Genomic DNA, 57,671 nt, shown 5'->3' on the forward strand with positions numbered 1-57,671 from the left:
TCTGTGGAATGGAAGGCTATAAAGCGATTGGCAGCTGGGCGGATGACTTAGGCCAAAAAGCGCGAGCCCGTTTTGGCTGTCGCAAACGCAATGGGCGTTATCAGGTACCCAGTCGCACCACCTTTAGAGAAACCTTAATTAGCGTCGATCCCGCACAACTCGATCTTGCGCTGCAAGGCTGGAACGAACAATTCGCCGAAGCCGACGAAGGCTTGGCCGTCGACGGTAAAAACCTGCGTAACGCGATTGATGAAGACGGTCGTCAAACACACATCCTGGGCGTCGTCGGGCATCAGACGGGACGCTGCCACACTCAAAAAAAGTCGGTGCTTTGCCTGTAGAGGGAAGCGATGAACTCAAACAGACCAACGAAATTGGGATGTTCATCCCTGTTATTGATACCTTGGCGGATATTGCCGATAAAACGATCACTGGCGACGCCCTTTTAACACAGCGTAAACTGGCGCACTATCTGGTCGAAGACCGGCAGGCCCATTATGTATTTACCGCCAAAGACAACCAACCCACAGTCGCCCAGGATATTTCGCCTGGCCTTTGAAAATCGCCAAGCGCCTGACTATAGCGAGCCCTACACCTTAACGCATGGTCGTATTGAGTCACGCTCTATTTGGACGTCTACGCTCCTGAACGACTACCTTGATTTCCCTTTCGTCGGGCAAATATTTGCCATACAACGCCACACCATCGACAAAAAAAGCGGCCAAGAAACCTTTGAGATGGCTTACGGCCTAACCAGTCATTCGCCGATGAGCGCCAATGCCGAACAAGTGCTCAAGTTCAATAGAGATCATTGGGGCGTTGAGAGTCATCATTACCTACTGGATTGGAATTGGAATGAAGATCGTTGCAGGATAAGCAAAGGCCATGGACCTGAAAACATAACCTGTCTGCGCAGATTTGCCGCAGGGTTGATTAAGTCCATGAGTAAAGACAGTGTGGCAGCCACTATCGAAAAGCTGGCGCGTAATGTACGACGGGTATTCGATTACCTACGCATGACAGAGAATTCGAGAAAGGTTATATTGCGACACCAAAGTCAAGATGTTTAGAACGGTTTCGCCGTGGCCGTGGGATAGTTCCACTTGACCTTGACGTAAACAATGAGGCTGAAATTTCGAATATTTGATAAATCTGCAAAATTCCTTTTGAAAACCTCCACTAGCCTTTCGATAACTCAATTCAAACCCGAATTGTTAGCTTCTTAATGACTCTATGGGCCATGATGCGGAAAAATCTCTTTTTGAAACGAATCGAGGAATTTCCCAGCAATTCCCAATTTAAAACCCTGATAAAATAAGGGGCACTTAAAACTAATCAATCGCAACATTAATAAAGCCATCGGTAGATACAAATGGACTTGGAAATAATTGACTTGATACGTCGCACCTTCGAAGACTTAGGAACGAGCACGAAATAACTTGAGCAACTTATAAAATTACCGCTTCAGGCATGGCGACATAATTCCATTGCCTCAGATGCTTATCAAATACAATTCGCATGGATTCTTTAAAGCCCTCCACAACTTTTCTGCCCGTTTCATAAACCTTGTTAAAAATACAGGCAAAGACATTTAATCCCGCTTTTGTTGTTGTCTTTTCAATTAACTCTTTCATAAAGACATGGCTGATTAAAATCATGCCGGATAATTCACGAGTAATATGAGGAAATACCCGGTGCTCGATGGGATTCCATTTAGAGGTGTACGGAGGATAATGCGCTATCCGTATTTCAATGCCTATTTCTGCCACTAATGCCTGCAAATCCTGTTTGAAAATATAGTGTCTGGATGAGTTACTGCCACCGCCATCCATCAGCAATAAAATGGATGTTGCCAGCGGATAGTAGAGGTTGCCATAGGTGTACCACCAGTGACGAATCGAATCACAGGAAAACTCGCTGGTGTCACGGCTTGTCCCAATGTTGACGTAGGCTTCGTTGCGCTCAGTNTCATAAAGCGNATGAGGTACGGCAACGCCTTCGGCTAATGACGGAAAGTCATGATCATAAACTTCAACTGTTTNAGTGGTATAGANCTTGCCATCGCGAAACAGATTACCNATCAGCTCCTTTTTCTTGGTATCCACGCTGATGACAGGATTTCCCGCNGNCGTATATAAAGCTCTCAATTGACTGATATTCTCAAATTGCGCATTACGATTTACATGCCCGCCAGCCGCTTTCTTTTTCAAGGCCTTACGCTTCACATAATCATTCTTTTTTAATAATTTTCTGACAATATTGCGACTGACTTTGAAACCCTNTTCAGCCAATAGANAGNCNATTTTGGCACACGTCAAATTAGTCCATTTTTTCGTTTCATCCATCGGGTCGCCTGCCGTATGCTCTTTTAAAATAGACAGAAACACGTCATTAATATTCGTTTGTTTTTCAATAGCTTGTTTTCGACCACCACCCGCTTTTCTATCCCGTTTTTTGGGGATAGTTGCCTTCTCTTTCAGTTCATTTATCCCTCGTCGGATGGTATTGCGAGAACAGGAAAACAGCTGAGCAATATAGCTGATGCCGCCATAAGGAAATTTTAATGCTTCAACCCCCGCATACAAACGCTTATCTTTTTCGGATAGACGGTCGAACACTTCTTGCATTTGTTTTTCAATTTCTATTGGGTAAGCAGGCTTCACTATAAGTTTTGGGGTAATGTTTTAGGTTCGTTAACTTTACCGCATTGCAACGACTACTTGCTCAAGTTATTTCGTGCTCATTCCTTACCGGACTCCCGTAAACCCGGCAACAATCGGAAATACAGGATAGAAGATGCCGTTCTGAGCGCCTTCTCGGTGTTCTTCACGCAAAGCCCGTCTTTTCTGGATTATCAGCGACGGATGGAAAAACTCCACAATCGAAATAACGCACAATCGATTTTTGGTGTTCATCAAATTCCTTCGACCAGCAAATCGGCAACTTGCTGGATCCCATTGCATCGGAAACACTCTATCCGGTGTTGGCCGAAGTAGGTGACAGATTGTACACACAAGGTTGCCTGAAGCCGTTCGTGAGTGTTGGCGGTACCCTATTGGTAGCGCTGGACGGCACCGATTCCTTCAGTTCGGAAAAAATTTCCTGTCCATGCTGTACCCAACAAACGCTGAAAAACGGTCAGATCTTATACCATCACACGCTGGTGACACCGGTCATTGTTGCTCCCGGACAAATTTCAAATGACCCCATGAACCATAAATAAAAATCGCCGCTATAATCCTGTAAGAACATGTGCTTTTTCTAGTCGTCTTTATACCGTAACACTATGAAAAATATAACTTATAACTCAATCATCATTGCGGTTTGCTTATCGTTGTCGGCATGCGCGCCGAAACGTTACTATACCGACAACAACATAACGACCCGCCCCCTCGCTTCAGGAACAAGTACCCAAACCCGCGTATCGGCAGCGGTTGAGGAATGGCGAAATAGCGGCGTCAAGGTTTCGGCTGGGCAGAATTATCGGGTTTCCGCTAAAGGACAATGGCGGACTTATCCGACCTGCAATTTTACCGGCCCCGACGGCATCGGTTTATACAAGGCGTGGTGCGATAATTCGCCGCTATTCCCTCCGATTATCGATGGTTACAGTCATTCGACTCTAATCGCCAAAATCGGCGAACAGGGAAAGCCTTTCGTAGTCGGTTCGGACGTCACGTTTACGGCATCCGAAAACGGCCCCTTAATGTTCAGAACTAACGACGTAATCAACGGCAACCACGACAACGAAGGTTATGTCGATGTCGAAATTGCCTTTGCCGATTCTAATCCTGCAATCGCATCACCAAATCCCGCAATGATCACCCTGCCGCCCGGGACCCAACAATTGTCGGCGTCATTGCCCACAGTGCAACCCATGTCGAACGCCGCCATTGATGCTATCGGCACGATACCGCTGCGCCGTACCGCTTTGCTCATCGGCAATAGCGCCTATGCCTTCAGCCCGTTAAAGAACCCGGTCAACGATGCCAAAGCCATGGCCGACTCTTTGAGCCGTTTAGGGTTTGAGGTCACGTTACTGCTTGATGGAAATCAGGAGCAAATGGAAGCGGCGATCGATAAATTCGGCCGGCAAATGAGTGCGGGTAAATTAGTCGGTTTATTCTATTTCGCCGGCCACGGCGTTCAGGTCGACGGATCGAATTACTTGATTCCTACCGATGCGGTCATCAAAAGGCAGTCCGATGTCCGCTATAAAGCGGTCAATATCGGACAAGTTTTGGGGGCCATGGAAGGCGAAGATAATTTACAAATCGTGATTTTGGATGCCTGCCGAGACAATCCGTTGCCGCGCAGTTTCAGGAATGCCGGCCGAGGCCTAGCCAAAATCGACGGTCCGAAAGGCACCATTATCGGCTTTGCAACCAGCCCCGGTTCGGTTGCCGCCGACGGCGAAGACGACAACGGAATCTATACCAAGCATTTGCTCAACCATATGCAAGTTCCCGGCCTCACGATAGAAGAAGTTTTCAAACGCGTCTTGCAAGGCGTCAATCAAGAAACCGGCGGCCAACAAATCCCCTGGATGGAATCGTCGTTTACCGGCAACTTTTTGTTTATACCGTAACGTTCATGAAGGCCTAGCCATCGCCCCGGCAAATGAAAGTTCTCTGGTGGCGGAGGGTGCGGTCACTCGCCCGACAGGACGCCGTGAATACGTCCATGTAGGCTCGACGGCGGCTCCCTGCCGCCGACGCCTGTCGATCGAGCAACCGCACCCTCTCTGGAACCGGTATTGCCAGCACAGAGCTTTGTATATCGAAAAATTAGATAAAGTGTCCAAATCTACGAACTTTCACAGTAATAAATCGTGACAACAACAAAAATGACGCCTATTCTTGACAAACCCGCTCAATTATTGTTGCATGCAATTTGATGGTTTTAATACTTCTCTTTTTATTCTTAAGGCCATACGTAAATATTTAGTCCCCCTCTTTGAAAAAGACGACTGAATGGATGCAGGAGGTAGGGCTCCAACAGGGAGGCGCTTTAGGCGACGCTGGGCAGAAAAAAGCTCCTGCATTTTCTGCATTCTTGACATCCTTGTCACTCAGCAGTTGCCGAGGGGTTAGGGGAGATTATTTAAATAAATCCCCCTTTTTCAAAGGGGGAGAAAATCATCGTGGCCATCCTTATTTTTTAACTCGACACGTCATACTGTCTTTGTACCAGTAATGAGACGTCACAAAAATAAGTAACGGCAGGGAGTCGCTATTTTTGCGAAAGATTTTTCCGGGCATCCTGCTTGAAAAATCAGCAAAAATTACGCGACTGCTAATGCCTTCGGCGGCCCCGATTCGCCCTGCGTCCGTGCCACTACGCCACATCCTCGTATACTCGATGCGGCTCCGTAGCACTCCCACAAATGGCTTTACGCCGTGTCGCGATGCCTTGTATTTTGCCTCCGCCTGCGCTATTCGCGCAGACTCCGGCAAAGCACCCGGCGCTACGGCTATCGGGGACTAAAAATCTTCACTTCGCTAGTGCTCCGTTTCCAAGATTTTCAGCGCTTGCATTAAGGCTCTATGCGCCTCAAAAGCTTGCCATCCATGGCACTGGATTCCGCCAGTCCATGGCGGAATGACGGGTTTCCGTTAACTTAATGGCAGTACCGTATCCAGACGGAAAAAGAAGAAAGATTGCCGGCAATTTCCCGCTGGTCACTAAATCACAAATCGCAAGCGCGCCAAGATTTTTCGCGAAAGCTGAAATGGGGTCCGTCCGATTTCAGCAGCGAAAAATTACTTGGCGATTATTGCCTTCGGCGGCCCCGATTCGCCCTGCGTCCGTGCCACTACGCCACATCATCGTAAACTCGATGCGGCTCCGTAGCACTCCCACAAATGGCTTTACGCCGTGTCGCGATGCCTTGTATTTTGCCTCCGCCTGCGCTATTCGCGCAGACTCCGGCAAAACACCCGGCGCTACGGCTATCGGGGACTAAAAATCTTCACTTCGCTGGCGCTCCGTTTCCAAGATTTTCAGCGAATGTGTATGCTTCACATCGTAATTTCTCAGGGATGGTTACACTGACCTCGAACTTTAAAACCACTCGGAGAAACCCCATGAAAACATTATCTATTTCACTGCTTGCATTGGCTTTGACTGCCGCCGCTTCGTCTTCCGCATTCGCCGAAGGTTCGAAAATCGAAAAATCCACGTTGATCAATGCGTCTAAAAATACCTTGACCAATACCCAAGCCATCGGCCGCAATTCTTTGGCCAATACCGGTTCAATCAGTATCGAAGGTTCTAAGGTCGAAAAATCGACTGTGATCAATGCGTCGAAAAATACACTGGCTAATACTCAGGCGATCGGCAGAGACAGCTCGGCCAACACCGGTTCGGTCGATATCAAGTAACGAATTCAAGCTTCGGATGTGAATAGATCACATTTATTCCGTGATTGCTTCACGCCGATAAACCCGAGGCCCGGTTACACTGACCTCGAACTTTAAAACCACCCAGGAGAAACCACATGAAAACATTATCGACTTCACTGCTTGCATTGGCTTTGACTGCCGCCGTTTCATCTTCCGCATTCGCCGAAGGTTCGAAAATCGAAAAGTCAACATTGATCAATGCGTCCAAAAATACCTTGACCAATACCCAAGCCATCGGCCGCAATTCTTCGGCCAATACCGGCTCGATCAGCGTCGAAAGTTCTAAGGTCGAAAAATCGACTGTGATCAACGCATCGAAAAATACTCTGACCAATACTCAGGCGATCGGCAGAGATAGCTCGGCCAACACCGGTTCGATCGATATCAAGTAAACCTTAACCCTTAAGGGAAACCGGTCCGATTATTCTATCCGTCCGGTTTCTCTCATAACGAGGAAGACGGCTATGTCACTCATTCGATTGTGTACTTTTTTACTCTTAATAGGATTGCCCGTTACGCCGCTTCTAGCCAACGATTTAGACGACGGCATCGGCATCGATGAAGACATCAACGACAACATACAGCTCCGTCCCAATATCGATTTTATTAAACGCAATGCCCTGGCAAAAGCGCGACGCAAAACCGATCAAAATTCCGGTTGCGGCGGAACCGGCAATCAAACCTTCGGTCCGGGCGCCAATTTGCAAAATGCCACCATTATCAACCTATCGGATAACAGACGCGCCAATTCGGTCTGCATCGAGCGAAGACGATAAGCATCCGGATGCCAAATTTTTAGAAACGAGGTCGTGTTATGAACAACTATAAACTCACTAGCGGTTTTCGCATCATTGGCTTGCCGCTCTTGCTCGTAGGCTGCGGTTTGAATCCGCAGAGTGCCGATATCGGACTCAACGAGACACTACCCGAAGCCAAGACCACAATCTATCAAAGCGCGGTTAACCGTTTAGGTTTGATGACCGAAATCTATAGTAACGAACCCGTCAAAATCATGGCCAAGGAAGTTTTCGACAATACCGGAACGTCCGTGGCAACAAGCGGTGAAATTCCGCGCGACATTACCGAGATGGTAAAAAGCACCCTGAACGGGATAGGCGGCAATGTGCTCTATATTCCTTACGAACCCGAATTCATGCTCAACACCGCGCAAACCGGTTATAGCGGCTATGAAGACAAGATCCTGCCGCAGGTCATTTTATCGGGCGGTATCACCGAGTTCGATCGAGGCTTGGTCACACAAGGCGACTCCTTCGATGTCGATATCGAGGTGAAGGAATACGGGCTCAATTTTACCGATCAAAATAAGTCCTCACTGGCCAGCGTCACGTTGGATTTCAATATGATCGATTTCAAAACGTTTACCGGCATTCCCAGAATACAGGCGATCAACGGCATCAAACTACATAAGGCGACCAAAGAGGACAGCATCGGTTTTACGATCAAAAGCGTCACGTTCGGCGCAAAAGGCGAAATCAAAAAAGTACAAGGCAGGCACGCGGCCGTCCGTTTGCTGGTTCAATTGAATATGATTCAATTGATCGGACGCTATCAAAAATTACCCTATTGGCGTTTGATACCCGGCGTCGAACCCGACGATGTCGTGATAGATCAAGTCCTAGCCGATTATTATTCGTTTACCCGTTCGGAACAAATAGCCAAGGTTCAGGAATTACTCTATCTGCATGGCTTCAGCGTGCAACCTACCGGTCAGATGGACGGCGCGACTCAAAGTGCATTACAAAATTTTGTTCAAAAACACGGCCTACCGGGAACCGATTTGAATCAAGAGCTTTATCTTGCCTTGTATGAAAACGTTCCTTTGAATCATGCCACCCGACAACTGCGAAAAAATCTGAAAGGACAGGGAAGCTTCCATTATGCCGCTCATGAGCCGATGACTTATAGCCCGCCGGCGCCCGCCCCGGCTCCGCAAACTTTTATCGACGCTTCGCCTACTCCCGGCTCGTTATCGCTTAGAACCAACAAATCCGAATACCGTATCGGCGAACCGATGCAAATCGATTTCACGGTCAGCGAACCGATGTACGTCCGCATCGTTCTGATCAATTCGGAAGGCAAAATCGACACGGTTTTCCCGAATATCTATCAACCCGATAATTATTGCTTACCTGGAAAAACCTACAGCATCCCCTCACCCGGCGCTGATTTCACTATCGATGTCTCGGGCCCGACCGGCACCGATAAACTCAGGGCTATAGCCTCTAAAAATCCGATTCCGGCCGAAGCATTGTATTTCACCAACGACGGTCAATTCGACGAATCCAGAATAGCGGCCAATTCGGTTAAAGCCGCACTCGACTATGTCATTCGATAAGGTGAGTATTATGAAAAAATTAACATTAATCTTACTTACCGGCCTGATTTTACAAGCCTGCGAAAATGCTCCGGTCAGACGCGAGGAAATGATTTCCGAACATCCGGAGTGGGACAAGGAAATGGTCGAAGTCATCAAAGCCGGCTATTTGGTTAAAGGCATGGATCAAGACCAAGTCAAAGCGGCTTGGGGAAGGCCTTGCTGGAGCTGTACAGGCACCACTTCCGGAGATTGGGGCGAAGCCTGGGAATATTCCACGCAAGTGGTATTTTTCGACAAAAACGGCAAAGTTACCCGTTGGGAACAAAAATAAACCAACCGTTTCAATGAGATGAAACTAAGACTATTGAAATTTATGAGGTTACTAACATGAAACTACATCACTCTATCACCGCCGCCAGCGGTGCCCTTTTGCTGGCTTTATACACCCTTAATACTCAAGCCGAACAAGTACGCATGTACGATGCTCCGCCAAGCGCCGAGGAAATGGGCAAAGTTCTGTTCGGAGGACAAACGAACGACACTCCGGGAACCATGAAAATGCGTTCTATCAATTTCCAACCCAAAAGGAATGAGCGAGCCGACGATTTCGCCACCGCCGAACGTGTCGAAGCGGAAAAAACCAGTATCGGTTTGCCGATTAAATTCGCCTATAACTCGGATGAAATTTTGCCCGAATCGCTTCCATTCTTGGAAGAAGTCGGAAAAATGATGACGATGTCCGATTTTGCCGACAAGCGCTTGATCATCGAAGGCCACACCGATGCGGTCGGGTCGGCCTCTTATAATCTGGATTTATCCAGACGCAGAGCTCAAGCCGTAAGAAATTATCTAGCGCGTAACTACGGCGTTTCCTCGAACCGGCTTACCACCAAAGGGCTCGGAAAATCCAAACCCTTGCCGGGCCGCGACCCGTTCGATGCGGTCAACCGCAGAGTTCAGTTTTATAGCGCGAATTAACAACGCGGCTTTTTTATACGATTCGTCATCAGGAAACACGCTATGACAACGCAAGGAATACAAACACCCGATTTCCGGCCCGGAAAACGGGCCGGCCGCCGATCTCTCACTATCGGTCTGAGCTTAAGCCTATCCGTTTTATTACCCTTACCGTCCGATGCTATTGCAGGCCAAGCGACGACCGGCAAAATCATCATCGACGGTGTCGTTTACGACGGCAGCGATGCGCGTATAGAACAAGGCTCCGGAGTTTTAGGCAAGGAACGCCGCGACGTCGGTCCGTTCCGGGCTATCCATGTTGCCGCCGGGATCGATATTAACTATCGTAACGGCCCGGCGCAAAGTATCGAGATCATCGGCGACCGAAACTTGATTCCTATTATCGAAACATCGGTTAGCGGCGGCCTATTAACGATCGCCGGACGTAAAAGTTATCAACAACATTTACCGCTGACTGTCGAAATTACGAGCCCCCGTCTGGACACCCTTGCTCTGCATGGCGCCGGCGATATTCGTCTAACCGCTCTCAGGCAAGAGTCGTTGGCTCTGACTCTCAACGGAAGCGGCAATGTGATCGCCGACGGACAGATCGACCGTTTCAGCGTGACCGTCAATGGCGCCGGCGATATCGATGCACAAAAACTTTTCAGTCAACAGGCCGATATCAAATTATCGGGTTCCGGCAATATTACAGTTACTGCACAGGAAACATTAAAAGCCTATCTGATCGGTAGCGGCGACATTACTTACTACGGACGTCCGGCACTCATCGAAAAACGCATAATCGGCAGCGGCGATCTGCAACCGGGAGATTAAATGAAACTCACATGGCGCGGCGCTTGGATCATTCTTGCCGGTTCCCTCCTGATACTCGCGAACGGTTCTGCACAAACCAATCAATTGGCGGGGATCACATTCAACGAATCGGAATCGCCGACAATCAAACCAAAAGCGATGACTAAGCCGGAACTCAAGACTAAAAAAGATCAATGGCATGAGTTGCACGGTAGTTTGAATAACCGGTATGTTTTTTTGATAGTGAAAAAAACCGGAGCTAGAGACGTCACCGGCTATTTATTCGACGGCAAAGGCAACAAAAAATACATTTACGGCGAATGGTTCAACCGAAATTTACAGGTGTACGATCAATCCAACAAGCTGTTGAATATTATTCTGTATCCTTAGATTTATACCCATCGCACTTCAAATTTCGGCATTGACGCATGGAGGCGCCGGGGTGTTCGGCAAAGGCTTTGACAGCAAGGATGCTGTCACAGAGCCTACATGGACGTATTCACGGCGTCCTTTGACGGACACCCCGGCGCCGAAATTTGACCAGCAAAGGGTATAATCATTTATTTTGCATTGATATTCTTTAATTTTTCCTACGACCTCTCTAAGAATTTCGTAACAAAAACTTCCCGATTATTCAACTTTCCTTCGCTACGCGTACCTTCATGCCGTTAACAGCAACTCCCAATTTGAAGATAAAAAAGGTGCGAGGGTATATTTGGCGATGATATCGGCGGCAGGGTAGATTTTTGCTCCATGCAAAATCTGCATTCACGCCATCCTTGGCATTCGAACCGCCGTCAAGCCCCCATAGATGGGTTTAGGCGTTCCTCGACAGGCATACTCCGCCCCTGAATAAAAGGCGAACTTTCTCAAACTGGAATCTTGATACCGTTAAGCACCGAATAATCCTTACCCAGATCAAACCATAAGGGCTTGTCTTAGCATTGGCGGGGTTACCATGGCATAAGCGCCAACTTAAGGAAGGAACGCGTCATTCCGCCAGGGATTGGCGGAATCCAGGGCCACGGATGGCAATGCGTAGCACCACTTCCATGCAACATGGGTATCGACAAGCCATACCGATATGACGAATAAAGCCATAAACGCACCATAGAATAGGCACTAAGTTGGCGCTTATGGTTACCATGGTACGCATAGCGTACCCTACGGGGGCATATAGCTAACAAGCGCGCCAAGATTTTTCGCGAAAGCTGAAATGGGGTCCGTCCGATTTCAGCAGCGAAAAATTACTTGGCGATTATTGCCTTCGGCGGCCCCGATTCGCCCTGCGTCCGTGCCACTACGCCACATCATCGTATACTCGATGCGGCTCCGTAGCACTCCCACAAATGGCTTTACGCCGTGTCGCGATGCCTTGTATTTTGCCTCCGCCTGCCCTATTCGCGCAGACTCCGGCAAAACACCCGGCGCTACGGCTATCGGGGACTAAAAATCTTCACTTCGCTAACGCTCCGTTTCCACGATTTTCAGCGTGCGACCTTGATACCGTTTATTGTCGCCTAGCGCGTAACCCGTATGCAGCAGAGTGGAATTGGAATGCGGGAAAGACGTGGCTTCGATCTTCTCTGTCTGATTAAAACGGAACTTGTACTCTCACTCCCCCCGAAAAGTTATGGTTGTTGACGAAGGAATGTGCTTGTACCGTATCGTAATTGACGAATGCCGAAATACCGTGCATGAACTGAGCGGAAACTCCCGCACTCATCACAATGTAGTCTCGGTCCGGTCTATCGGTGCGGATATTGAACCGTGTTTGCGTCGAGTCTTGGATAAAAAATGCTTGAATATTTCGTTGATCGTTTTTGAATTCGTGAATATATTCGGCTCTGGCCATCGGCACGATTATGGCCCAAGGCAGGCTTATCACATAATTGAGCTGTAAACCGGCTGCAGTCTGCATTGAATCGAAATCCTGTTCGTCGACATGCAACGCCCAACCAGCACCGCCCCGTTCATTCAGCGCATCCACTTGGCTGCTCGTGTAGTCGACACGAACTTGTGGAGTAATCGTTAGACCGCTGACGTTGAAATTATAACCGGTATTCATCGACACGTTAAACTCGCGGCCGGAGTTATCGCCTAGAGCATTGGTATTGATAGTCTCAGCGGGAACCGAATATTGAATGCGCCTTCTGGTCGCGTAATCGATGTGGCTACCGCTGAATATGCCGTCGATGAAAAAACCGTCTTCGGTATAAAACGAGGCGTATACCGCGCCGGTATAGTTATCGGCCTCCATTTCGCCAAGATTATTCCTATATCTCGACGTCGCATTGTTATAACCAAACGCCATACCCATCAGGAAGTTATCGGTAAACCGGTAGTCCATACCGACGGTTCCTCCATGCGTATCGAGATTATAGCCGGCTTCGTTCGCCGTAGTGCGACGGTCGCCAAAACCGATATTGCCGTTAACGAACACTCCGAGCCGCTCATAGCTATCGCCGCCGGCTGCTCCTTTGTTCTGATAATCTCCCCAATTGGCCAATTGGTTGGACGACGCCGGATTGCCGTTACTGTCGAGCATCAGGCCGCTAATGTTCAAGCCTCCGCCTTGCCTACCGCTTCGTATCGCACTGATGCGGTTACTGAGAAAACCGAACTGAGTGCTGTTCATTTCCAGCGACATCGACTTTTGTGCTGCAGTTTGCTCGGACGTTACTCGTGTCATGATTCCGCTGGGAAAACCCACTTGTGCGACGTTATTACACCGAGCCTGCAATTCGCTTCCGAGACGACCATCATTCGGAGGGCAAATTGCAATAATAGTGTTCCTGACAAAATCCCGGTTATCTTCGGTCGCATATGTATCGTGACTCATTATTCCAACTAATAAAGGCGCCGTACATAACGCCAACCCTTTAGAGTCTCGTATTAGATTTTTACTTTTTTTCATTACTCCCCCTACGATTTAATTGCTAAAAAAGCCTGAATTATTATATTTTTAATGTTATTTAACAGAGGCTTATCTATTATATTTAAGGTTATTTTTTTTATTATTTAGTGGAAATTTAATGCTTATGCCATGCATCAAGGCTCGTTTCGATTAAGCAATACACCTACTTTTAATCCTTGATTACTAAAAAATCAAAAACTATTTCGGCACAAAGAAAAACTCCCCTGACTCATGCCCCGCATGATTAACCGGCGCGTATTGCGGAACTTGCTCGATACCGTAACGGGCTGCTATCGCTACGATATTGGCCGATACATTCCGGTACAATTCCTGGCCTTCGAGCAAAGAATCGTTGCGATCCAATGCCTTGATGAAGGAGGCTGCGAATACCGAATGCTCGCCTCCGCCGCCATCCATCACCGGTTTCAATCCGCCCGAAGTCATTACGGTCCGGGACCGGGCTTTGAGCATCGCTTTCAGCCATTCGGATTTCTTTTCGGGACTCATGCCGGCATCTAAACGCGCCAGTGAAGAACGGGTCATCGCACCTGAGTAACAAGAATCGGCAACGACCATAACGTGTTTTGCGGACATTGCATTTAAAATATCGGTGATCGAAATGGTCGAAATCCAATTTGCGTTATTGTCGGCTTCGGCATCGACCGGCAACCAATGCCCGCGCATGTTGACTTGATCCAACTCGCCATGGCCGGCATAGTAGATCAGTAAATTATCTTTTTCGGTCAGCTTGGCCCGCATTTCATTCATCGCCGACAAAATTTGATAACGGTTTGCGTCGATCAATACCTTGGTCTTGAAACCGTATTTTTCGCGAAGAACCCGGTCGACCGCTCGCGCATCGTTGACCGGCGTATCGAGAGACGGAATTTTCTGATAACGATTGTTTCCGATGATTAGTGCATGATAATGGCCGAAATCCAAATCTTTCCATGGGCTGACAGTCTGCAAGCGGGTAATGTCTTCTTTACCGCGTTGACTATCGCTTATCGGGCCTTCCAAGGTCATTTTGAATTCGAGGCTTTCGCGTGCGCCGTTGTTATCGACCGCGACAATTCTGACCGGCGTTTCCTGAGCAGTAATGGCGATGCTGCTGTTAAAAAGGCCCCGTTCGTCGAGACGGCTTTTTACATCGTTGATCAATACCGACAACATACCCGCCGGCGAACTAGCCTTACCGATGATTTCCCGTTCTTTGACTGCAGAGCGCAACGTTACGGTCGGCACTCCGCGCATCCGGACGAAAGGCGGATCGATAATTTCGATCACAGGTTTTTGCGCCGCTGCCACGGTCACCGAAGACTTTTGTAATTGCTGGATTTCTTGTTCGTATCTTTTCTTGTCGGCTTCGAGGCTTGCAATCTGATCGGCCATGAGCCGTTCACGGTTTTCTTTTTCTTGTAAGTCCTTTTGAATTTTCTGCAGGGCATCCTGGTGTTTTCGTTCGATTGTGTCCAATTGCTGCGTATCGCCGGCCGTCGGAGTGGCAGACACGGGACTCTTGGCCGACAACAATTCTTGCTCGGTTTTTGCTAATTGCGCCTCGGCGTTAACTAATTTAAGCTGGATTTCGCCGGCTTCGGTCGTCTGTCTTTTGAGTTGGCTATAGATTTGATTGGCCCGGTTTTCGGTTTCCTGCAATTTACTGTTGAGTTGGTCGACTTCTTGACGATACTGCTTTTCAAGATTGCCGACCTGAGCCGCGTAAGACGATAATTCCCGTTCCGCATCTTGCAATTTCCTTTTTAAATCGGCGATGGCCGCATTGTCGCCTCGGCCGATAGCCGCATCTAATTTCGACTGGGTATTGTTGCGCTCGTCTAAGTAGCGTTGCAGTTTTTGTTGGCTTTCCTGTAATTGGCGCTGCGTTTTCGCGAGTTCGCCCGATAAGCGTCTTGCCTCATTGCGGCTGTTGTTGAGCTCGGCTTTGAGCCATTTGATTTCCTCCAACAAGCCTTCATCCGGCGAGGTCTGTAGAGTTGCCGCATAGGGAAGATCTTTATCGTCGAGTCCCGAGGCTTTCTGGTACCATTCCATAGCAGCGGCGGAGTCCTGCTCGACACCAAGCCCCTTTTCATAGAGATAACCGAGACTTAATTGCGCTCGCTTGTTGCTCTGCTCGGCCGCCCTTTTAAACCATAACGCCGCGCTTTGATAATCCGGCTGCGTTCCAAGCCCTTTTTGAAAAATTTCCCCGACATAGGCCTGAGCTTCGGCATCTCCCTCTTGAGCGGCAGGGAGCCATAAGTTCAAAGCGGTCGCATAATTCGAACGATCGAATGCGACATAATCGCCGCCCCGAATTTCGCAGTCCAGCGCGGTGGTCTTGATCGGAATCTTGGCCGTTAAAAAGGTCATCATCCGGCCCATTCTTCTAATTTGCCCGGGCAGGAGACAATCGACGATATAAAGTTTATCGGCATCGCGCATCTGTTCCACTTTCGCAAAATCCGCCGCGCGCTCCTTGACCCCGGCGGAATCTGCCGTACAAGCGGCCAACACTACGATTGTCATTGAAGCTAATAAGGGAAACGGTTTCATAGTTTAAGCCGAATCAAAATTATCAATATAACGTGAACATAAAATTCAGATCTTCTCAGGGTTCTTTAGATTATCTTTAGCCATACCTAATAGTCATGGCTATTAAGTTCAGTTTGGGTTCCTACAGAGAACTATGAAAACCGGGCTCCAACCACAAAGCGATGTTAAGACAAAACACATTACCGACAAATATTCATTATAAATATTGGGATTTTGCGCGCATTTTCACAAAAAATAATATTAGTACTAATTTTTAAATCATGCTAGAAACAAAATAGCCGATCAGTTCAGACAAACCTCATATAAAATCAGTCCACTCAACGGTATTAGTACGCTCGACTTAAAACGGCAAAGCGATAAGTTTCAAAATTTGGGAAAATTTTTTAGGGAAAATTCGGCAATCGATGCGGAAAGCTTATTGGAGAGAGAAGGGGAAAAGACATAAGCGCCAAATTAGCGCTTATTTATGGTGTGTATATGCGGCTTAATTCGTCATCTCGGCTGAACTAATCCATGGATGAAGCTACGGCCATCCCTAGCACTGAATTACGCCAATCCCGGGCGGGGAATAACGCGTTTTTTCCTAAAGTTGTCGAAATGGGAAAACAGGGAGTTCAGACCATCCTTGGTCACAATGTCAAAAGCAATAAGAGAATGGATAGCTCAAATACAACCTATCCGAGCAAAAATTTATTCACTATTAACTGCTAACTATACCCATCGCAGATCAAAATTCGGCGCCGGGGTGTCCGTCAAAGGACGCCGTGAATACATCCCTGTAGGCTCTATGCCAGCTCCATGCTGGCAAAGCCTTTGCCGCACACCCCGGCGCCTCCTCAGGTACTGCCGAAATTTGAAGCGCGAAAGGTATAAAATTAAGCATAGTTTCTACCATAAAATATTTCAGCCATTTCCTGCTGCAATTGCTCTTGTATTGCTTCCTTTTCTTCTTCGCTGAACGCGCTTTCTTTTTCGAACAAATAATTTTCCAACTCGGTTTCTTTCAACATCATCTTGGTATGGAAAAGATGCTCTTGATAGACATTAACGTCGATCATCTGATATTTTTCGCGCGTATCTTCCGAGATATATTTTTGAATCGACGTAATATTATGATCGATATAATGCTTTTGCCCCGATACATCTCGTGTAAAGCCACGGACTTTATAGTCCATGATCACAATATCGGATTCAAAACTATGAATCAGATAATTTAATGCTTTCAACGGCGAAATTTGACCGCAAGTCGATACATCGATATCGGCACGGAATGTACTGATCTCGGTATCGGGATGACATTCCGGATAGGTATGTACAGTGATATGGCTCTTGTCCAAATGCGCTAGCACGGTTTCGGGCAGCGGCCCTGGCGATTCGCTGTTGAGCTGCTCGGCATCGACTTCATTGTCCATGCCTTCGGAAATCAACATCGTGACACTTGCACCTTGCGGATCGTAATCTTGGTGCGCGATATTAAGGATGTTTGCGCCGATAATTTCGGCAACATCTTTTAATATTTGTGTGAGGCGATCGGCATTATAGGCTTCATCGATATAATCGATATAAGCTTGCTTCTGTTCCGCAGGCGTATAACAAACATCGTAAATATTAAAGCTAAGCGACTTCGTTAGATTGTTAAAGCCGTGTAATTTTATTTTTTTCAAAATTTATTAAACCTCGATCACTTCAAAATCGTGGGTAATTTCTGCCGTCTTACCCAGCATGATGGATGCGGAACAATATTTTTCCGCCGATAATTTTATCGCGCGTTCTACAGCATTCGCTTTAAGTTCACGTCCGGTTACGACAAAATGTAAATGAATTTTTGTGAATACGCTGGGTATCGATTCCGCACGTTCCGCCGCTAATTCGACACGACAATCGACGATGTCGTTTCTGCCTTTCCTCAAAATGTCCACGACATCGAAAGACGAGCAACCGCCTAATCCGAGCAAAATCATTTCCATCGGCCGCGCCCCCATGTTACGTCCGCCATGGTCTGGTGAACCGTCCATGACTACAGCATGTCCGCTACCGGTTTCGCCAACAAACATCACACCGTCAACCCATTTAACTTTCGCTTCCATCTGTCTATACCGACTCAATAAAAGTGGCATAGATTACCACACCAGGCTAAATTTAAAAGATTATCATTGTTGATTTTTTTACAAAAATGCGGCACTGTTAGCGGAATTTTTTTTACAACATAGTTAGAGGATGATTAGTTGTTATGACCCCTAGTAAGCTAAACCCGGCATATAGAGATGCATTGGAGCCTTTTTTACACTTGTGCCATACCAAGTCCTACCCGGCTAAAACCACCATCATACGTCCCGGCGATACCGGTGACCGTCTCTATTTTATTATCGAAGGCTCTGTCAGTATCGGTGTCGAAGACGAAGATGGTCGTGAATTGATCCTTGCTTATTTAAACAAACACGACTTTATCGGCGAAATCGGTGTATTTAAGCCGACCGACACTCGAGAAGTCAGTGTTAATACACGAACGCCCTGCAAATTGGCGGAAATCGGTTATGAAAGGCTAAAACAAGCCTTAAAAAAAGAATTGCTGGAATATGCCCCCGAAATCCTGTCCATGCTCGGCGAACAATTAGCGTCTCGCCTTTTGATCACCAGCCGTAAATTTCGCGATCTAGCCTTCATGGATGTGGAAGGCCGTATCGCTCGCACCCTTCTCGACCTAGCAAAAGAACCGGATGCCGTTACTCACCCGGACGGCATGCAGCTGCGCATCACCCGCCAAGAAATCGGCCGGATTGTCGGTTGTTCTCGGGAAATGGCCGGAAGAGTGCTCAAAGAACTTGAAGATAAAGGTTTGATTACCGCCCACGGCAAAACCATCGTCGTTTTCGGCACCCGTTGAAGTACTCGTTATTTCATTGATGGTTGATATGTGTCTTTGCGGTTCGGGACTACTGTACGAACAATGCTGCCGAACTTACCATAACGGTAGCCGCTTTGCCGAAACCGCCGAAATCTTAATGCGTTCGCGATTTACCGCCTATGCCTACCAAGATGATTCGTATCTTTTAGCAACTTGGGACAATACTAAAAAACCTCAGTCTATCGATTTTTCCAAAGATAAAACGGTTTGGACCAAACTCGAAATCGTCAACGTCAAAAAGGGCGGTAAAAACGACACTAAAGGCTTAGTGGAATTTAAAGCCCATTTTAAACTGGATGACGAAGATCAAGTCATGCATGAACTTAGCCGTTTCAAAAAATCCGGCGGTCGCTGGTATTATTTGGACGGACTGGTTAAATCAATCGGCCAACCGAAAACGGAAAGCGGCCAAGGCAAAAATGCCCCCTGCCCCTGCGGCAGCGGAAAAAAATTCAAACGCTGCTGCGGACAAAATTAACGCAACTTTTTTCGCCTAATTCAGTCTCATTTCGACATCCATCATAACAGGGGACCGCAATGAATCAGCATTTAGCAGCAATCAGAGCTTACCACGACGCATTAGCGATTCCGCAAGCCGAGCACGGAGCGCCCGTTGATATTTCCGATATGGATATTATTCTACGTCAGGCTTTACTGATGGACGGCGGCAGCGAAACCTTTAAGGCGATCAAATCCGGCGAAATGGCTGCTATCTTGGCCGGCTTGACCGATCTCGCTTATTACGCAGTCGGCGCGATCGCGCTTTCGGGGAATGATGTCAGCGATGAACCGGTGGATTGGCGGCACGACGGCTTCGTGCTATCGGTCATGACCTTGCTGTCTAAGGAAATCGATCGATGTAAAGACGGCGATCCGAAAAACTATTCGGCACTCTATTGCTTATGTGCTCACTTAACCAAAGCCTTTTTGAATGCCGACTTTAACGGCGCCTTCCAGTGCGTTCACGCCAATAACATGGCCAGACTGAATGCAATAAAAAACGCCGATAGGCTAACTCAATTACAATTACCGAAAGCGCCGGATTTGAGCGAATTTATGTACGAATAACGAAGCTAAACCGAAATTGCCGCCTTGATATGCGCGTGAGCCTGGTAATCGAGCATCTCAAAGTCTTCGTAGCGATAATCGAATATCGATTCGGGCTTGCGTTTGATCGCTAAGCGCGGCAAGGGATAAGGCTCGCGTGTCAATTGTAATTTGGCCTGCTCCAGATGATTCAAATACAGATGGACATCGCCGCCGGTCCAAATAAAATCGCCAACCTCTAAACCGCTCTGCTGCGCGGCCATATGCGTCAACAACGCATAACTGGCGATATTGAACGGCAACCCCAAAAAAGTATCGCAGCTGCGCTGATACAACTGACAAGATAGTTTTCCGTCGGCAACATAAAACTGAAACAAGGCATGACAAGGCGCCAATGCCATTTTTCCGTTGGCGACGTTTTGCTGCGGACTGAGTTTTTCATCGGGCAAATCGGCAACATTCCAGGCCGAAACGATCATGCGCCGGCTATTGGGATTGCTTCTTAATTGCTCGATTACTGTAGCGATCTGATCGATATACGTTTTATCCGGAGACGGCCATGATCGCCATTGATAACCGTACACCGGCCCCAAGCCACCGCCGCCATCGGCCCACTCGTCCCAAATCGTCACTCCGTGCCGATGCAAATAATCCAAACGGGTATCGCCCTGCAAAAACCAAAGCAATTCATGAATGATCGATTTCAAATGAACTTTTTTGGTCGTCACCAACGGAAATCCGTCCGCCAACGAAAAACGCATTTGATGACCGAAAATCGATAAAGTACCGCTACCGGTTCTATCGCCTTTCAACGTCCCTTCGGTTAATATTTTTTCCAATAAATCCAGATATGGCTTCATGCGGTTTTTCTGTGAGCCCAGTAGAACATAAATCCGCCGATTATTATCATCGGCGTCGATAGGATCTGCCCCATCGTGACCCAATCCAACATCAAATAACCCAGATGTGCATCGGGCATGCGGAAAAACTCGACAAAAAACCTAAAGCAGCCGTAAAGCATCACAGCCAAACCGGTCGCCGCCATTGTCGGCCTCGGTTTGCTGCTATATATCCAAAGCACGACGAACAACACCACCCCTTCAAGAAACGCTTCGTAAAGCTGCGAGGGATGACGGGGCAAAGGTCCGGCATTCGGAAACACCATTCCCCAAGGCACATCGGTCGTTCGTCCCCACAATTCGGCATTAATAAAATTGCCGATACGACCCGCACCCAATCCGATCGGCGCCAGTGGTGCGATGATGTCGGTTAATTGCAACATGGTGCAATTATGTTTACGCCCGAAAATCCACATCGCGACAAACACGCCGAGCATACCGCCATGAAAGGACATGCCGCCCTGCCAAATTTTGTAAATGATGCTCGGATCGTTCAAAAACTCGCTGAAGTTATAAAACAAAATATAACCCAATCGTCCACCGAGTATGACCCCTAGTGCGCCATAAGTAACGAGGTCTTCGATCGCTTCCGGTTTAATCGGCGACCAGGGTTGTTCGGCTCTTTTTTTGCCCAACACCCAAACAGCGGCAAATCCGATCAAGTACATCAAGCCATACCAATGGACTTTTACGGGACCCAGACTGAACGCAACAGGATCGATATTAGGATAAGTCAGCATTTTTCTCGATAGGTAATGATTAACGGCCTTCCATTATACATGTCTTCCGCCGCATCCCGATAAGCACAAGTAACTCTCTATTGTCATTAAATATTCAATAAACTTTCACCGATTTGTCATATTCCGCTGTTATCTTGCCAAATTGTGCTCAAACAACTCCTTTGATACTGAAAATTCGCGCGACCTCATTTTTAAGTTTGGGGTGAGCCGAAATATGGACTTTCAACGGTAATTCAAGACATTAAATGGAGATTAAATTGCCAACCCTAAACGAACTATGTCAAAAAATCCGGCCCGGTAAAATCGCTCCGGATTTTTTATTACCGGAAGTAGAAGGAATGCCGGTAACTTTTTATGAACAATATTGTGGTCAAAGCCCGGTCGTAATCGTATTTTCCGCCATTCAAGTAGAACTCTTGCAATATGCGCCGCTAGCAGATCATACCAAGCTAATCGGAGTATTTTCCGGAAAGCAAAATCATCAGATCGATTCCCCATTTCCAATACTTCAGGATGACGGGCGCTTGACACAGGCTTTTTTAAACGCCTCACAGGTAAGCGAACCGCTGGTATTGATATTGCGCCCTACCTTGACCGTTTTTGCCTGCCTTGAAAATCCCACCCTCAACGAAATAGAACACATACTCGATGCGATCCCGGCACAATACTCCACAGTTTGTAATGAAAGCGCCCCGGTCTTAATAGTTCCCGAAGTGCTGCCCTCTTCGTTATGTACACAATTGATTGCTGCTCATGAAGCGGATAACTTTGATAGCGGCATGGTGCGCATGGTCGCCGGGGAACCGACACTCATCCCCGATGCCAGAACTAAAATTAGACGCGATCATCGCTTAAACGATCCGGATTTGGTTCAAGCTGTAAACGACGCATTAGTCGAGCGATTATTGCCGGTTATTGCCCGCGCCTTTCATTATCAGGTGACCCGACTGGAAGGTTATAAAGTCGTGGCTTACGATGCAATCACCGGCGGTTATTTTCGCCTGCACAGGGACAATGTGACGCCGGATGCCAAACATCGGCGTTTCGCATTATCGCTGAATTTAAACGACGATTACACGGGAGGCGAAATCGTTTTTCCGGAATTCGGAGCTAAACGTTACCGTCCACCGGCAGGAGGCGGGTTAGTGTTTTCCGGCACCTTACTGCACGCCGCTTCCGATGTCACTGCCGGAAAACGGTATGTGTTGCTGACGTTTATGTGGGGGGATGATGTTAGCGGTTAGCGGTTAGCGGTTAGCGGTTAGCGGTTAGCGGTTAGCGGTTAGCGGTTAGCGGTTAGAAAATTGTAACGGTAATCATGCATCTGTCAAATTCCAAAACTTCTTTCATGATTGATCGTTTAACCTAACGATCATGAGGAAGCCGTCATCAACCCGGCAAATCAAAGTGCGAGGAGTGGGTTAGTGTGCGGTGACTCGCTTGACAGTACGCCGTGAATAAGTCCTTGTAGGCTTGACGGCGGCTCGAACGCCAAGGATGGGATGGCGTGTAGTAGGGCACCAACAGAAGGCGCTTTAGGCGATGCAGGGCAGAAAAATCTGTCCTGCCGCCGACACCTGTCGGTCGAGCAACCGCACCCTCTTCGGAATCGGCATTGTTTTTCATATCGAAAAACTAGATAACGAGTCCAAATCTACGAACTTTCACACTAAAAAGCAGTTGACATGTGTTGAAGACCCGTTCGTGCTGATCCAAAGCGAAGCATGAGCGGATTCCACATGCCGGTCACTAGTTGGGCATTCTAAATCCCGTCCACCCTTCGACTCGGCTTAGGGCGAACGGGATTTAGAATGCCCAACTTATTTTTTTAGGATCAAAGTTTCTTGGCGCGCTTTGGCGATGGGACGATCGACGGCATCGGCTTGTTAATCTTTTGCCTGAGTTCATCGGCCTCTGCTTTGAATTGATCTATCTCCTCAAAGCCGTTTTGCTCCCGAACCGCTTGACGCAGTTCTTCTGCGTCCAATTCTTCCTTGATTTCGGCCTTGACTTTGGCCACAGTATTTTTCGCCTTGCCTACCCAAAAGCCCGCAACGCGGGCCACTTTCGGCAGTTTCTCAGGCCCTATGACCAACAATGCGACCAAACCGATCATGCACAGTTCGGTAAAACCGATATCGAACATAATGGGATTTAGACTTTGCTTTGATGTTGCAATTCGACCGAATCTTCCACTTTTTCGGACTCGTCTTTGCTTAATTGTTTATCGTCTTCGCCTTCCTTGACCGAATTGCGAAAACTCTTGATCGCGACACCCAAATCGGAACCTAAATTTCTAACGCGTTTGGTGCCGAATAAAAGAATCACGATGACCATGATGATGACTAATTGCGTAACGCTGATGCCCATTGCATCTCCCGGCTAAAAGCATTTTAAAAAAATGGGCGTCCTTGCCCACTAGTCTTTCCTTTAGAAAATGACTAACTAACGATCTCTTTATAAACCGACCACGCCGCCGTCTTCACGCGTAACGACCAATGTCGCTGAGCGCGGACGCGGACCGCTAGGACTGTGGGTTACTATCGCATCGCCAGGATGTCTGTAAACCGCGCCGCTATCCGGCCAGTTGCTGGTGAATGCACCCGGTTGCGAACGGTCGCCCGGATGTTGGAAGTTGACGAACAAGGTTTTGCCGTCCGGTGTCGAGACAACGCCGGTGGTTTCCTGATCGTTCGGTCCTGCTAGGAAACGCTTGATTTCGCCGGTTTCCGGGTTGGCCGCCAGCATTTGGTTGGCGCCGAATGGGCCGGACGCTTGTTGCGAGCCGCTCATGTCGGTTTGAATCCACAGCGTACCGAATTGGTCGATCCACACACCGTCCGCGCTGGCGTGGATGTTATCCGGCGTCAATGCTGGACCGCCTTGTTCCGGCAATACTTGGCTGTCGCCTTCCGTACCCGACAAGACAAAGATATCCCATTCGAATTTGGTCGCCCAAGAACGGTTACCTTGTTCGCGCCAGCGGATGATATGGCCGTAGGGATTCGGTCCGCGCGGATTGGCTGCATCGATTGGATTATTACCATTCTCATCCGTACGTGAACTGTTGTTGGTCAGCGTCATATAGACTTCGCGGGTTTGCGGATGTACTGTACCCCACTCAGGTCTATCCATTTTCGTCGCACCGACGACATCGGCCGCCAGACGCGTGTTGACTAAGACATCGGCTTGATCCGCGAATTCGACGCCGGCAGCGGCAGCTGCGGCTTGAAACTTCGGATCGTTGATGTCCAAGGCCAGCCATTCGCCGGTTCCGTCGTCGTTGAAGCGGGCGGCGTACAAGATGCCTTCGTCCAGCATGTCGCCGTTGGATTTTTTGCTGTAACGCGCTTTGGTGACGAATTTATAGATATATTCGTTACGTGCATCGTCGCCCATATAGAAAGTAACCGGCTGACCCAACTGCGGCGGAGACAACCACGCGCCTTCGTGCGCGAAACGGCCCATCGTAGTACGTTTAATCGGCGTACTGTTCGGATCGAACGGATCGATTTCCAGCACCCAGCCTTGCGTGTTCGGCTCGTTACGGTAATCTTCAGTCGCATCCGCACCTTTAGGCGTGGCATCGAAGCGGATGTATTGATCTTCGCCGCTTTGCGCGGTTTCCCAACGGTAACGGCTGTTGGCGGTAGGCACGCCAAAGCGGCTTTGTTCTCTCGGCCGGCTCAACGACAGGTCTTCTGCAATACCGGCTTGTGCCAACAAGGCGCCGAATTCGCCTTCCAACACGCGATCTGTGTCGTTAAATGTATTACCGGTTTGCGAATAAACCAAGTTGGTGACTTTTTGATCGAAGAACTCGTCGAAAATACCTATGATACGGTTGGTTTCCGGATAGAAACGCGCAAAGTAACGGCCTTGTACAAAGGACGTTTTACGGCCCGGGTAAAGAGCGGATTGCGAGTCTTCGAACCAGTTCAACAAGGCTTCCGCGCGGGCCAATTGCACGCGGCTGACAAAATAGCCCGCCCAGTTTTCTTCGCAGGTCAAATAAGTACCCCAAGGCGTGTAACCGTGCGCGCAGTTATTGATCGTGCCGCGCGCCATCGTGCCGTCCGGGCTGTATTTGGTTTTAACCAAATCGCTGCCGCGTACCGGGCCGCGAATTTCGGCAGGCGTGCCGGCCGTGACACGGCGGTTGTACGAACCGTTGACCACGCCCCACTCGCCGCTGATCGAATTTTTTTGGATCTCGACCACACTGACGCCGTGCGCGGCGATCTCTTTTCTGACTTCGTCGGTCGGACGTTGACCGGCAACGAAAGTTGGGCCGGCTGCATGAAATACGCGTTGATCGACATACTCATGGTTCACGCACAAAAGACCGTGACCGTTCGGATCGTCTTGCATCGGGAAATAATGCATGCCGTCGTGATGCGAGCCGACTTGTTGTTCTTGCTCTTCGCCGGTGTTGCCTTCAACCGATTTGAATTCCGGATAGCTGCCAGTGATCGGAGTACCCCAAGGAATCAGGGCTTGCGCTTTATAACCGTGCGGGAGGGTTGCGGTATCGGAACGCGTGACCGGAATCGCATCGAACCCTAAAGTAGGCTTCAATGCAAAAGGCTGTTTGCCATTTGACAATGCGGCTGGCGGCAGTTTTTTTGGGTTAGCCGCTTCGGCTATATTACCCATACCGGAAGCGCCGAAAACGCCGGCTACTGCAGCTGTCAAACTGCCGCTCAGCACTTGGCGGCGCGACAGTCTTTTTTCCAAAATCGTCGCGAAATGCGGGTTGTCCGAATGATTACTCATTGGCTCGTCGCCATTATCCATCTCAATCATCGGCTGTTTATTATCGCTCATGTAATGCCTCTCTCTTCGCTTAATCAAGGTTAAGGTGAGCGGTCACTATAATGAGGACATGTGAAAAAATGATGAAGATTTAGTGACTCTTAAATGACGAAAGCGTTACCGTGCAAGACTTAATCGATAATTGACAAGCATCAGTGAATCAACCCACTGGCTAATTCACTGCCATTAAGTTAAGGCGTCACAAAAATAAGTAATGCTTGCATTCAAGCTCTAATGTGCCTCAAAAGCTTGCCATCCATGGCACTGGATTCCGCCAGTCCATGGCGGAGTGACGGATTTCCTTAACTTAATGGCAGTGAGTGGCTAATTGGGTTAACTTTGTTTTGTACTAACTTTTCTTATTAGGCTTATACATTTTCATTGGCTATCACTTTTGATTTCCATTCACTCAATGTTCATCCCAAATTGATCGACCGGAACCGGTTTACCGAAAAAATACCCCTGAAACACGATGCATCCTTTTTCAACCAAAAACGTCAACTGCCGTTCGGTTTCAACTCCTTCGGCAACAACTTTCAGACCCAGGTTGCCTGCCATCGCAAGGATGGTTTCGACAATGACTGCGCTGTTTTTATCGACATCAATATTTTTGACAAAACGCTGATCGATCTTCAATTGGCTGAGCGGAAATTGCGTCAAGTAGGCCAGCGACGAATAGCCGGTACCGAAATCGTCGATCGAAATCGCGATACCCAATTCCATCAATGCCTGCATTTTTTCTATAGTGTCGTTGATATCCTGCATCAACACACTTTCGGTTATTTCAATCATTAACCGACTTGATTCGATATCGGCTTGCACAATGGCTCGCCTAACATTAGTCACGAAATCTTTTTGCCGAAATTGTTGCGAACTCACATTAATCGAAACATAGGCATAGTCCATACCGGCTTGTTGCCATAGTTTAATCTGGCTACACGCAGCCTCGATAACCCAAGCGCCTATTTGCTGTATCATGCCCGTTTCCTCGGCGATGGGAATAAATTCGTTCGGGGCAATCAGTCCCTTATCCGGATGATTCCAACGAATCAACGCTTCGGCGCTGATTATCCGGCCGTTTCTATCGACCTGAGGTTGAAAATAAAGCGTAAATTGTTGTTGCTCTATCGCCATTCGTAGCGCATTTTCGATCTGTAAGCGTTTATCGGCAGCTTCTTGCATGCTTCGATCGAAAAAACTGATGGTATTGCGACCTTTTTCTTTCGACCGGTACATCGCGGTATCGGCCTGTTGCAGTAAATCGGTCGCCGCCAATTGGCACCGACCGGAAAATAAGGTAACGCCCATGCTGGAACTGAAATAATGCTCGTTGCCTTTGATTAAATAGGGCTCGTTCAACTTGCTCATAATTTTTTCGGCAAGATTTAAAATTTTTTGAGTCGCCTCATCTTGACGATCGGTATCGGTATGTACCAAGATAACGAACTCGTCGCCGCCGAGTCGAGTCGGCGTATCCTCTTGTCGTATCGATTGCTTCAAACGTTTGGCTACTTGGACCAACAACTCATCGCCGGTTTGATGCCCCATCGAGTCATTCAATACCTTGAATCGATCTAAATCCATATACAAAATCGCCGCATAAGTATTTTTTCGTTTGGCTTGTATCAATACCTGTTCGATTCTTTCGAGTAACAGTCTGCGATTCGGTAAATCAGTCAACGGATCGTAAAAAGCCAATTGCGAAATATATTCCTCGAATTTTTTCTTCTCACTCAGATCGGTAAACACCGCAACATAATGCGTGGTTTCGCCCCGGTTGTTTTTAACCGCAGTAATGCATTGCCAAATCGGAAAAATCGAACCGTCCTTACGGCGATCCCAAATCTCGCCTTCGAATCGACCGTCGATTTGCAATTGCCGCCATAAGTCCTCATAAAATAATTGATCGTGTTGATCGGAGTGCAGAATATTCGGATTTTTGCCGATCACTTCTTCGGCAGCATAGCCGGTCACTGTCGTGAATGCTTGATTGACACGTAAAATTGTCGCGTCAGGGTCGGTAATCATGATCCCTTGCAAGCTTTCGAAAGTAATCGCAGCCAGGTGCAGTTCTTCTTCGGCTTCTTTATGTTCGGTCACATCCATCCATGCGCCGAACACTTCATCGATTTGCCCCGTCGATGTTCGGGTCATAATCGATTTGTCATGTATCCAACGATAGGTGCCGTCTTTATGCCGAAACCGGTATTGATGATTTAACTGTCCGGTTTCTTTTAGTTGTTCCATTAATTCGATAGTCTGCTCACGGTCGTCCGGATGCAGGCGATCGATCCATAAACTATCATTGCTGTACCAATCGGCAGGTGCAAAGCCGGTAATGCTTAAGAAGGCGTCGCTTATAAATGTCGTTCTATAGGGATATCGGTCATGGCCGGTAAAAAGCAGAGTGTATATCGCTGCCGGCGTGACGTTGACGACATGCTTGAAACGTTGTTCGCTTTCCTGAAAAGCTTGGTTACTCTGTTGCAGCAACTCAACCGTTTTATCTAAATCTTGATTGAGCCGCTTGAGTTCATTTTGTATTTTTAAGTTATATCGAATTTCGTCCTGTAACAGAGAATTAGCTTTCAATAATTCCGATGGGCTCGGAATCAATAGCGCTTTCGGTATTAAGGGCCAAAGCATTACGGCCGCTACCACCGAGACACCTGCAGTCAGTGCATCGATAATGCCTGACAATCCGTAAACGGGTCTCCAGATCGTTACGACATGCATGACATGCGTCGTGCCACAGGAAAAAATAAACAAGCTGAATAGCAATAATATGCCTTTGAATTCGACTTGCTTACGCTTATAAACGAAATAAAGCAGCGCAACCGGAATTGAAAAATAAGCCAAGGCGATCACGATGTTCGCCGTTACAGTTAACCATAGCAAGCCGGGTTGCCACAGGAAGCAATTACCGTGCGGCATTAAATCTGCGCTGCCGAATAAAAATTTCATCAGTTCTTGCATAATGGCTATCCGTTTATTGATTTACCGAATCTTAGAAACAACATGATCGGCAATTTATTTTATTACGGTTATTAAGGTTTATTAATACGCCATTCTAAGCGAAGAATACCGGAAAGATAAGACAATAGTTGTCGGCAATAAATAGTTATTAAATGTCCCTATATGGGTTTAAGCCCGACTTATGCGATACCCTCGCACTTCAAATTTCTGTATTAGCGTATGGAGGCGCCGGGAGAAATCAAATCACACCGCTATCGAGTACCGGCGATACCCGGTAGCTGATGCCCGAACCCGAAAATTCGCCGCGCAATTTATCGAGCAGCTCGGCCAAGCCCTGCTCAGGCAGATACATTTGAAAACGGATTTTGCGTTGACGGCCGGTCACCTGCTCGGCCAAAGACAAACCGACGTTTCGGTGGTCGTGAGAATAGACCGGCAGACTGCTGAAACCGTGTTCGGATTCCAGCGTCAACAAACAATCGACGACTGCCTCTTCAAGATCCGGCGCAACATTCAATGTAACTAAAAACTCAGGGCTACTCATCGCTAAGCTCCTTTGCCATACCAAAACGTTGAAACAATATCGGCAATAAAAACAGCGTCAAAAAGGTCGATGACAACAAGCCGCCGATCACGACGATCGACAACGGCCGCTGAATTTCCGAACCCGGTCCAGTTGCGTACAACATCGGCAACAAACCGAATGCCGTCGTTGCTGCAGTCATCAAGACCGGCCGCAAACGTCGCATCGACCCGACTACGACAGCCTTCCCGACCGGCATGCCGGCTATGCATAATTGATTGAAATGGGTCACCATCACCACGCCGTTCAAGACCGCGATACCCAACAATGTAATAAAACCCACAGAAGCCGGTACCGATAAATATTCGCCGGACAACCACAACGCAATGACGCCGCCGATCATCGCTAGCGGAATATTCGACAATACCAAAGTCGCTTGACGGACCGAGCCGAAGGTCGCGAATAACAGCAAAAAAATCAGGATCAACGCAATCGGTACGACAATCGCCAACCTTGCAGCGGCCCGTTGCTGATTTTCAAATTGTCCGCCGAACTCGACCGAATAACTGGGCGGCAGTTCGACCTGTTGCGCAACCTGTATTCGCGCTTCGTCGACGAAACCGACTAAATCTCTGTTTTCGACATTGCTGCGAATGACTGCGAAGCGCTGAGTTTTCTCACGCTCAATCGACACCAGACCTTCGCTGCGATCGAGTTTTGCCAATGCCGACAGCGCGACATAGCCGCCTCCCGGCAACGCAATCGGTAAACTAGCGAAATTCGCCGAACTGCCAGCGCCGCGCAACAGTAGCGGCGTCCTTACTTGACCTTCCTGAACGATACCCAGCTTCAAACCTTCGATCTGCGCTCTCAACAGATTCTCGACCGCATCGATATCCAACCCAAAGCGTCCGATCGCCGCACGATCTAGCTTTAATTGTAAAAACTGCATGCCTTCGTTTTGTTTCAGAAAGACGTCGCTAGAACCTTTTAACCCCCTCAACACCGCTGCGATTTCCTCGGCTTTTCGATTCAAAACGGTCGAATCCGGGCCAAATAATTTGACCGCAACATCGCCTCGGGTCCCGGTCAGCATTTCCGACACGCGCATCTCGATCGGCTGCGTAAATCCGTAAGAAATGCCCGGAAGTTGATCGAGCACCTTGCGAATCTCGTCGATCAACAGTTCCTTACTTGCCATCCGCCATTGATCCTTGGGTTTTAAAATCAGAAACGTATCGGTCTCGTTCAAGCCCATCGGATCGAGACCGAGTTCGTCGGATCCGACCCTCGATATCGCTTCGGCAATTTCCGGTACTTTTTCCAGCAACGCTTTTTGCACGCGCCCGTCGAGCGTTACCGATTGTTCCAACGTGATTGACGGCAGCTTTTCCAACTGCACGATAATATCGCCTTCATCCATACTCGGCATGAAAGTACTGCCGATTCGGTTAAACAACAATAAAGCCAGCAGCAATAATCCGCCCGCGCCAAGAAACACCGATTTACCGTTATCCAAGCACCATAGCAATGCCGGCCGATAGGCTTTAAGCATTTGCCGAGGCAGCCAGGGCTCATTTTGCGATACCTGTTTCAACAAATAAGAAGCCAGCACCGGAATCACGGTCAGCGATAATATCAAGGAAGCGGCCAAGGCAAACACGATCGTGAGTGCAACCGGCGCGAATAATTTTCCCTCCAATCCTTGTAAGGTTAACAGCGGCACAAAGACGATGATGATAATCAATGCGCCCGAGGTAACCGACACAGCCACTTCACGGGTCGCCCGGTAGATCATATGCAATCGCGGGAGACGCTCGGCTTTTTCTTTGTGCGCCAATTGCGTGATAATATTTTCGACGACGACCACCGCCGCATCGACCAACATGCCGATCGCAATGACCAGTCCGCCGAGACTCATCAAATTAGCGGACATATCCATCGTTTTCATCATGATGAACGTAAACAATGCCGCCAATGGCAACACCAATGCTACGGTCAACGCGGCGCGCCAGTTACCGAGAAACAACACCAGCATCAACAACACCAATACGATTGCCTGAGTCAAGGCAGTAATCACTGTATCGACGGCTTGTCCGACTAATACCCCTCGGTTATAAAAAACGCCGATTTTCACGCCGTCCGGCAAGGTTTTTTTGATGCCGTTCAGTTTTTGTTCGACCAGATCGATCGTTTGCCGGGCATTCGCTCCGCGCAGACTTAATACCAAACCGGTAACCACCTCGCCTTCTCCGTTACGGCTAACTGCACCGTACCGGGTCAGTGCGCCGATACGAACCTCTGCAACATCCCCAATCGTAATCGGCATGCCGGAAACGGTATCGACCACTATCGCCCGCACATCCGATAATTTCTGAATGCGCCCTTCCGCGCGAACGATCAAGGTTTCCTCGCCTTCTTGCAGACGTCCCGCTCCGTCGTTGCGATTGTTGGTCTTCAAAACATCGATCAAACGGTCGGTCGTAATATTTCGGGCAGCCATTTTGAGCGAATCGGGCACGACTTCGAAACTCCGCACCGTACCGCCCAGCGAATTGACATCGGCGACGCCCGGCACGGTTCGTAGTGCCGGGCGAATCACCCAATCCAATAGGGTACGTAGCTCCATCTGATCCAAGCCTCCACCCGATACGGTAAACATGAACATCTCGCCCAAAGGCGTTGTCATCGGCGCAATCCCCCCTTCAATGCCCTCCGGCAAGTCTGCCCACAAGGTATTCAAGCGTTCGGCGATTTGCTGGCGCGCCCAATAAATATCGGTACCTTCCTCGAAATCGATCGTGATATCGGTTAGCGCATACTTAGCGATCGAGCGCAGCATCGTTTGATTGGGAATACCCAGCAGCTCGACTTCGATCGGTGCGGTAATCCGTGTCTCGACTTCTTCCGGCGTCATACCCGGCGCTTTGACGATCACCTTGACTTGAGTCGGCGAGACTTCCGGAAACGCATCGATCGGTATCCGTTGCCATGCATACCAGCCGCCGCCTGCCAGCAACAGCACAAACAAAACAATCAATATCCGCTGAGCCAGTGCGAATCGAATCAAGTGACCCATCACTCAGCGCTCCCGGACTCCAGCCAAAGCGCTTTCAATGCCGCGGCGCCGCGCACCGCGACCGTTTCGCTACCGTCCAACTCACCTACGATAAAGACTGCATCTTCGTGCCGGCCGATAACTTCGGCCGGCTTAACCTCAAAGCCCTGTCCTGTCCGCACGAATACATAATCCCGCCCTTCGCTTTGCACCAACGCCGATTGCGGCAACTTAAACGCAGCAGTCTCAATACGCTTGATCGCTAAAGCATTGACTGTCTGTCCCGGCCGCAGCTCGGCTTGAGGTCCCGCTAATACGGCGCGCGCGAGCACCGATTGAGTCTGTTTATCGACATGCCGGCCCAGCAAAACAATCTCGGCGATAGCTTCTGTACCGGCGACTTTAACCTTGTCTCCGACCGTCAAGACATCGATACGATCCTGAGCGACCGACAGCTCCAGCCAAAGTTGTTCGAGATTCGCGATGCGGAACAACGGTGTGTTCGCGGTTAGACGTTCACCAACCGAAGCGCTACGCTGCAGTATCGTGCCGCCGATCGGAGCGCTAATTTCCAGTAGACTGTTCAACCGTCTTGATGCAAGCAATTGCCCGGCCTCCGTTTCGGTCATACCGGTAATCAATAACATTTGTTTGGCCTCTTGCGCCTTAGCTTTGGCGACGTTGAAGCGGCTAAGCGTTTCCTCCCATCGGCTCTGCGGAATAATGCCTTCCTTCTGTAATTTCCGGTCGCGCCGATAGACCGCCTCGGCTAATTGCGCTTCGCTGGCCCGTTTCAGATAGTCGCGCTGTAACGCCAAGAGTTCAGGACTGTTCAATTGAGCCAATACTTGACCTTGCTGAACGGCATCGCCATCTGCGACATGAATGCGGCTCACCATCCCCGCTACGGTCGTACTGACGATTTGTTCATTTTCCGGCGGAACGATCACACGAGCCGATGCAGTCAGAAGCGGTATTTCGTCGGCCTTTTCCAAGGCGGCGAGTTTAATATCCAAGTTGTCGATCTGCTCGTTGCTCAGATCGAGAACGGACTGTGCCGATACCGGCGAACAATGATTCTCCTGCGCCGTATCCGCTCCGACAACCTCGCACGCGTTTGCCGCCCAACTATTATTTGAGGCCTGTAAAACAAACAGACCGGCCCATACTGATAACAAGATTCGTTTCATGGCAACACTCCAACGGCCTGATTGTATAGTGCGATATCCCTTTGCAAGATCACCGAACGTTCTTTGGCGTTGAGGATGGCTTGTTGGGTTCTGGCACGGATTCTTAATAATTCGATCAGATTGATTTCACCGACCGAGAAACTTAATTCGGTCATATCCAAATGTTCTTCCGCCAGTTGCTTCATTTCATCGGCGGTTGCCTGTTCGGCGCGGTTGACTTCCAAAGCATGCTCGGCTTCGTGATAGGCGAGTTTCAAATCTCTAAACAGTTGCTCACGTTCGGCGATCAGACGATTTAACTCGACATTGACTGCGGCAATTTTCGGCGCCTGATGCGCGCTGCCGCCGAACGGTACCGAAATACCGACACCGAAACTTTCGGTATAGTTACTGCGCGGGTCGTTGTTGCCCCGATCGCTGTTGATGCCGACAGAAACCTGAGTTTGACCCGAGCCGGTCAAACGTATCGCTTCGAGTTCGGCTTGTTTACGGGCTATTTGACTGTTGAGCGCGGCCAAGGCGGGATGCTGCTGTTCGATTGTTTTCAGCGCAACCAAGGGTTCATGGAATTCGGCCGGAATCTTTTCGGTCCGCGTCAAATTCGTATAGCGCTTTCGGGCATGCATGACTTCCGATTCCGCCAGGGTCAACACCGACCGTTTCTGCAACAATTCGCTTTGCGCGAGCAATAAATCGGCCCGGGCCAAGTCACCCAATTCATAAAGCCGCTTGACCTTGCCGACCAATTTTTCGGTTAATTCATAATCGGTTTTTGCCTGGTCTTGACGCACTTCGGTCAATGCGATATCCCATAAGGCCGACCTAACTAATCCAGCGACACGCAATTTGAACGCCCGGCTTTGCGATTGCCTGCTGTCATCGGCACGTTGAGCAATATTTTGTTCGGCATCGCGTTGCCCGAAGTTCCACAAGGGCACGCTTACTACTGCATCGAGAATATGCAAGGTACCGCTGGTCGCTTCCAAAAAAAACAAATCTGCAGTAGCAGGTCCTGCTATCCAACTTTGCCCGCGCTCAGCAAGTGCTTTCGCTTCGTCTTCCAACGCTTTGAGCCATGCGGCATCGGGATAATGTTCGGCAGTGGTATCGATCAAACCGGCCAAAGTCATGGTCGGCTCGACCTCTATTGGATCGAAATGATCGACGATCATTTCGCTGTCTGCCCATACAACGAATGTCGACAGCAGGCAGCAACACAGCAAAGCGCCTTTTAAAGGCTTGAGGGGAATCATATTGAGCTCCGCAATATGCGGCAGCAGGGCCGCAACTGAAACAACGAGTCGGATATTCAGCGAATCCGACGGTCTATAAACTGTTTACAGTTGCACGGGTGGTGCACGGGGCGCTTGAGGTGAGGAAGAGGTTCGGCCGGAAAGCACATTCGGCGGTGGAGAAAACGCAACTTCGAAACCGAGACATTCATCCGGTTCGGGAAACACGAAAGCAACGAACACTACGGCAAAAGGGAGCCAATCGGACAGCAGCGTCGTTTCGGTTTCAATGCCTTGATCCAAATCGATCACGGACGCGTCGAACAATGCCAATGCATCGTCGTCGTTCGCGGCGTTGAATTGCTCAAAGCCGGGCATGTGCACGCCGTCCGACAACTCGTCGACCATCGGATGCGCATGCACCAACGGCGCGATCGATTGCAGGATCACGAGAAAAATGACTAAGGCTGTTTTGAAGGGCGTCGACATGGGGCTTATGCTATGCCAAATAGTGATTGGTGGCAATAAAAAACAGGCGTGTATCAATCAATGCGGTTCGTTCCTAACCGCGTCCTACCGTGACTATGCTGCAATACCCTCAACAATCAGATGATTAACGTCAGTGCGCTGGCTTGCATGCTCAAATGTCATTGCACAGACGTTGCCTTGTGCATCAACGTCAATGATGGTGTTTTCATCCAAATCCTTGGATTCCACTATCCCGCTGCTGCGGAACTCGATGTATAGGGTGTCGGTATCTTCGAAATAGGCTGACTTTCATGGTTTATACCCTCTATCGATAAATGCGTTATGTACGGTTTCCCCATCCGGCAACAGGATTACCCGCGGATACCGGCCTCCCATTTCTTCAATTCTTGCCCATCGCCTTATTCTGCCATCGAACTGTATGTGCTCATTTTCAGGAAACCGGACAACGTATTGAATCCATTCGTCCTTGATAATCTCTCGATCCGGTCTCATACGGGTTGTCAGGAAGTATTTTGTTGTCTTCACTGCTCTTCTTTTTCAGCTCTGTATGTTTGATTATGCTGAGCTATACCCACGCACCTCAAATTTCGTTGTTGACGCGTGGAGGTGCGGGGTGTTCGGCAAAGGCTTTGACAGCAGGGATGCTGTCACAGAGCCTACATGGACGTATTCACGGCGTCCTTTGACGGGCACCCCGACGCCGAAATTTGACTAACAAAGGGTATACAATCCCCTTTTTAGACCAAAAACCTACACATCCAAATTCGTCACATCCAGCGCATTCTTGACGATGAAATCCCGGCGCGGTTCGACGATGTCGCCCATCAGGGTCGTGAAGATTTCGTCGGCGGCGATTGCGTCTTCGATGCGGACTTGCAGCATGCGGCGGCTGTTGGCGTCGAGCGTGGTTTCCCAGAGCTGTTCCGGGTTCATTTCGCCTAGTCCTTTGTAACGCTGGATGTGTTGGCCTTTTTTGACTTCTTTCATCATCCACTCGAATGCTTGTTTGAAATTTTCGATAGGCTGCTGGCGTTCGCCCATCCGGATAGTGGACTGTTCGCCGAACATACCGACCGTGTCCTCGGCGTATTGTGCGATTTTCTGATAATCCTTGCTGTCGAAAAACGACGCTTGCAGCATAAAGGTTTTGGTATTGCCGTGATGGCGCTTGTTGACCGTTAGAGTGTAATCGCCGGCCGACATATAATCGAGCTCAAGTGTGAATTCCATTTTGCTTTGCGGTTTGTACAAGCGTTCGGCCAATTGGCTCACCCATACCCCTAAGCGTTCCTTGTCTTGTTTGACTTCGTCGGTCACGCGTTCCATGTAAACCAGTTGTTCCAAAAACGTATCGTCGTAGCGACTGGTCAAGCGGGTGATGACGGCCAATACTTCGGTGTATTCCTTCGCCAGTTTCTCTAAGCCTTGGCCTTGTATCGGTGGGGCGGTTTCATCGGTGTGCAGCACCGCTTTGTCGAGCGCCAATTGGATCAAATAATCGTTCAATTGCGCATCGTCTTTTACGTAATGCTCCTGCTTGCCCTTCTTGACTTTATACAACGGCGGTTGGGCAATATAGATATAACCCTTTTCGATGATTTCCGGTAATTGCCGGTAAAAGAATGTCAATAGCAAGGTGCGGATGTGCGATCCGTCGACGTCGGCGTCGGTCATGATGATGATCCGGTGATAACGAAGTTTGGCAAGGTTATATTCGTCCTTGCCTATACCGCAACCAAGCGCGGTGATCAAGGTGCCGACTTCTTCTGACGAGATCATTTTGTCGAAGCGGGCTTTCTCGACATTCAAGATTTTACCCTTAAGCGGCAGAATGGCTTGCGTGCGACGATCGCGGCCTTGTTTCGCCGAACCGCCCGCCGAGTCACCCTCGACAATAAACAATTCGGACAGAGCCGGATCTTTTTCCTGACAATCGGCCAATTTACCGGGTAACCCGGCGATATCCAGCGTGGTTTTACGGCGTGTCATTTCTCGTGCTTTACGGGCCGCTTCTCTGGCTCGGGCCGCATCGATGATTTTATTGACGATCGCTTTTGCGATTTGCGGTTTTTCCAATAAAAACTCCTGCAATTTCTCGTTCATCGTCGATTCGACCAGGGGTTTTACTTCCGATGAAACTAGTTTATCTTTCGTCTGTGAGGAAAACTTCGGGTCGGGGACTTTGACTGAAAGCACTGCCGTTAACCCTTCCCTTGCATCGTCGCCGATCGTCGAGACCTTTTCTTTTTTTGCTAAACCGTTGCTTTCGATGTATTGGTTGATGGTACGAGTCAACGCTCCTCTAAATCCGGCTAAATGCGTGCCGCCGTCGCGTTGCGGAATATTATTGGTGTAACAAAAAATGTTTTCCTGGTACGAATCGTTCCACTGCATCGCCACTTCGACGGTCACACCCTCTTTTTCGGCGCTAAAGTGAAACACTTCGGGAAATAACGGCGTTTTATTTTTATTTAAATGTTCCACGAAAGCGCTGATGCCGCCCTCGAATTCGTAGACATCTTGTTTATTGCTGCGTTCGTCTTCCAGGCAAATTCTGACTCCGGAATTTAAAAAAGATAGTTCTCTGAGTCTTTTCGCCAAGATATCGTAGTGAAACTCGACATCGCCAAAGGTCTGATCGCTCGGTTTAAAATTAATTTTGGTTCCGCTGCCCTCGGTAGGTCCGATTTCCGCCAATGGTGCTTGCGGTTCGCCCATTAAGTATTTTTGTTTATAGAGCTTGCCGTTTTTCCTAATTTCCAGGTTAAGTTCTTCAGACAGTGCATTGACAACGGAAACACCGACACCGTGCAATCCGCCAGAAACCTTATACGCATTATCGTCAAACTTACCGCCAGCATGCAGCACCGTCATGATAACTTCCGCAGCGGAACGTCCTTCTTCTTTATGAATATCAACGGGAATCCCTCTTCCATCGTCGGATACCGTAACCGAACCATCATTATGAATGATAACCCTGACTTCTTTGCAGTACCCGGCTAAGGCTTCATCGATCGAGTTATCAACCACTTCGAAAACCATATGATGTAGACCGGTTCCGTCATCGGTATCGCCGATATACATCCCAGGCCTTTTTCTGACCGCATCCAATCCTTTCAGCACCTGAATATTCGTACTATCGTACTGCTTAATATTTTCGCTCATGTGTGTTCACTACCTTCTCAATGTACCAATGTTTCACGTGAAACATTACGCTTGTTTAATTTCACCATGTTCCACGTGGAACATTTTATAGTTATTAAGTTTACTCAAATCACCATACTCAGACAGCTCAGTGGCCGTGATAAAAACCTGAACATCCATTGCTTGTAAATATTCTATTAACAGCGCTCTTTTGGTTGTATCCAATTCAGCAGTAAAATCATCGATTAAAACACAGACATTGTTACTCTGATGTGTCGACAATAATTGTACTTGCGCAAGCTTTAAACATAGAACTAACAATTTCAATTGTCCGCGTGATACAAAGTCCTTGGCGAGTCGATTGTTAACCGAAACAATGAAGTCGGCACGATGCGGACCACTATGCGTCATTTTATAGCGTAGATCACGATCGAGGTCATCATCCAAGGATTGGCGAAAGCCTTTACCGCTATCCCAACCCGATAAATAATCGAATTGAACAGTTTCACATCCTAAAAATCGACTGACAAATTCTTGAAAAACCGGCTCAAGCCTTTGTAAATAGGCTCGCCTATATTGATCGACTATTGTACCGTAATTAACCATTTCATTATTCCAGACTTGGATGGAATGCGTTTGCTTTAGTTTGATTAAGGCATTACGTTGATTCAATGCGGTTTTGTACTGCCGCCAAGCCAAGAGAAATTGTTCGTTTTCATTGAAAGTCCCCCAATCGATAAATTCTCTTCTAATTTGGGGCCCGGTATCCAATAGACGATAAGATTTAGGCTCAATCAATTGAATAGGTAAGGCATAAGCAAGCAAATGCCGGGGTTGGTTAGGTAATTGCTGAATTCGGATTTCAGAAACCTTCCCATCGAATTGTACGCCTAGTTGGCAACTGCTGCGCCCGCCCTGTTGCAACACTTTGCCCGATACGATTAAATCGTTTCGATCAAAGTTTACGACTTGTTTGATATGTGTGGTTCTAAAAGAACGTGCCCGGCCAAGAATGAATATCGCTTCAAGGACAGAACTCTTACCGCTTGCATTAGCCCCGTAAATTAAATTGAGTCCGGGCGATGGTTGCAGACTGGCTTGCCGAATATTTCTAACATTAAAAATGTCGAGCTTTTGTAAACTCATCGTTTATTAGTTGCTAGTCAAAAAAAGCACGCGGTTAACACCGGTTAGATGAACAACAAGCTCGTTTTTTTGTTGCTTCCACATTTAATAATGACTGCGATTTAGAAATTTCAGGAAGTTAGTGAAAAGTTGACCTTAACGTTCATGAAAGCCAGGTCATCGCCCCGGAAAATGAAAGCTCTGGGTAGCTGAGGGTGCGGTCACTCGACCGACAGGACACCGTGAATACGTCCGTGTAGGCTTGACGGCGGCTATCCTTGCCGCCGACGCCTGTCGGACGAGAAACCGCCCCTCTTCGCAACCGGCATTGTTTTTCATATCGAAAAATTAGATAAAGAGTCTCAATCTACGAACTTTCACAGTAAAAAAAGCATGTCGAGGCAATAACTGATTCATTTGACTTCAAAGGCTTCATTTTTCCATTGATAAAGCTCCCCAAAATTGCATAAAGCAAAGATCATAGACGCATCGGCATCACGATGAATCGATAAGACCTAGTTTCCGGTTCGTCAATGATGCAGCAACTGGAATTACTTGCAATCGTCAACTCTGAAATTTCCGAATCGATATTAGAAATGGCATCAAGCACATATTGCACATTAAACGCAATCGAAAGCGGTTCGCCGACATAATCGGTAACAATTTCTTCTTCGGCTTCTTCGTGTTCAGGATTGTGCGCACTGATTTTCAGCGAATCCGAAGAAAGGTCGAAAGTCACACCTTTGTATTTTTCATTCGATAAAATCGCCACTCGAGTCAATGCATCTTTTAATAACTGACGTTGAATATGAATCGGCGTTAGAAAATCTTGATGAAAGACACGGTTAAAATCGGGGTATTTGGCATCGACCAATTTAGCTGAAAAGATCGTATTGTTGATCGTAACCCTTATGTTATTACTGGAAAATTCAATAGCAAGTTGAATTTGAGGATCATCCAATAAACGCACCAATTCCATGACCCCTTTTCTGGGCAAAATGATACGCGCTTCATATCCGGCTGGATTTGCTAAGTTGTCTTCGAAAACCGATAAACGATGTCCATCGGATGCCACGAGTTTGATACGCGAATTGGAAATGTTGAGTAATAAACCGTTCAGATAATAACGGACATCCTGAGACGCCATACAAAAAACGGTTTTCTCAAGCGCTTTTTTAAAAAGCCCTGCATTGATGGTAAACCTATGATCTAACTCGGTTTCTGAAAATTCCGGATAATTTTCGGCAGGCAGTGTACTTAAAATAAAGCGGCTACGTCCCGAGAGCACCTTAACTTTGTCGTCGGCGACTTCTAATTTGATATCGGCACCGGTCGGCAGCAAGCGGCAAATATCGAGAAACTTTCGGGCGGGTAAAGTAATTTCGGCAAAAGTCGTATTTTCTATCGCAATTTCGGTAACGATTTGAACTTCAAGATCAGTACCGGTCATTACCAAGGTGTTTTCACGAAAAACCATCAGCACATTCGACAAAATCGGCATGGTTTGTCTTTTTTCAATCACACTGACAATTTGCTGCAATGGAACCAATAGCTGTTCTCTATTAATAATATATTTCATATAAGATATTTATTTATATTTACTATTAGCCTATAAAAAAAGCGTGATAAGTCATTTTTTATTTTATTTATCAATAGCTTATGAACTGTAAAACCGGCGTTTAAAGCTGTGGATAAGCGCTTGATAAAAAGAGGATAACTCTCCTTCTCTGCTAAAGACTATAGTTATCCACAAGTTAAACACCGTTAATGCGACAATGTTCTCAACAGGTTTAAATAATCTTCCTCAAGCTTTACATCCGAATCACGTAAAGAAGCAATGCGTTTACAAGCATTAATAACCGTGGTGTGATCGCGTCCACCGAATGCTTCGCCGATTTCCGGAAAACTGTGCGAAGTTAATTCACGAGCTAGACACATAGCAATTTGCCGTGGTCGGGTAATGGATTGCCTGCGATTTTTCGACGATAAATCTGCAACCCGGATTTTAAAATATTCGGCAACGGTTTTTTGGATGTTATCGATATTGACGAGCTTATCTTGCAATGAAATCAGATCGTGCAATGCTTCTTTGGTAAATTCGGTGGTAATTTCACGTCCGGTAAATTGCGCATTGGCAATAACTCGTCGTAATGCGCCTTCGAGATCTCGTACATTCGAAGGGATCCTTTTACCGATAAAAAATGCGACTTCCTGAGGTAGATCGACACCCGCCATCATTGCTTTTTTCATTAAAATAGCGGCACGGGTTTCAAGGTCCGGGGGTTCGATTGCAACCGGTAATCCCCAACCGAAGCGCGATTTCAAACGGTCTTCCAAACCGACGATTTCTTTCGGGTATTTATCGCAGGTTAAAACGACCTGGTGTTTTTTTTCCAACAACGTGTTGAAGGTATGGAAAAACTCTTCTTGAGAGCGTTCCTTGCCGGCAAAGAATTGAATATCGTCAATCAGCAATGTATCGACGCCTCGATAATATTCCTTGAAAGTATCGATCGCATTTTGTTGTAAAGCCTTGACCATATCCTGCACGAATTTTTCGGAATGCAGATAAACGATTTTCGCGGACGGATTATGTTGCAGGATCGCATTACCGATCGCATGCATCAGATGCGTTTTACCTAAACCGGAGGCGCCGTAAATTAATAACGGATTGTATGCCTTGCCAATATTTTCGGAGACTTGAATAGAGGCCGCTTTTGCTAGTTGGTTGGATTTACCTTCGACAAAGTTATCGAAAATGAATGCTCTATTAAGAAAGTTAGGGCGTGATTTTTTGGAATCGGGGGCTTTGGTATGCTGCGGTGCAGGAGCCGGTATGGCTTTCTTAGAGCCGATGTCCAATTGTAAACTTAAGGAACCGTTGGATAATTGCTGTATCGCTTCTTCCAGTTTGGCGAAATGATGTTCTTTTACCCAATCCAGCACAAACCGGTTCGGCGCTAATAACTTGATTTGTCCATCGGTTTCGATTGCCTGCAAAGGTCTAATCCAGGTGCTGAATTCCGAGGAAGAAATTTCATTTTCAAGTTTAGCGAGACAGTTGTTCCAGAGTGCACTCATTATTTAAGAAGGTAGCGAAGAGTAAATAGATGATATTATAAAAAAATTATGCCACTATACAGCAATCAAATCAGTGCCGGCATAATTGACATAAACCGGCGTTTATTCTATCATCCCGGATCTTTTTTATCCGTTTTTGTTAACAATCATCTGAACCAGGATTTAAGGCCATGAAAAGAACCTATCAACCCAGTAAAATTAAACGCGTAAGAACTCACGGCTTTCGTGCCAGAATGGCGACCAAAGGCGGCCGTAAAGTCCTTAACGCCCGCAGAGCCAAGGGCCGTGCCAAGCTAACAGTCTAATTGATTGACGAACAAGGTATTTAGTTTCCCGCCGCAGTTAAGGTTAAGGAAGCCTTCTGAATATAAAAAAGTCTTTACCGGACCGGTAAAATCGAGTGATGCGTATTTCACATTACTGGCAGTTAGGAATGAGTTAGATCATCCTCGACTAGGTCTGGCAATTGCGAAAAAAATCATTAAAAAGGCTGTGGACAGAAATATGCTCAAAAGGACTGCCAGGGAAAGCTTTAGACTACAACAACACGAATTGATCAATATTGATGTTGTTGTTATGGCCCGAAAAGATGCACTCAATGCATCACCGGAACAATTACAAAAGTCATTGGCAAGGCATTGGCTTAGGTTGGTAAACCGATGCGAGTCTTACTCATAGCAATTATAAAGTTATACCAATACTTTATAAGTCCATTGTTAGGTAAAAACTGTCGTTTTTATCCCAGCTGCTCCTGCTATGCCTTAGAGGCGCTCCATAAACATGGAGCCGCCCAGGGCACCTATCTTACAGTCCGAAGAGTATTAAAGTGTCACCCTTTTCACGAAGGCGGGCTTGATCCTGTTCCAGAAAAAATTTGGTAAAAAGAATGGATAACATTAGATTTATATTAGTCGTTACATTTGCAATGCTGCTTTATATGCTCTATGACGCATGGCAAATCGATTACGGTCCGAAACGCGAAATTTCCGTCGCACAACAAATGCCGCAAGACCTTAAGGAAGACTTGCCCACGGCAACCGGCGGCGAACCGCAACCCGAATCACGCGCTGAAGCAAAACCCATAGTTACTGAGGTGACTGAATCGGGCGCTATTATTAGCGTAACAACCGATGTTCTGGCCTTGGAAATCGACCCCAAAGGCGGCACGATTCGTAACCTGGATTTGCTGAAATACCCTCGTGAAAAAGAAAACACCGCCGTTGAATGGGTTTGGAATCTGTTCGGCTTTTCGAAACCGGAAAAAGACCTTAGTCCGATCCGCTTATTCGATAGCAACCCGGAAAGATTATTTCTAGCACAAAGCGGTTTGATTGCCGCAGAGGGTTCGGCAAATGCTCCTACTCACCATACCGTATTTAACTTTGAAAAAGATCAATACCTTTTAGGTGACGATCAAGACACCATCACTGTACCGTTGACATGGACCGATAATCAAGGGTTGACTGTCACTAAAACACTCACCTTTAAACGCGGCAGTTATACCATTGGAGTCAATCAAACCGTCTCTAACGATTCGACGCAACCTTGGACCGGTCGGCAATATAAGCAATTGTTAAGAGTTCCGTATAAAGAAGAGGCGGGGCATACTTTTATCAGAACCTATGCCGGCGGCGTCGTTTATACAGAAGAGAATAAATATCAAAAAGTCAGTTTCGACGACATGGCGAGCGACAAGCTGAATGTCAAAACGACAGGCGGCTGGAGTGCGATGATCCAGCATTACTTTGCAGCGGCATGGATTCCGCCCAAAGACCAGGAAAATACGTTTTATACCAAAGACCTTAAAGATTGGCGTTATGTAATCGGTTCCTATTCTCCAGCGTTTACGGTCGAGCCGAATTCCGACATGGAGTTTAGCGCACAATTGTTTGCCGGCCCTAAAATACAGCCGATGATGGAAGAAATCGCCAAAGGTTTGGAACTAACCGTCGATTACGCTTGGTTAACGATCATTGCCAAGCCGATTTACTGGTTACTGAATCAAATTCATGGCTTTGTCGGCAACTGGGGTTTGTCTATTATCGGTGTGACCTTATTTATTAAACTGCTGTTCTTTAAACTTTCGCAAACCAGTTTTCGTTCGATGGCGAAAATGCGCAAGATTCAGCCGCGTCTGAAAGAACTGCAAGAACGTTTTGCCGATGACAGACAGCGTTTCAACAAAGAAATGATGGATATGTATAAACGGGAGAAAGTGAATCCCTTAGGCGGCTGCTTGCCGATATTGGTGCAGATTCCGGTCTTTATTTCTTTGTATTGGGTATTGGTCGAAACCGTTGAATTGCGTCAAGCTCCGTTTGCCTTGTGGATGCAGGATCTATCGGCGCAAGACCCGTTTTTTATCTTGCCGATCCTGATGGGCATTACGATGAAAATTCAACAAAGTTTAAATCCTGCCCCGATCGATCCGTTGCAAGCGAAAATCATGAAAATGTTTCCGATCGTGTTTACGGTATTCTTTCTATTCTTCCCGGCCGGTTTGGTCTTGTACTGGGTGGTCAACAATACGCTGTCGATCATCCAACAATGGTACATCACTAAAAACTTGGAAGATGCTAAGTAAAACCTGAGTGGACATCGGTACCAACGATACCATTGCCGCGATTGCCACGCCGCCCGGAAACGGCGGCGTCGGCATTGTACGGATATCGGGACCGGCGGTTTCTATTATTGCCGCTAAATTAACCGATCGTCCGTTACCGCCAAGATATGCCGTATTGACACCGTTTATCGATAGCGACGGTTCAGTCATCGATACCGGCATTGCCATCTACTTCCCTTCTCCGGCTTCCTATACCGGGGAAGATATCCTTGAACTGCAAGGACACGGCGGTTCGATCATTCTCGATATACTTCTCAAGCGCGTCTTATCGCTTGGCGCCCGCCTTGCACGACCCGGCGAATTCACCGAGCGCGCATTTCTTAACGGTAAGATTGACTTAGCACAAGCCGAAGCCGTTGCCGACTTGATAGAAAGCAGCACCGAACAATCGGCGCGTTCCGCACAACAATCGATGCAGGGTGCTTTCTCGAAACAAATCAATGAATTGGTTGAAGAACTGACCGAACTCAGAATCTATGTTGAAGCAGCCATAGACTTCGTCGATGAAGAAATCGATTTTCTCGGTGACGGAGTGGTACAAAATCGTATCGACCGATTAGCGGAAAAACTTCGAACTATATTGGCAACTGCACAACAAGGCTGCTTGCTTCGCGACGGAATGACGATCGTACTGGCCGGTAAACCCAATGCCGGTAAATCCAGTTTATTGAACGCCTTGGCCGGACATGACGCAGCGATTGTTACCGACATCGCCGGCACCACACGCGACGTGTTGAAAGAACGCATACAAATCGACGGCATGCCGCTGCATATCATTGATACGGCAGGTTTACGAGACAGCGACAATGCCGTTGAAAAAGAAGGCATACGTAGGGCTCGAGAGGAAATGAAGCGGGCTGATAAAGTCTTATTGATGATCGATGCCACAGATCCCGAGCATCAATCAATACTCGAGAACCTCCCCGAACATGTACCTATCACCAAAATCTACAATAAAATCGATCTAATCGGCATTAAACCTGAGATTCGCGAATCCGAACAAGGCACACAGATCTATTTGTCCGTCAAAAAAGAACAAGGCCTTGATCTTCTCAAACAGTATTTGAAAAACAGCGTCGGTTATCAATCCGAAACCGATAATGTTTTTATTGCTCGTAGACGGCATATCGAAGCATTACAAAAGGGTTTGATATTCGTTCAGAGTTCTCAAGAACAATTACAAAACCATCAAGCCGGTGAATTAGTGGCCGAGGATCTAAGACAAGCGCAACATTGTCTCGGTGAAATTACCGGTGCTGTTTCGTCCGATGATCTTTTAGGTCTGATCTTTTCCAGCTTTTGTATAGGAAAATAACCCGCGAATTAACACCAAACCGAGACCCAAACAACAAAGAACAAATAATTTAAATTCAATGATTAGCGGCTAAAGTACCGCTATATTTTTTTAGCCGTTTATGTCTTTTCTTTTGTGATTTTACACCTATACTACCCCAAGCAAAAAAGGGGTAAAGGAGGGGTAAAAATTGAAAGTTTCACTCGAAAAAAGAACGAACGCTAAAGGCGATAAGCTAAACTTGCGGCTTGTGTACTGGTACGACAGCGAAACAATTTTAAAGAAATAGCACGACACGTTAATATAAAAACGCAGGAGGGATGCCGGAGAGGCTGAACGGCCCTGACTCGAAATCAGTGGGGGGCGCAAGTCCCACGAGGGTTCAAATCCCTCTCCCTCCGCCATATCAACATTTCATGGCAACTTTTAGTGTTTTTAAAGATTGATACTAAAGGCATTTTATTAAACATTCCGTTCATTAAATCCTTTTAAGTTTGCACAATAAGACGGTATCTTTGACGGTATACCGTCAACGAAAAAAAGATATACCGTCAAATGACTCTCAGTGTTAAAGATCTACGCGATGCGGAGCCGCGCGACAAGCAATATAAGCTGACCGACCGCGAAGGCCTCTATGTGCTTGTGCATCCCAATGGTGGAAAATATTTCCGCTACGATTACCGCTTTGGCGGAAAACGAAAGACGCTTGCACTGGGCACCTTTCCTGAAACCTCATTGAGGTAGGCTAGAGACGCACTGCACGAAGCAAAGCAACAAGTAAAAAGTGGCATCTATCCTGCCTTATCCAGGAGAACTGATTATGAAATGCTATGCCGAGCAAGAAGGTGATTGCTGGGTGGCCGTATGCTTAAATTTCAACCTGGCCGCTCAAGGTGATACATACGAGGAAGCTAAAACCAAACTCGAATCGATGATCCGTGAATACGTTCATGACGCCCTGATCGGCGACGACAAACCTTATGCCGCGCAATTACTCTCGAGAAGCGCACCGCTATCGCTCTGGCTTAGATATCAAATCATTCGGCTAAAAATAGCGCTTTACCATACCCACCAAAAAATATTCGATGAGACCCTACCGCTACCAGGGTAAACGCATTAAAACTACATATAAAATCAAATGGTTATAATGCGTAGTATTTTCAGTAATTTCATAGCGGCAGCCTTTATTGCCACAAAATAAAAAACTAACAAATAAAATATTCTGCAAGCTTAGGTTGAATAGTCATAACATATTGATATGGCATTTATTTTAATGCGTTTGCCCTGCTACCGCTACGCCCTGCATGAGCAGTCAATACCCTCCGCTAACCTGCAAAGAGGTTAAAAAGATCCTGGCATACCTGGGATTCGTTGCCAGACCGCAAAAAGGCAAATCACACGAGCAATGGGTAAAAGAACACGATGCCACCCTGTACAAAGTTACCGTCGATTGCCCAACAAAGTCCCCTTTTACACAAACGCTCATCAAAAGCATGGCCGCCCAAGCCGGCATGACCAAAAAAGAGTTTTACCGCATCTTCAGGTTAATTAAATACCCCCGAACAGCCGGCACTGATCACAAAATTGGTTGCTCGACACCCGATACCTTTTATCCTAAAAAGAGCAGTTGGTAAGTGTTGTAGACCGTTCGTGCTGAGCCAAGTCGAAGCATGAAGGGTCTACAACACTTACACCGGATTGGTGAAGCCTCAAACTACCGTACACCCTTCGACAGGGCTCAGGGCGAACGGTAGTTTGAGGCTCTCAACTGCTCTTTTTAGGTTTATGGTCCGGAAATGCCGGACCATAAAACGAACATCATCGTTCTCAACATCGTCGTCTTGAATAGATCCACATACAGTGAAGGCAATTCCGGCTTCAATTTTTCGGCAAAATAGGCCCCTCTCGCCAAAAACAAAAAAATAAACCCTATATATAATATTTTTGTGTTCCACCCCTCCGCCAGATTAACATTCGCTCGCTGAAAATCGTGGAAACGGAGCGTTAGCGAAGTGAAGATTTTTAGTCCCCGATAGCCGTAGCGCCGGGTGTTTTGCCGGAGTCTGCGCGAATAGCGCAGGCGGAGGCAAAATACAAGGCATCGCGACACGGCGTAAAGCCATTTGTGGGAGTGCTACGGAGCCGCATCGAGTATGCGATGATGTGGCGTAGTGGCACGGACGCAGGGCGAATCGGGGCCGCCGAAGGCAATAATCGCCAAGTCATTTTTCGCTGCTGAAATCGGACGGACCCCATTTCAGCTTTCGCGAAAAATCTTGGCGCGCTTGTTTACTCCCTTTATACCCAAATATCGGCTAATTTTATGAAGTTATGGGGTGTGGCTAGCGAGGATGTCGGAAGCAGGAAGCTGCGGTCAAGCCCCCAGAGATGGGTTAACGGCGGTCCTTGCTAGTCACATCCCATACCTTTTATTCTTAGACGGTTTTTCATTCAAAAGGAAGTATCTTAAATATCTTGGATTAAAGCCATAAAAAAAGGGCGCTAAAAAACGCCCTTTTTATCAGCTTATAATTTAAATAATTAAATCAAGCCTGGTAATTCGCCGTACTGTTTCAAAGCGCTTTGCAGAGCTGCATCTACACCATCTAAAGATCCTTTTTTAGCGGCATTGCGAGCTTTTTTCAGCTCACCATTCGCGCGTGCGCGAGCAACGTCAACTTTGTCATTGGCATTGATTTCTTTGCTCATATCCAGAGCATCTTTGACTAAAACAGCAACTTCATCAGCGGAAGAACCGGCTGCAACTGCATCGATCGCAGCTTGAATTTTTTCGGAAGTCAATTTGATTGCTTCTACAGGCGCATATGAAATTCTGCCTGGATCGCTTTCAGCCATTACAGGGGTAGCAATAGCACCCATAGAGCTAGCAATAGCCAGAGATAACAATACCTTTCTTAAAAATTTCATGTCTAACTTGTCCTCATGTTGTCATAGTAACTATTATTCAGCAATGCAGCAGAAATTCCATCAAATTAAAGCTACTTAGCGTTGTCCATTCTAACGTAGATTGCCGCAATATCAAACTCAAAGTTAAAAACAATGCTTATAAATTCAACCAAGTATATTTGTAGGGTACTGTTAATGCTTGGCTTAGAAAGATTACATTGTAAATTCAATCCTCGTCGCGTTTGCAAGTAACATGTGCTTGACCGTTATCATAAACTTCGATTTGTACGTAAATAGGAGAACAGCAAACCGAGCAGTCTTCGTAATAACACTGTGAACCGGAAGGGATATCCAGCAATAAAGAAATCGTTTCACCGCAGTAAGGACATTGAATCGATATTTCTTCTAAATCGGTAAACATCAAACTTTAACCAGTAAGTTATCGAGCCAAGCCGCCGGCAATATACGTTTCAAATAGCCAAACAGATAAGTGGGAAAAGTCACGTAATAACGGATTTTAGGTCGTTTCGATTCCAAAGCATGAATCACCTTGTCGGCTACGGCTTCAGGCGGCAACGTAAAAGGTACGGCAGGCCCATCTTTTTGCAAGCGGGTTTCCATTGCGGCATAACGATCCTTATGAAAACTGTTGCTTGGGTCGATGTTTTTTTTAAAAAGCGCGAAGGCGTTTTTACGAAAATCGCTCAAGATCGGTCCGGGTTCAATGATCGATAAATCAATTCCGGTACCTTTAAGCTCCAGTCGTAACGTATCGGCTAAACCTTCCAAAGCAAACTTGCTGGCGTTATAAGCGCCCCGGTAAGTCATGGCGACAAATCCCAATACCGAGCTGTTGTAAATGATTCTGCCCTGCCCTTGCCGACGCATGATCGGAATGAGCAAATTGGTCAGTTCGTGCGTGCCGAAAAAATTAGTTTCAAATTGAAACCGTAATACATCACGGCTTAAATCTTCGACCGCGCCCGGTTGGCCGAAGGCACCATTATTGAACAATGCATCGATTCTACGTTCGGTCATGATCAGCATTTCGGAAACGGCTTGTCGAATCGACGCGCTATCGGCAAGATCGAGCCTTATTGTTTCAAAGCCTTCCTGTCTGAGTCGGTCGACATCGTGTTGTTGCCTAGCCGAAGCAATAACACGGTGGCCTCGTTGTTTGAGTGCAAGTGCCGTCGTATAACCGATTCCGGACGAACAACCGGTGATTAAAATTATTTTACTGTTAGACATTAAGATTATTGGAGTTCGGTTTCATTAAAATAAGCCGATTCGCCGTTACTACAATCCACCAAAAAAACCAAGTTTTCCAGAGTACTTCTAACATTCAGCTCCGAGGATTCGACACGATCGCAGCGTCCCGATGCCAGTTGTTTTTGTGCGGCCAATCTTCTCATACGCTCAATTTCCGGGAGACGCGATTGAAAGCTTTGTACCAAGGGCTTTAATTTGTCGTATTCGTAAGGCGGAATGGCATAAGCCGTAAATTGAACCGGATTATTTTTAATTAAGGTTTGATTAATTTCGGTTTCTTCTTTGGCATTCGCTAAGAATTGCTCTTGTTTTTGCTGTAATTGCTGTTCGGTTAGTTCCTGTTGTTTTTGCAATTCACGTTGCTGAGCTTGCCTCTTTAGTTGTTCGCTTTTATCAATCGCTCCGCCGGTTTTAAAATTGATCTGGACACTTTGGTGATTTTCATCGCAAGGCTTGGCTTGATAAATGGTTTTCCCCAAGGAATCGACACATTTAAAAGCATCGGCGTGAGCGATAGTTGAGACCGAAATAGCCAGTATAAAAATTGTAAGTCGCATCATGGTATTCTCGTCGTATTGTTATTACCTGACAATCACATAGCCGCAGCAAATCGAATGAAAGCAATTCATCAGTGAAAATATGTGTTAATTATAAGTCACTCTTAAATGCTTTGCTCATCCTGTAAAAAAGTTTGTTCTCGATAGTTCCGGCTTACGACTAAAAATAGTAATGCAGTAATCAACATCAGTCCGGTGAAAAACCAAAAATAAGCACTGCCTGATAATTGGTTGGAATCATCTGAACTCATCATTAAAAAATTGACTGCACTGGTCAATAAATTACCGGCGGCGATAAACACGAAATAATAAGCCATGATAAAGGATTTCATCGATTTCGGCGCCTGCGTATAGGAAAATTCCAGACAAGTGATCGAAACCATGACTTCGGCCGCGGTCAATAACAAATACGCCAATAACTGCCAACCTATATGCGGCGTTAGCCCCTCATCCAATTGCACTTGAATTACCGACGGTATCGCAAATGCGAAGACGGTTAAAAACAAGCCGATCGCGATTTTTCTCAAGGGAGTCAAGTCGAAATAACGATTCAAGAATGGGTACAAGCCATAGGAAAAACAAGGCACCAAGATCATGATCAGCAAAGGGTTAGCCGCCTGAATCTGTGAAGGTAGTATCTCGATACCGAATATGACTCTATCCATTTTTTGTGCCTGTAAAACCCATGATGAGCCAATCTGTTCGAATAGAGCCCAGAAAATCGCGATAAATATATAGATTGAGGTCAATTTGCCAAGGATCTTCAATCCGTCATAGCCAAGCATTTCCTTGATAAAGCCCATGCCGGCCGGATCAATATGTACAAAACGATAACGTCCCGCCCAAAAAATTATTGTGGCCAACAACATCAATATTCCGGGTACGCCGAAAGCAAGCGACGAACCATAGTTATGCAGTAGCCAGGGAATCAACAGCATCGAGGCAAAAGCGCCAAGATTGATCGAAAAATAAAACCAACCGAAGACTTTGGTCATTAAGTAGCTGTTCGTGTGACCGAATTGATCGCCTAAGTGTGATGACACGCAGGGTTTGATACCGCCGGCTCCAAACGCTATCAACGCTTGTCCGATCAAAAGTCCCAAACGGGTATCGTCGATCGACAAGGTCAAATGACCGAAACAATAAAAAAACGATAAAAAAAGAATGGTCCGGTATTTACCGAGCACGCTATCGGCCAGTAATGCGCCGAACAAAGGCATCAAATAAACCGCAGAAACGAACAAATGAAAATAGCCTTGGGCTTCATGCTCGGACATAAGATCGGGTTGTCCCGATGCATCGACTAAATATTGAGTCATGAAGACGACCAAAATGGCGCGCATACCGTAGTAGCTAAACCGTTCGGCGGCTTCATTGGCGATGATGAAGGGAATGCCCGAGGGCAGCTCGGTTGTTTTGAGCGGATTTTTGCGGTACTGGGACATGATTTTAAAAGAATCGGTTCTCTATAATCATAACAAATTAAAAGATTTAAAATTACTGTTACTATTAGTCAAGCTGAAATCTGTGGATAAGCCTTTTTTAATATTTTTTATCAATACTTTAGTTCCATGACTAAACTGCTTGTAAACTTCGGTTCAACATGTGGAGGGCTTGTGGATAAAATCGACCCGGTCAATTTATACACAGTAATACACAAGAAACTCACCGTTTATTCGCAAAGTTACGCACTTCTATACCGGTCCTCATACAGATACAATGGGAACCTTTCGGCATAAAAGTTGTTAAAGCAATTCGGCAAAGTATTAACTGCGTGGCTGGTCGAATTTAGGATTTGGTCATAAATAACCTCCCTATTTTTAATGCAAGGTAAGCGAGTTACCGAACCCGCTACAGAACTCATAGCGCCAGGAAGCTATTTTTCACGAAACCCTTAGGATTTTAATTTTTATTCATTCAGGATCATGAGCGTAGACATTACCAATCAAAGTGCGATGCAAAAGCTAAAAAGCTTTATCAGCAAGCAAATTATCGGACAGGATGTATTGATAGAAAGAATGCTGATTGCGTTGTTGAGCGACGGTCATATTCTTGTTGAAGGCGCGCCGGGCTTAGCTAAGACACGGGCAATCAATGTACTCAGCAAGGGTATCGAAGGCGATTTTCATCGCGTGCAATTTACGCCGGATTTATTGCCTGCCGATTTGACCGGGACCGAAATTTACCGGCCTCAACAAGGCACATTCGAATTTCAAAAAGGGCCTTTGTTTCATAATTTGATTTTGGCCGATGAGATTAATCGTTCGCCGGCCAAAGTGCAGGCGGCATTGCTCGAAGCGATGGCCGAAAGGCAGATAACCGTCGGCGGCGCGACTTATCCCCTACCCGCCTTGTTCATGGTCATGGCCACGCAAAACCCGATTGAACAAGAAGGCACCTATCCCCTGCCGGAAGCGCAATTGGACCGGTTCTTATTGCATATCAAAATCGATTATCCTGAAGCCGAACACGAAAAAAGTATTTTGCATCTCGCAAGAAACGAAGCTAAAAACGCTAAGAACGGTACAACAGAGTCTTTTATACCGTTGACGCAACACAATTTATTTGCAGCCCGTCAGGAAGTCTTGGATATTTATATGGCCGATAATCTTGAAGATTATTTGCTGCAAATCGTTTTGGCGACCCGTAATCCCGGTGCCTACGGCAAAGATTTGGCCTCGTGGCTGCAATACGGCGCAAGTCCAAGAGCCAGCATTGCATTGGACCGTTGCGCGAGAGCCAAGGCATGGCTGGGGCAACGCGATTTCGTCGGCCCCGAGGATATTCAGGATATTGCTTTCGATGTCTTACGGCATCGCCTGATTCTATCCTATGAGGCTGAAGCCGAAGGCATCACACCCGATTATTTCATTCGCGAATTGATCAACCGGATTGCTGTTCCTTGATGCTATCGAACAAAACCGACACTCCCTCTTCAGCTGCCGACGAACGAGTCGCGGTAAGTTTGAAAAGCTTGGTTGATCTTGCACAAACGGCTGGGTCGCTTAAATTGCATCGTTGGTCGATCCGCAGTCGGCAAACCGGCGGCTATGTATCGCGCTCGAAGGGACGCGGTATGGAATTCGATGAAGCGCGGCTTTATCAACCCGGAGACGATATTCGCAGCATCGATTGGCGAGTGACGGCCCGTACCGGAAAAACCCATACCAAGTTGTTTCGCGAAGAGCGGGAACGCCCGGTATTTATTGCGGTCGATAAACGCATGGCAATGCAATTTGCGACACGAGGCGTGTTCAAATCGGTACAGGCCGCTAAGTTGGCAGGGCTCTTGGCTTGGACCGCGCAGCAACACGGCGACCGCATCGGCGGGCAAATCTTTTCCGATAGCACCTGTATGGAGATGAAACCGCAACATGGCCGGCATGCGGTTTTGCGGTTTTTTCACAGCCTGGTGCAAACCGGTGAAGGCCATCCGGTCGAATTCAATTTCGAACTCGGTTTGGCAAGATTGTCGCAACATGCGCGGCCCGGCAGTCTGATTTATATCATCAGCGATTTTCGCGGCCTTGAAAGCAATGCCGAACATCATTTAAGGCGACTCGCCCAACATAACGATGTCGTGTTGATTCAAGTCTACGATCCATTGGAAAGCAGCCTGCCTTCGGGCGGACGTTTTCGTTTGACCGATAGCCGGCGCGATGTGGTCATCGATACTCGGGACCGGGATCGTTTGAGCGATTATCATCAACGCTTCAACGCGCGATGCCGTTATTTGGAAAATCTCGCGAAAAAATTCCGGATGACCTTTATCCAATGCAGCACCGTACAAGATCCGGTGCAGAGTTTACGTTAATGAATCCGCAGACGCTTCCATTACGCGATATTCATCTGCCGGAACCGATCGGTTTGTGGCCTCCCGCGCTCGGCTGGTGGCTAACGGCTCTGGGTATTGTAATATTACTGGTATCGATGGTTTGGTTGATTCGTCGTTTGACCCGTAAAACGGCACTGAAATCGGCGCGCCGATTATTGGCGGAATTAAAACAAGACCCGAGCCTGGATCCTGCCGAAAAGGTCAGTCGTCTGTCGGTCTTGCTTCGCCGAGTAACGATCAGCTTGGCATCGCGAGAGCAAATCGCGGGTTTAACAGGACAGGCTTGGTTGGACCATCTGGACGCCTCGCTGCCGGACAAACCCTTTAGTAACGGCATTGGCCGGCAATTGATCGAAATTCCGTACCGTAATGAATTACCACCGGACACCGATGTCTTGGCATTATTTGAACTGTGTGAGCGTTGGCTGAAAGCTCAAAAACGAAACAAACCATGATACATTTTGAATGGCCCTGGTTGATTGCGGCACTGCCCTTGCCTTTATTGGTCCGCTGGTTGCTGCCGCAAGATTCGCCGCAACAGCAAGCGGCATTGAAAGTTCCTTTTTTGGAAGATTTTTCAGTGTGTGCAGCGCAGACATCAATGAAATCGGCAAACTGGCCGTTGGTGATCGCGGTAATGGCTTGGATCTTGTTGGTATTTGCCGGCATGCGTCCGCAATGGCTCGGCGAACCGGTCGAACAAACGGTTAGCGGACGCGACTTGATGCTTGCTGTCGATTTATCGGGGAGCATGGAAGAGCAGGATTTTATCATTAATAAGCAACAGGTCGATCGATTAACCGCGACAAAATGGGTCGCCGGCGATTTCATCGCACGCCGGACCGGCGATCGAATCGGGTTGATTCTGTTCGGAACCCAGGCTTATCTACAAGTGCCGTTGACCTTCGACCGTAAAACGGTCGTGACTTTATTAAACGAATCGGTGATTAGTTTGGCCGGTGAAATGACCGCGATCGGCGATGCGATCGGTTTGGCGGTTAAAAGGCTAAGAAACCAGGAAGATACGAGCCGCGTATTGATCTTGCTGACCGACGGCGCGAATACCGCAGGTGAAGTTACGCCGTTGAAAGCGGCGGAATTAGCGGCCCAACACGATCTTAAAATTTATGCTATCGGCATCGGCGCAGACGAAATGATCGTGCGCAGTTTTTTTGGCTCCCGTAAAGTCAATCCATCGATGGACTTAGACGAAAAGACCTTGACCGAGATTGCGGAAATAACCGGCGGACGTTATTTTCGCGCCAGAAACACCGAAGAGCTCGAGCAAATCTACGATATTCTCGATCGACTCGAACCGGTCGAGAAAGACAAACAGTATTTTCGGCCTCGTAGCGAATTATTCCATTGGCCTCTGTCAATTTCTCTGGTTTTGGCCGGCATCATCGCGACGGCGAGATTGAGAGCATCATGATCGACTGGCAATACTTTCATTTTATCCGGCCGTGGTGGCTGTTGGCGCTAATACCTTGGTTTGCGGCTTTATTGTTGACGCTAAGACATAAACTACAACGGGGTAATTGGTCGACGGTTTGCGACGAGCCGTTGTTGCCCCATATCCTGCAGGACAAAGTACAAAATCGCAGCAGAATGACCTTGACCGCCGGAGCATTGGCGGCTTTGCTTACGATTTTCGCCTTGGCCGGACCCGCCTGGGAACGCTTACCCTCCCCTGTTTTCCGCGACGATTCGGCGTTGGTGATCGGCTTGGATTTATCGCTTTCGATGGATGCGACCGACCTAAAACCGAGCCGGCTGCAGCGCGCCCGTTTCAAAATCGCCGACATCCTGAAACAACGCAAGGACGGCCAGACCGCGTTATTGGTCTATGCCGGCGATGCCTTTACCGTGACTCCGTTGACAGCCGATACGCAAACGATTGCCAGTCAATTGTCGGCATTGACGACCGACATCATGCCGGTACAAGGCAGCAATTCTGTTGCAGCGCTA

56 protein-coding genes, 1 tRNA gene and 1 pseudogene (2 of these 58 cut by a window edge) are annotated in these 57,671 nt (G+C 47.4%); 31 read left to right on the top strand and 27 right to left on the bottom strand.

All coding sequences use genetic code 11. The annotated features are described in order from the left end of the window. The 3 genes from METBU_RS25360 to METBU_RS27610 all read left to right on the top strand — a co-directional run. A protein-coding gene (locus METBU_RS25360; RefSeq protein WP_235726418.1) for a Druantia anti-phage system protein DruA crosses the window boundary here: on the top strand, nucleotides 1-341 show its 3' portion. The gene continues 727 nt to the left of window position 1, outside the view; the window shows 341 of its 1,068 coding nt (coding positions 728-1,068); its start codon lies off the left edge, out of view; its stop codon occupies nucleotides 339-341. Continuing rightward, nucleotides 332-559, top strand: coding sequence for a hypothetical protein (locus tag METBU_RS27605; RefSeq protein ID WP_138767047.1), 228 nt, complete (start codon nucleotides 332-334; stop codon nucleotides 557-559). Before METBU_RS25360 ends, METBU_RS27605 begins: the two co-directional genes overlap by 10 nt. Nucleotides 560-737: 178 nt before the next feature. Continuing rightward, on the top strand, nucleotides 738-1,070 hold the full coding sequence (locus METBU_RS27610) for a hypothetical protein (RefSeq protein WP_017841440.1): 333 nt from the start codon (nucleotides 738-740) through the stop codon (nucleotides 1,068-1,070). A 378-nt stretch (nucleotides 1,071-1,448) separates the two neighbouring features. On the opposite strand, the gene METBU_RS0115175 is transcribed toward METBU_RS27610, so the two are convergent. Both METBU_RS0115175 and METBU_RS28180 read right to left on the bottom strand, forming a co-directional pair. Continuing rightward, complete coding sequence (locus tag METBU_RS0115175; RefSeq protein WP_017841441.1) at nucleotides 1,449-2,627, bottom strand: ISAzo13 family transposase; 1,179 nt, start codon at nucleotides 2,625-2,627, stop codon at nucleotides 1,449-1,451. 120 nt (nucleotides 2,628-2,747) lie between these two features. Beyond that, nucleotides 2,748-2,915 (bottom strand): hypothetical protein, encoded by a 168-nt coding sequence (locus tag METBU_RS28180; protein WP_186005685.1) that lies wholly within the window; start codon nucleotides 2,913-2,915, stop codon nucleotides 2,748-2,750. 29 nt (nucleotides 2,916-2,944) lie between these two features. Between METBU_RS28180 and METBU_RS25370 the strand changes: the two genes are divergently transcribed. The 10 genes from METBU_RS25370 (at nucleotide 2,945) to METBU_RS0115225 (ending at nucleotide 10,905) form a co-directional block, all read left to right on the top strand. Beyond that, the gene (locus METBU_RS25370; RefSeq protein WP_017841442.1) at nucleotides 2,945-3,223 is read left to right on the top strand and encodes a hypothetical protein; all 279 of its coding nucleotides are present in this window, start codon (nucleotides 2,945-2,947) and stop codon (nucleotides 3,221-3,223) included. A 63-nt stretch (nucleotides 3,224-3,286) separates the two neighbouring features. After that, on the top strand, nucleotides 3,287-4,588 hold the full coding sequence (locus METBU_RS27075) for a caspase family protein (protein WP_017841443.1): 1,302 nt from the start codon (nucleotides 3,287-3,289) through the stop codon (nucleotides 4,586-4,588). A gap of 1,498 nt (nucleotides 4,589-6,086) precedes the next feature. Further along, entirely contained in the window at nucleotides 6,087-6,383 is a 297-nt protein-coding gene (locus tag METBU_RS0115190; RefSeq protein ID WP_017841444.1) for a hypothetical protein, read from the top strand. Nucleotides 6,384-6,499: 116 nt separating this feature from the next. Continuing rightward, nucleotides 6,500-6,796 (top strand): hypothetical protein, encoded by a 297-nt coding sequence (locus tag METBU_RS0115195; protein WP_017841445.1) that lies wholly within the window; start codon nucleotides 6,500-6,502, stop codon nucleotides 6,794-6,796. A 72-nt stretch (nucleotides 6,797-6,868) separates the two neighbouring features. Next, nucleotides 6,869-7,180, top strand: coding sequence for a hypothetical protein (locus tag METBU_RS0115200; protein WP_017841446.1), 312 nt, complete (start codon nucleotides 6,869-6,871; stop codon nucleotides 7,178-7,180). 38 nt (nucleotides 7,181-7,218) lie between these two features. Further along, nucleotides 7,219-8,760, top strand: coding sequence for a DUF4384 domain-containing protein (locus METBU_RS0115205; RefSeq protein WP_017841447.1), 1,542 nt, complete (start codon nucleotides 7,219-7,221; stop codon nucleotides 8,758-8,760). 10 nt (nucleotides 8,761-8,770) lie between these two features. Beyond that, nucleotides 8,771-9,073, top strand: coding sequence for a hypothetical protein (locus tag METBU_RS0115210; RefSeq protein WP_014146553.1), 303 nt, complete (start codon nucleotides 8,771-8,773; stop codon nucleotides 9,071-9,073). Nucleotides 9,074-9,129: 56 nt separating this feature from the next. Further along, nucleotides 9,130-9,720, top strand: a complete 591-nt coding sequence (locus METBU_RS25375; RefSeq protein ID WP_017841448.1) for an OmpA family protein — start codon at nucleotides 9,130-9,132, stop codon at nucleotides 9,718-9,720. Between the two features lie 42 nt (nucleotides 9,721-9,762). Beyond that, nucleotides 9,763-10,536, top strand: coding sequence for a head GIN domain-containing protein (locus METBU_RS25380; protein WP_017841449.1), 774 nt, complete (start codon nucleotides 9,763-9,765; stop codon nucleotides 10,534-10,536). Next, complete coding sequence (locus METBU_RS0115225) at nucleotides 10,537-10,905, top strand: hypothetical protein (protein ID WP_014146550.1); 369 nt, start codon at nucleotides 10,537-10,539, stop codon at nucleotides 10,903-10,905. It abuts the gene before it with no gap. 1,204 nt (nucleotides 10,906-12,109) lie between these two features. On the opposite strand, the gene METBU_RS0115235 is transcribed toward METBU_RS0115225, so the two are convergent. The 4 genes from METBU_RS0115235 to METBU_RS0115255 all read right to left on the bottom strand — a co-directional run bounded on the left by METBU_RS0115235 (nucleotide 12,110) and on the right by METBU_RS0115255 (nucleotide 18,078). Then, nucleotides 12,110-13,432, bottom strand: coding sequence for an autotransporter outer membrane beta-barrel domain-containing protein (locus METBU_RS0115235; protein WP_083877750.1), 1,323 nt, complete (start codon nucleotides 13,430-13,432; stop codon nucleotides 12,110-12,112). Between the two features lie 198 nt (nucleotides 13,433-13,630). Then, on the bottom strand, nucleotides 13,631-15,991 hold the full coding sequence (locus tag METBU_RS0115240; RefSeq protein WP_017841452.1) for a caspase family protein: 2,361 nt from the start codon (nucleotides 15,989-15,991) through the stop codon (nucleotides 13,631-13,633). An 875-nt stretch (nucleotides 15,992-16,866) separates the two neighbouring features. Continuing rightward, on the bottom strand, nucleotides 16,867-17,655 hold the full coding sequence (speD, locus tag METBU_RS0115250; protein WP_017841454.1) for an adenosylmethionine decarboxylase: 789 nt from the start codon (nucleotides 17,653-17,655) through the stop codon (nucleotides 16,867-16,869). 6 nt (nucleotides 17,656-17,661) lie between these two features. Further along, nucleotides 17,662-18,078, bottom strand: a complete 417-nt coding sequence (locus METBU_RS0115255; RefSeq protein WP_017841455.1) for an OsmC family protein — start codon at nucleotides 18,076-18,078, stop codon at nucleotides 17,662-17,664. Between the two features lie 143 nt (nucleotides 18,079-18,221). On the opposite strand from METBU_RS0115255, the gene crp reads away from it, so the two are divergent. From crp to METBU_RS0115270, 3 genes are read left to right on the top strand one after another with little or no spacing between them, the layout of a single operon-like run. Continuing rightward, nucleotides 18,222-18,875, top strand: a complete 654-nt coding sequence (gene crp, locus METBU_RS0115260; RefSeq protein ID WP_014146545.1) for a cAMP-activated global transcriptional regulator CRP — start codon at nucleotides 18,222-18,224, stop codon at nucleotides 18,873-18,875. Between the two features lie 19 nt (nucleotides 18,876-18,894). Further along, entirely contained in the window at nucleotides 18,895-19,374 is a 480-nt protein-coding gene (locus METBU_RS0115265) for a YchJ family protein (RefSeq protein WP_017841456.1), read from the top strand. Nucleotides 19,375-19,433: 59 nt separating this feature from the next. After that, nucleotides 19,434-19,964, top strand: a complete 531-nt coding sequence (locus tag METBU_RS0115270) for a nucleoside triphosphate pyrophosphohydrolase family protein (RefSeq protein ID WP_017841457.1) — start codon at nucleotides 19,434-19,436, stop codon at nucleotides 19,962-19,964. Between the two features lie 5 nt (nucleotides 19,965-19,969). Here the strand turns inward: METBU_RS0115270 and thyA are convergent, their stop codons facing one another. Together thyA and lgt are read right to left on the bottom strand one after the other, a co-directional pair. Further along, nucleotides 19,970-20,803 carry a thymidylate synthase gene (gene thyA / locus METBU_RS0115275; RefSeq protein ID WP_017841458.1) on the bottom strand — a complete coding sequence of 278 codons (834 nt, stop codon included), beginning with the start codon at nucleotides 20,801-20,803 and terminating at the stop codon, nucleotides 19,970-19,972. After that, on the bottom strand, nucleotides 20,800-21,582 hold the full coding sequence (gene lgt / locus METBU_RS0115280) for a prolipoprotein diacylglyceryl transferase (protein ID WP_017841459.1): 783 nt from the start codon (nucleotides 21,580-21,582) through the stop codon (nucleotides 20,800-20,802). Before lgt ends, thyA begins: the two co-directional genes overlap by 4 nt. A gap of 257 nt (nucleotides 21,583-21,839) precedes the next feature. Between lgt and METBU_RS0115285 the strand changes: the two genes are divergently transcribed. Then, nucleotides 21,840-22,826, top strand: a complete 987-nt coding sequence (locus METBU_RS0115285) for a 2OG-Fe(II) oxygenase (RefSeq protein ID WP_201764866.1) — start codon at nucleotides 21,840-21,842, stop codon at nucleotides 22,824-22,826. Nucleotides 22,827-23,416: 590 nt separating this feature from the next. Here the strand turns inward: METBU_RS0115285 and tatB are convergent. From tatB to dnaA, 14 genes and pseudogenes are all read right to left on the bottom strand, one after another. Next, a complete protein-coding gene (tatB, locus tag METBU_RS24335; RefSeq protein WP_017841462.1) occupies nucleotides 23,417-23,728 on the bottom strand; it encodes a Sec-independent protein translocase protein TatB in 312 nt (103 codons plus the stop codon). A gap of 8 nt (nucleotides 23,729-23,736) precedes the next feature. Beyond that, nucleotides 23,737-23,952 (bottom strand): twin-arginine translocase TatA/TatE family subunit, encoded by a 216-nt coding sequence (gene tatA / locus METBU_RS0115300; RefSeq protein WP_014146537.1) that lies wholly within the window; start codon nucleotides 23,950-23,952, stop codon nucleotides 23,737-23,739. An 87-nt stretch (nucleotides 23,953-24,039) separates the two neighbouring features. After that, complete coding sequence (locus METBU_RS25385; protein WP_017841463.1) at nucleotides 24,040-26,409, bottom strand: PhoX family protein; 2,370 nt, start codon at nucleotides 26,407-26,409, stop codon at nucleotides 24,040-24,042. Between the two features lie 393 nt (nucleotides 26,410-26,802). Then, complete coding sequence (locus METBU_RS0115310; RefSeq protein ID WP_017841464.1) at nucleotides 26,803-29,373, bottom strand: sensor domain-containing protein; 2,571 nt, start codon at nucleotides 29,371-29,373, stop codon at nucleotides 26,803-26,805. Nucleotides 29,374-29,611: 238 nt separating this feature from the next. Continuing rightward, nucleotides 29,612-29,917, bottom strand: coding sequence for a DUF3240 family protein (locus METBU_RS0115315; RefSeq protein ID WP_014146532.1), 306 nt, complete (start codon nucleotides 29,915-29,917; stop codon nucleotides 29,612-29,614). Then, nucleotides 29,910-32,975, bottom strand: a complete 3,066-nt coding sequence (locus METBU_RS0115320; protein ID WP_017841465.1) for an efflux RND transporter permease subunit — start codon at nucleotides 32,973-32,975, stop codon at nucleotides 29,910-29,912. The genes METBU_RS0115315 and METBU_RS0115320 overlap by 8 nt, the downstream gene beginning before the upstream one ends. Continuing rightward, nucleotides 32,975-34,144, bottom strand: coding sequence for an efflux RND transporter periplasmic adaptor subunit (locus METBU_RS24345; protein WP_017841466.1), 1,170 nt, complete (start codon nucleotides 34,142-34,144; stop codon nucleotides 32,975-32,977). The genes METBU_RS0115320 and METBU_RS24345 overlap by 1 nt, the downstream gene beginning before the upstream one ends. Beyond that, nucleotides 34,141-35,397 (bottom strand): TolC family protein, encoded by a 1,257-nt coding sequence (locus METBU_RS0115330; protein WP_017841467.1) that lies wholly within the window; start codon nucleotides 35,395-35,397, stop codon nucleotides 34,141-34,143. Before METBU_RS0115330 ends, METBU_RS24345 begins: the two co-directional genes overlap by 4 nt. Nucleotides 35,398-35,481: 84 nt before the next feature. After that, nucleotides 35,482-35,865, bottom strand: a complete 384-nt coding sequence (locus METBU_RS0115335) for a hypothetical protein (RefSeq protein WP_014146528.1) — start codon at nucleotides 35,863-35,865, stop codon at nucleotides 35,482-35,484. 93 nt (nucleotides 35,866-35,958) lie between these two features. Continuing rightward, nucleotides 35,959-36,135, bottom strand: a pseudogene (locus METBU_RS29250) (DUF2283 domain-containing protein); the annotation flags it as partial. 480 nt (nucleotides 36,136-36,615) lie between these two features. Continuing rightward, on the bottom strand, nucleotides 36,616-39,030 hold the full coding sequence (gene gyrB / locus METBU_RS0115345) for a DNA topoisomerase (ATP-hydrolyzing) subunit B (protein WP_017841469.1): 2,415 nt from the start codon (nucleotides 39,028-39,030) through the stop codon (nucleotides 36,616-36,618). Nucleotides 39,031-39,075: 45 nt separating this feature from the next. Further along, nucleotides 39,076-40,155: a DNA replication/repair protein RecF gene (recF, locus tag METBU_RS0115350; RefSeq protein ID WP_017841470.1), complete on the bottom strand. Its 1,080-nt coding sequence runs from the start codon at nucleotides 40,153-40,155 to the stop codon at nucleotides 39,076-39,078. A 457-nt stretch (nucleotides 40,156-40,612) separates the two neighbouring features. Further along, the gene (dnaN, locus tag METBU_RS0115355) at nucleotides 40,613-41,713 is read right to left on the bottom strand and encodes a DNA polymerase III subunit beta (RefSeq protein ID WP_017841471.1); all 1,101 of its coding nucleotides are present in this window, start codon (nucleotides 41,711-41,713) and stop codon (nucleotides 40,613-40,615) included. Nucleotides 41,714-41,898: 185 nt separating this feature from the next. Beyond that, nucleotides 41,899-43,215 (bottom strand): chromosomal replication initiator protein DnaA, encoded by a 1,317-nt coding sequence (gene dnaA / locus METBU_RS0115360; RefSeq protein WP_017841472.1) that lies wholly within the window; start codon nucleotides 43,213-43,215, stop codon nucleotides 41,899-41,901. A 170-nt stretch (nucleotides 43,216-43,385) separates the two neighbouring features. Here dnaA and rpmH point away from each other — a divergent pair, with 170 nt between their 5' ends. The 9 genes from rpmH (at nucleotide 43,386) to METBU_RS24350 (ending at nucleotide 48,766) form a co-directional block, all read left to right on the top strand. After that, nucleotides 43,386-43,520: a 50S ribosomal protein L34 gene (gene rpmH / locus METBU_RS26570; protein ID WP_083877752.1), complete on the top strand. Its 135-nt coding sequence runs from the start codon at nucleotides 43,386-43,388 to the stop codon at nucleotides 43,518-43,520. A gap of 4 nt (nucleotides 43,521-43,524) precedes the next feature. After that, complete coding sequence (rnpA, locus tag METBU_RS0115365; protein ID WP_017841473.1) at nucleotides 43,525-43,893, top strand: ribonuclease P protein component; 369 nt, start codon at nucleotides 43,525-43,527, stop codon at nucleotides 43,891-43,893. Further along, a complete protein-coding gene (gene yidD / locus METBU_RS26575; RefSeq protein ID WP_083877753.1) occupies nucleotides 43,875-44,096 on the top strand; it encodes a membrane protein insertion efficiency factor YidD in 222 nt (73 codons plus the stop codon). Before rnpA ends, yidD begins: the two co-directional genes overlap by 19 nt. 5 nt (nucleotides 44,097-44,101) lie before the next feature. Beyond that, nucleotides 44,102-45,799 carry a membrane protein insertase YidC gene (gene yidC / locus METBU_RS0115370; protein ID WP_017841474.1) on the top strand — a complete coding sequence of 566 codons (1,698 nt, stop codon included), beginning with the start codon at nucleotides 44,102-44,104 and terminating at the stop codon, nucleotides 45,797-45,799. A 7-nt stretch (nucleotides 45,800-45,806) separates the two neighbouring features. Then, nucleotides 45,807-47,153 (top strand): tRNA uridine-5-carboxymethylaminomethyl(34) synthesis GTPase MnmE, encoded by a 1,347-nt coding sequence (gene mnmE / locus METBU_RS0115375; RefSeq protein WP_017841475.1) that lies wholly within the window; start codon nucleotides 45,807-45,809, stop codon nucleotides 47,151-47,153. 293 nt (nucleotides 47,154-47,446) lie between these two features. Then, nucleotides 47,447-47,536 (top strand) — tRNA-Ser (locus METBU_RS0115380). Between the two features lie 151 nt (nucleotides 47,537-47,687). Then, the gene (locus tag METBU_RS0115385) at nucleotides 47,688-47,876 is read left to right on the top strand and encodes an Arm DNA-binding domain-containing protein (protein ID WP_017841476.1); all 189 of its coding nucleotides are present in this window, start codon (nucleotides 47,688-47,690) and stop codon (nucleotides 47,874-47,876) included. Between the two features lie 76 nt (nucleotides 47,877-47,952). Continuing rightward, entirely contained in the window at nucleotides 47,953-48,243 is a 291-nt protein-coding gene (locus tag METBU_RS0115390) for a type II toxin-antitoxin system HicB family antitoxin (protein ID WP_017841477.1), read from the top strand. A gap of 193 nt (nucleotides 48,244-48,436) precedes the next feature. After that, entirely contained in the window at nucleotides 48,437-48,766 is a 330-nt protein-coding gene (locus tag METBU_RS24350) for a type II toxin-antitoxin system HicA family toxin (RefSeq protein WP_017841478.1), read from the top strand. A 907-nt stretch (nucleotides 48,767-49,673) separates the two neighbouring features. On the opposite strand, the gene METBU_RS0115405 is transcribed toward METBU_RS24350, so the two are convergent. The 5 genes from METBU_RS0115405 to METBU_RS0115425 form a co-directional block, all read right to left on the bottom strand. Further along, the gene (locus tag METBU_RS0115405; protein WP_017841480.1) at nucleotides 49,674-50,060 is read right to left on the bottom strand and encodes a hypothetical protein; all 387 of its coding nucleotides are present in this window, start codon (nucleotides 50,058-50,060) and stop codon (nucleotides 49,674-49,676) included. A 205-nt stretch (nucleotides 50,061-50,265) separates the two neighbouring features. Next, on the bottom strand, nucleotides 50,266-50,460 hold the full coding sequence (locus tag METBU_RS0115410) for a CPXCG motif-containing cysteine-rich protein (RefSeq protein ID WP_017841481.1): 195 nt from the start codon (nucleotides 50,458-50,460) through the stop codon (nucleotides 50,266-50,268). Continuing rightward, the gene (locus tag METBU_RS0115415; RefSeq protein ID WP_017841482.1) at nucleotides 50,460-51,290 is read right to left on the bottom strand and encodes an SDR family oxidoreductase; all 831 of its coding nucleotides are present in this window, start codon (nucleotides 51,288-51,290) and stop codon (nucleotides 50,460-50,462) included. Before METBU_RS0115415 ends, METBU_RS0115410 begins: the two co-directional genes overlap by 1 nt. A gap of 5 nt (nucleotides 51,291-51,295) precedes the next feature. Beyond that, nucleotides 51,296-51,871, bottom strand: coding sequence for a hypothetical protein (locus METBU_RS0115420; protein WP_014150435.1), 576 nt, complete (start codon nucleotides 51,869-51,871; stop codon nucleotides 51,296-51,298). Between the two features lie 101 nt (nucleotides 51,872-51,972). Further along, nucleotides 51,973-53,313 (bottom strand): POT family MFS transporter, encoded by a 1,341-nt coding sequence (locus tag METBU_RS0115425; RefSeq protein WP_017841483.1) that lies wholly within the window; start codon nucleotides 53,311-53,313, stop codon nucleotides 51,973-51,975. Between the two features lie 480 nt (nucleotides 53,314-53,793). Between METBU_RS0115425 and METBU_RS0115435 the strand changes: the two genes are divergently transcribed. The 5 genes in view from METBU_RS0115435 to METBU_RS0115455 are tightly spaced (each overlapping or abutting the next) and all read left to right on the top strand, a layout consistent with a single transcriptional unit that may run on beyond the window. Then, nucleotides 53,794-54,774 carry an AAA family ATPase gene (locus METBU_RS0115435; RefSeq protein ID WP_017841485.1) on the top strand — a complete coding sequence of 327 codons (981 nt, stop codon included), beginning with the start codon at nucleotides 53,794-53,796 and terminating at the stop codon, nucleotides 54,772-54,774. Continuing rightward, entirely contained in the window at nucleotides 54,774-55,682 is a 909-nt protein-coding gene (locus METBU_RS0115440; RefSeq protein WP_017841486.1) for a DUF58 domain-containing protein, read from the top strand. The genes METBU_RS0115435 and METBU_RS0115440 overlap by 1 nt, the downstream gene beginning before the upstream one ends. Further along, nucleotides 55,682-56,158: a DUF4381 domain-containing protein gene (locus METBU_RS0115445; protein WP_017841487.1), complete on the top strand. Its 477-nt coding sequence runs from the start codon at nucleotides 55,682-55,684 to the stop codon at nucleotides 56,156-56,158. The genes METBU_RS0115440 and METBU_RS0115445 overlap by 1 nt, the downstream gene beginning before the upstream one ends. Beyond that, on the top strand, nucleotides 56,155-57,135 hold the full coding sequence (locus METBU_RS0115450) for a vWA domain-containing protein (protein ID WP_017841488.1): 981 nt from the start codon (nucleotides 56,155-56,157) through the stop codon (nucleotides 57,133-57,135). The genes METBU_RS0115445 and METBU_RS0115450 overlap by 4 nt, the downstream gene beginning before the upstream one ends. Further along, nucleotides 57,132-57,671 carry the start of a vWA domain-containing protein gene (locus METBU_RS0115455; RefSeq protein ID WP_017841489.1) on the top strand. 1,245 nt of this gene lie beyond the right edge of the window, so the window shows 540 of its 1,785 coding nt (coding positions 1-540); it begins with the start codon at nucleotides 57,132-57,134; its stop codon lies beyond the right edge, outside the window. Before METBU_RS0115450 ends, METBU_RS0115455 begins: the two co-directional genes overlap by 4 nt.

Source organism: Methylotuvimicrobium buryatense 5G (assembly GCF_000341735.1).
Classification (GTDB): Bacteria; Pseudomonadota; Gammaproteobacteria; order Methylococcales; family Methylomonadaceae; genus Methylotuvimicrobium; species Methylotuvimicrobium buryatense.

What these genes read in the sequence shown, in the direction of transcription:
- recF (WP_017841470.1), bottom strand. Translation starts at nt 40,155, where the DNA reads ATGAGTTTACAAAAGCTCGACATTTTTAATGTTAGAAATATTCGGCAA.
- METBU_RS0115240 (WP_017841452.1), bottom strand. Translation starts at nt 15,991, where the DNA reads ATGAAACCGTTTCCCTTATTAGCTTCAATGACAATCGTAGTGTTGGCC.
- METBU_RS24345 (WP_017841466.1), bottom strand. Translation starts at nt 34,144, where the DNA reads ATGAAACGAATCTTGTTATCAGTATGGGCCGGTCTGTTTGTTTTACAG.
- METBU_RS0115235 (WP_083877750.1), bottom strand. Translation starts at nt 13,432, where the DNA reads ATGAAAAAAAGTAAAAATCTAATACGAGACTCTAAAGGGTTGGCGTTA.
- rpmH (WP_083877752.1), top strand. Translation starts at nt 43,386, where the DNA reads ATGAAAAGAACCTATCAACCCAGTAAAATTAAACGCGTAAGAACTCAC.
- METBU_RS0115310 (WP_017841464.1), bottom strand. Translation starts at nt 29,373, where the DNA reads ATGCAAGAACTGATGAAATTTTTATTCGGCAGCGCAGATTTAATGCCG.
- METBU_RS0115195 (WP_017841445.1), top strand. Translation starts at nt 6,500, where the DNA reads ATGAAAACATTATCGACTTCACTGCTTGCATTGGCTTTGACTGCCGCC.
- METBU_RS27075 (WP_017841443.1), top strand. Translation starts at nt 3,287, where the DNA reads ATGAAAAATATAACTTATAACTCAATCATCATTGCGGTTTGCTTATCG.
- METBU_RS0115205 (WP_017841447.1), top strand. Translation starts at nt 7,219, where the DNA reads ATGAACAACTATAAACTCACTAGCGGTTTTCGCATCATTGGCTTGCCG.
- METBU_RS28180 (WP_186005685.1), bottom strand. Translation starts at nt 2,915, where the DNA reads ATGAACACCAAAAATCGATTGTGCGTTATTTCGATTGTGGAGTTTTTC.
- METBU_RS0115420 (WP_014150435.1), bottom strand. Translation starts at nt 51,871, where the DNA reads ATGATGCGACTTACAATTTTTATACTGGCTATTTCGGTCTCAACTATC.
- METBU_RS0115435 (WP_017841485.1), top strand. Translation starts at nt 53,794, where the DNA reads ATGAGCGTAGACATTACCAATCAAAGTGCGATGCAAAAGCTAAAAAGC.
- METBU_RS25375 (WP_017841448.1), top strand. Translation starts at nt 9,130, where the DNA reads ATGAAACTACATCACTCTATCACCGCCGCCAGCGGTGCCCTTTTGCTG.
- METBU_RS0115200 (WP_017841446.1), top strand. Translation starts at nt 6,869, where the DNA reads ATGTCACTCATTCGATTGTGTACTTTTTTACTCTTAATAGGATTGCCC.
- METBU_RS0115265 (WP_017841456.1), top strand. Translation starts at nt 18,895, where the DNA reads ATGGTTGATATGTGTCTTTGCGGTTCGGGACTACTGTACGAACAATGC.
- METBU_RS0115405 (WP_017841480.1), bottom strand. Translation starts at nt 50,060, where the DNA reads ATGAAATTTTTAAGAAAGGTATTGTTATCTCTGGCTATTGCTAGCTCT.
- METBU_RS27610 (WP_017841440.1), top strand. Translation starts at nt 738, where the DNA reads ATGGCTTACGGCCTAACCAGTCATTCGCCGATGAGCGCCAATGCCGAA.
- METBU_RS0115335 (WP_014146528.1), bottom strand. Translation starts at nt 35,865, where the DNA reads ATGTCGACGCCCTTCAAAACAGCCTTAGTCATTTTTCTCGTGATCCTG.
- METBU_RS0115270 (WP_017841457.1), top strand. Translation starts at nt 19,434, where the DNA reads ATGAATCAGCATTTAGCAGCAATCAGAGCTTACCACGACGCATTAGCG.
- yidC (WP_017841474.1), top strand. Translation starts at nt 44,102, where the DNA reads ATGGATAACATTAGATTTATATTAGTCGTTACATTTGCAATGCTGCTT.
- METBU_RS0115415 (WP_017841482.1), bottom strand. Translation starts at nt 51,290, where the DNA reads ATGTCTAACAGTAAAATAATTTTAATCACCGGTTGTTCGTCCGGAATC.
- yidD (WP_083877753.1), top strand. Translation starts at nt 43,875, where the DNA reads ATGCGAGTCTTACTCATAGCAATTATAAAGTTATACCAATACTTTATA.
- thyA (WP_017841458.1), bottom strand. Translation starts at nt 20,803, where the DNA reads ATGAAGCCATATCTGGATTTATTGGAAAAAATATTAACCGAAGGGACG.
- METBU_RS0115210 (WP_014146553.1), top strand. Translation starts at nt 8,771, where the DNA reads ATGAAAAAATTAACATTAATCTTACTTACCGGCCTGATTTTACAAGCC.
- tatA (WP_014146537.1), bottom strand. Translation starts at nt 23,952, where the DNA reads ATGGGCATCAGCGTTACGCAATTAGTCATCATCATGGTCATCGTGATT.
- lgt (WP_017841459.1), bottom strand. Translation starts at nt 21,582, where the DNA reads ATGCTGACTTATCCTAATATCGATCCTGTTGCGTTCAGTCTGGGTCCC.
- dnaA (WP_017841472.1), bottom strand. Translation starts at nt 43,215, where the DNA reads ATGAGTGCACTCTGGAACAACTGTCTCGCTAAACTTGAAAATGAAATT.
- METBU_RS24350 (WP_017841478.1), top strand. Translation starts at nt 48,437, where the DNA reads ATGAGCAGTCAATACCCTCCGCTAACCTGCAAAGAGGTTAAAAAGATC.
- METBU_RS0115425 (WP_017841483.1), bottom strand. Translation starts at nt 53,313, where the DNA reads ATGTCCCAGTACCGCAAAAATCCGCTCAAAACAACCGAGCTGCCCTCG.
- METBU_RS0115445 (WP_017841487.1), top strand. Translation starts at nt 55,682, where the DNA reads ATGAATCCGCAGACGCTTCCATTACGCGATATTCATCTGCCGGAACCG.
- METBU_RS25380 (WP_017841449.1), top strand. Translation starts at nt 9,763, where the DNA reads ATGACAACGCAAGGAATACAAACACCCGATTTCCGGCCCGGAAAACGG.
- METBU_RS0115385 (WP_017841476.1), top strand. Translation starts at nt 47,688, where the DNA reads ATGACTCTCAGTGTTAAAGATCTACGCGATGCGGAGCCGCGCGACAAG.
- dnaN (WP_017841471.1), bottom strand. Translation starts at nt 41,713, where the DNA reads ATGAAATATATTATTAATAGAGAACAGCTATTGGTTCCATTGCAGCAA.
- METBU_RS0115390 (WP_017841477.1), top strand. Translation starts at nt 47,953, where the DNA reads ATGAAATGCTATGCCGAGCAAGAAGGTGATTGCTGGGTGGCCGTATGC.
- METBU_RS0115320 (WP_017841465.1), bottom strand. Translation starts at nt 32,975, where the DNA reads ATGGGTCACTTGATTCGATTCGCACTGGCTCAGCGGATATTGATTGTT.
- METBU_RS0115225 (WP_014146550.1), top strand. Translation starts at nt 10,537, where the DNA reads ATGAAACTCACATGGCGCGGCGCTTGGATCATTCTTGCCGGTTCCCTC.
- gyrB (WP_017841469.1), bottom strand. Translation starts at nt 39,030, where the DNA reads ATGAGCGAAAATATTAAGCAGTACGATAGTACGAATATTCAGGTGCTG.
- METBU_RS0115330 (WP_017841467.1), bottom strand. Translation starts at nt 35,397, where the DNA reads ATGATTCCCCTCAAGCCTTTAAAAGGCGCTTTGCTGTGTTGCTGCCTG.
- METBU_RS0115410 (WP_017841481.1), bottom strand. Translation starts at nt 50,460, where the DNA reads ATGTTTACCGATTTAGAAGAAATATCGATTCAATGTCCTTACTGCGGT.
- METBU_RS0115440 (WP_017841486.1), top strand. Translation starts at nt 54,774, where the DNA reads ATGCTATCGAACAAAACCGACACTCCCTCTTCAGCTGCCGACGAACGA.
- METBU_RS0115315 (WP_014146532.1), bottom strand. Translation starts at nt 29,917, where the DNA reads ATGAGTAGCCCTGAGTTTTTAGTTACATTGAATGTTGCGCCGGATCTT.
- METBU_RS0115190 (WP_017841444.1), top strand. Translation starts at nt 6,087, where the DNA reads ATGAAAACATTATCTATTTCACTGCTTGCATTGGCTTTGACTGCCGCC.
- tatB (WP_017841462.1), bottom strand. Translation starts at nt 23,728, where the DNA reads ATGTTCGATATCGGTTTTACCGAACTGTGCATGATCGGTTTGGTCGCA.
- METBU_RS25385 (WP_017841463.1), bottom strand. Translation starts at nt 26,409, where the DNA reads ATGAGCGATAATAAACAGCCGATGATTGAGATGGATAATGGCGACGAG.
- METBU_RS0115255 (WP_017841455.1), bottom strand. Translation starts at nt 18,078, where the DNA reads ATGGAAGCGAAAGTTAAATGGGTTGACGGTGTGATGTTTGTTGGCGAA.
- crp (WP_014146545.1), top strand. Translation starts at nt 18,222, where the DNA reads ATGACCCCTAGTAAGCTAAACCCGGCATATAGAGATGCATTGGAGCCT.
- METBU_RS0115450 (WP_017841488.1), top strand. Translation starts at nt 56,155, where the DNA reads ATGATACATTTTGAATGGCCCTGGTTGATTGCGGCACTGCCCTTGCCT.